The sequence below is a fragment of the Vallitalea okinawensis genome (assembly GCF_002964605.1).
GTDB lineage: Bacteria > Bacillota > Clostridia > Lachnospirales > PQDH01 > Vallitalea_A > Vallitalea_A okinawensis.
The window spans coordinates 57,672-103,863 of the sequence record NZ_PQDH01000011.1 but is presented as its reverse complement, the minus strand read 5'-3'; the positions used below and the strand labels follow the sequence as shown (position 1 = coordinate 103,863).

The 46,192-nt window shown below is 31.2% G+C and carries 38 protein-coding genes (1 of these 38 running past the window's edge); 3 read left to right on the top strand and 35 right to left on the bottom strand.

What is annotated here, in order from left to right:
• The 10 genes from C1Y58_RS22380 to C1Y58_RS22335 all read right to left on the bottom strand — a co-directional run.
• A partial coding sequence (locus C1Y58_RS22380) for a CotH kinase family protein (protein WP_157950242.1) occupies positions 1–1,679 on the bottom strand: 1,679 nt, incomplete at its 3' end.
• 55 nt (positions 1,680–1,734) lie between these two features.
• Positions 1,735–2,862, bottom strand: coding sequence for a glycosyltransferase family 2 protein (locus C1Y58_RS22375; RefSeq protein WP_105619013.1), 1,128 nt, complete (start codon positions 2,860–2,862; stop codon positions 1,735–1,737).
• A gap of 13 nt (positions 2,863–2,875) precedes the next feature.
• Positions 2,876–5,182: a glycosyltransferase gene (locus C1Y58_RS22370; RefSeq protein ID WP_105619011.1), complete on the bottom strand. Its 2,307-nt coding sequence runs from the start codon at positions 5,180–5,182 to the stop codon at positions 2,876–2,878.
• 23 nt (positions 5,183–5,205) lie between these two features.
• Positions 5,206–6,744, bottom strand: a complete 1,539-nt coding sequence (locus tag C1Y58_RS22365) for a methyltransferase domain-containing protein (RefSeq protein ID WP_105619009.1) — start codon at positions 6,742–6,744, stop codon at positions 5,206–5,208.
• Positions 6,745–6,784: 40 nt separating this feature from the next.
• Positions 6,785–8,137 carry an ABC transporter ATP-binding protein gene (locus C1Y58_RS22360; protein WP_105619007.1) on the bottom strand — a complete coding sequence of 451 codons (1,353 nt, stop codon included), beginning with the start codon at positions 8,135–8,137 and terminating at the stop codon, positions 6,785–6,787.
• 16 nt (positions 8,138–8,153) lie between these two features.
• Positions 8,154–8,948 carry an ABC transporter permease gene (locus C1Y58_RS22355; RefSeq protein WP_105619005.1) on the bottom strand — a complete coding sequence of 265 codons (795 nt, stop codon included), beginning with the start codon at positions 8,946–8,948 and terminating at the stop codon, positions 8,154–8,156.
• Positions 8,949–8,967: 19 nt separating this feature from the next.
• Entirely contained in the window at positions 8,968–9,903 is a 936-nt protein-coding gene (locus C1Y58_RS22350) for a GDP-L-fucose synthase family protein (protein WP_105619003.1), read from the bottom strand.
• Positions 9,890–10,849, bottom strand: coding sequence for a GDP-mannose 4,6-dehydratase (locus tag C1Y58_RS22345; RefSeq protein ID WP_157950240.1), 960 nt, complete (start codon positions 10,847–10,849; stop codon positions 9,890–9,892). Before C1Y58_RS22345 ends, C1Y58_RS22350 begins: the two co-directional genes overlap by 14 nt.
• A 9-nt stretch (positions 10,850–10,858) precedes the next feature.
• Positions 10,859–11,869, bottom strand: a complete 1,011-nt coding sequence (gene gmd, locus C1Y58_RS22340) for a GDP-mannose 4,6-dehydratase (RefSeq protein WP_105618999.1) — start codon at positions 11,867–11,869, stop codon at positions 10,859–10,861.
• Positions 11,870–11,881: 12 nt separating this feature from the next.
• On the bottom strand, positions 11,882–12,955 hold the full coding sequence (locus tag C1Y58_RS22335) for a mannose-1-phosphate guanylyltransferase (protein ID WP_105618997.1): 1,074 nt from the start codon (positions 12,953–12,955) through the stop codon (positions 11,882–11,884).
• A 259-nt stretch (positions 12,956–13,214) separates the two neighbouring features.
• Here C1Y58_RS22335 and C1Y58_RS22330 point away from each other — a divergent pair, with 259 nt between their 5' ends.
• Positions 13,215–15,011 (top strand): O-antigen ligase family protein, encoded by a 1,797-nt coding sequence (locus C1Y58_RS22330; RefSeq protein WP_157950239.1) that lies wholly within the window; start codon positions 13,215–13,217, stop codon positions 15,009–15,011.
• 43 nt (positions 15,012–15,054) lie between these two features.
• Here C1Y58_RS22330 and C1Y58_RS22325 read toward each other — a convergent pair whose 3' ends face one another.
• From C1Y58_RS22325 to C1Y58_RS22310, 5 genes are all read right to left on the bottom strand, one after another.
• Positions 15,055–15,531 carry a flagellar protein FliS gene (locus C1Y58_RS22325; protein WP_105618993.1) on the bottom strand — a complete coding sequence of 159 codons (477 nt, stop codon included), beginning with the start codon at positions 15,529–15,531 and terminating at the stop codon, positions 15,055–15,057.
• Between the two features lie 10 nt (positions 15,532–15,541).
• Positions 15,542–16,948 carry a flagellin N-terminal helical domain-containing protein gene (locus tag C1Y58_RS27110; protein WP_105618991.1) on the bottom strand — a complete coding sequence of 469 codons (1,407 nt, stop codon included), beginning with the start codon at positions 16,946–16,948 and terminating at the stop codon, positions 15,542–15,544.
• Positions 16,949–16,971: 23 nt separating this feature from the next.
• Positions 16,972–17,115, bottom strand: coding sequence for a hypothetical protein (locus C1Y58_RS26565; RefSeq protein ID WP_157950238.1), 144 nt, complete (start codon positions 17,113–17,115; stop codon positions 16,972–16,974).
• Between the two features lie 15 nt (positions 17,116–17,130).
• Positions 17,131–20,280: a DUF6240 domain-containing protein gene (locus C1Y58_RS22315; RefSeq protein WP_105618989.1), complete on the bottom strand. Its 3,150-nt coding sequence runs from the start codon at positions 20,278–20,280 to the stop codon at positions 17,131–17,133.
• A 158-nt stretch (positions 20,281–20,438) separates the two neighbouring features.
• Positions 20,439–20,654, bottom strand: coding sequence for a hypothetical protein (locus tag C1Y58_RS22310; protein ID WP_105618987.1), 216 nt, complete (start codon positions 20,652–20,654; stop codon positions 20,439–20,441).
• Between the two features lie 308 nt (positions 20,655–20,962).
• Here C1Y58_RS22310 and C1Y58_RS22305 point away from each other — a divergent pair, with 308 nt between their 5' ends.
• Together C1Y58_RS22305 and C1Y58_RS22300 are read left to right on the top strand one after the other, a co-directional pair.
• Positions 20,963–21,439: an S-layer homology domain-containing protein gene (locus C1Y58_RS22305; RefSeq protein ID WP_105618985.1), complete on the top strand. Its 477-nt coding sequence runs from the start codon at positions 20,963–20,965 to the stop codon at positions 21,437–21,439.
• A complete protein-coding gene (locus tag C1Y58_RS22300) occupies positions 21,375–24,485 on the top strand; it encodes an S-layer homology domain-containing protein (protein ID WP_105618983.1) in 3,111 nt (1,036 codons plus the stop codon). Before C1Y58_RS22305 ends, C1Y58_RS22300 begins: the two co-directional genes overlap by 65 nt.
• Positions 24,486–24,518: 33 nt before the next feature.
• On the opposite strand, the gene ndk is transcribed toward C1Y58_RS22300, so the two are convergent.
• The 20 genes from ndk to C1Y58_RS22210 all read right to left on the bottom strand — a co-directional run.
• Positions 24,519–24,947, bottom strand: a complete 429-nt coding sequence (gene ndk / locus C1Y58_RS22295) for a nucleoside-diphosphate kinase (protein WP_330404497.1) — start codon at positions 24,945–24,947, stop codon at positions 24,519–24,521.
• 109 nt (positions 24,948–25,056) lie between these two features.
• A complete protein-coding gene (locus C1Y58_RS22290; RefSeq protein ID WP_105618981.1) occupies positions 25,057–25,743 on the bottom strand; it encodes a CpsD/CapB family tyrosine-protein kinase in 687 nt (228 codons plus the stop codon).
• Between the two features lie 213 nt (positions 25,744–25,956).
• Complete coding sequence (locus C1Y58_RS26795) at positions 25,957–26,646, bottom strand: CpsD/CapB family tyrosine-protein kinase (protein ID WP_207655804.1); 690 nt, start codon at positions 26,644–26,646, stop codon at positions 25,957–25,959.
• A complete protein-coding gene (locus tag C1Y58_RS26790; protein ID WP_207655803.1) occupies positions 26,646–27,350 on the bottom strand; it encodes a YveK family protein in 705 nt (234 codons plus the stop codon). Before C1Y58_RS26790 ends, C1Y58_RS26795 begins: the two co-directional genes overlap by 1 nt.
• A gap of 17 nt (positions 27,351–27,367) precedes the next feature.
• Complete coding sequence (locus tag C1Y58_RS22280) at positions 27,368–28,159, bottom strand: tyrosine-protein phosphatase (RefSeq protein ID WP_105618979.1); 792 nt, start codon at positions 28,157–28,159, stop codon at positions 27,368–27,370.
• A gap of 11 nt (positions 28,160–28,170) precedes the next feature.
• The gene (locus tag C1Y58_RS22275) at positions 28,171–28,905 is read right to left on the bottom strand and encodes a hypothetical protein (protein ID WP_105618977.1); all 735 of its coding nucleotides are present in this window, start codon (positions 28,903–28,905) and stop codon (positions 28,171–28,173) included.
• 72 nt (positions 28,906–28,977) lie between these two features.
• Positions 28,978–31,341, bottom strand: coding sequence for an S-layer homology domain-containing protein (locus C1Y58_RS22270; protein ID WP_170311668.1), 2,364 nt, complete (start codon positions 31,339–31,341; stop codon positions 28,978–28,980).
• A 259-nt stretch (positions 31,342–31,600) separates the two neighbouring features.
• A complete protein-coding gene (locus C1Y58_RS27295) occupies positions 31,601–31,747 on the bottom strand; it encodes a VanZ family protein (RefSeq protein WP_170311669.1) in 147 nt (48 codons plus the stop codon).
• 167 nt (positions 31,748–31,914) lie between these two features.
• Positions 31,915–32,829, bottom strand: coding sequence for a UTP--glucose-1-phosphate uridylyltransferase GalU (gene galU / locus C1Y58_RS22265; protein ID WP_105618973.1), 915 nt, complete (start codon positions 32,827–32,829; stop codon positions 31,915–31,917).
• 45 nt (positions 32,830–32,874) lie between these two features.
• Complete coding sequence (locus tag C1Y58_RS22260) at positions 32,875–33,924, bottom strand: GDP-mannose 4,6-dehydratase (RefSeq protein ID WP_105618971.1); 1,050 nt, start codon at positions 33,922–33,924, stop codon at positions 32,875–32,877.
• A gap of 86 nt (positions 33,925–34,010) precedes the next feature.
• On the bottom strand, positions 34,011–35,375 hold the full coding sequence (locus C1Y58_RS22255) for a UDP-glucose dehydrogenase family protein (protein WP_105618969.1): 1,365 nt from the start codon (positions 35,373–35,375) through the stop codon (positions 34,011–34,013).
• Positions 35,376–35,704: 329 nt separating this feature from the next.
• Entirely contained in the window at positions 35,705–37,195 is a 1,491-nt protein-coding gene (locus C1Y58_RS22250) for an oligosaccharide flippase family protein (protein WP_105618968.1), read from the bottom strand.
• Positions 37,196–37,570: 375 nt separating this feature from the next.
• Positions 37,571–39,241, bottom strand: coding sequence for a glucosamine inositolphosphorylceramide transferase family protein (locus C1Y58_RS22245; RefSeq protein WP_105618966.1), 1,671 nt, complete (start codon positions 39,239–39,241; stop codon positions 37,571–37,573).
• Between the two features lie 912 nt (positions 39,242–40,153).
• Positions 40,154–40,801, bottom strand: coding sequence for a phosphocholine cytidylyltransferase family protein (locus C1Y58_RS22240; protein ID WP_105618964.1), 648 nt, complete (start codon positions 40,799–40,801; stop codon positions 40,154–40,156).
• Positions 40,774–41,376, bottom strand: a complete 603-nt coding sequence (locus C1Y58_RS22235) for an HAD-IB family phosphatase (RefSeq protein WP_105618962.1) — start codon at positions 41,374–41,376, stop codon at positions 40,774–40,776. The genes C1Y58_RS22240 and C1Y58_RS22235 overlap by 28 nt, the downstream gene beginning before the upstream one ends.
• A gap of 36 nt (positions 41,377–41,412) precedes the next feature.
• The gene (locus C1Y58_RS22230; RefSeq protein ID WP_105618960.1) at positions 41,413–42,294 is read right to left on the bottom strand and encodes a LicD family protein; all 882 of its coding nucleotides are present in this window, start codon (positions 42,292–42,294) and stop codon (positions 41,413–41,415) included.
• A gap of 202 nt (positions 42,295–42,496) precedes the next feature.
• Positions 42,497–43,438 (bottom strand): ATP-grasp fold amidoligase family protein, encoded by a 942-nt coding sequence (locus C1Y58_RS22225; protein ID WP_105618958.1) that lies wholly within the window; start codon positions 43,436–43,438, stop codon positions 42,497–42,499.
• The gene (locus tag C1Y58_RS22220) at positions 43,413–44,519 is read right to left on the bottom strand and encodes a glycosyltransferase (protein ID WP_105618956.1); all 1,107 of its coding nucleotides are present in this window, start codon (positions 44,517–44,519) and stop codon (positions 43,413–43,415) included. The genes C1Y58_RS22225 and C1Y58_RS22220 overlap by 26 nt, the downstream gene beginning before the upstream one ends.
• Positions 44,520–44,907: 388 nt before the next feature.
• Positions 44,908–46,146 (bottom strand): O-antigen ligase family protein, encoded by a 1,239-nt coding sequence (locus C1Y58_RS22215; protein ID WP_105618954.1) that lies wholly within the window; start codon positions 46,144–46,146, stop codon positions 44,908–44,910.
• On the bottom strand, positions 46,143–46,192 hold the 3' portion of the coding sequence (locus C1Y58_RS22210; protein ID WP_105618952.1) for a glycosyltransferase family 4 protein. The gene runs 1,033 nt beyond the window's last position; 50 of the gene's 1,083 nt are visible here — the last part of the coding sequence; its start codon lies beyond the right edge, outside the window; it ends in the stop codon at positions 46,143–46,145. Before C1Y58_RS22210 ends, C1Y58_RS22215 begins: the two co-directional genes overlap by 4 nt.

Here is a 46,192-nt window from a genome sequence, read left to right as displayed (position 1 = left end):
AATTGTCCTTCTTCTTCACCAATATATTTTACTATGAATTGATATTCTAAAGGAGAGGGCTCTAATACGCAAGACATATTTACACGATACTTCTCTTCTTTAATTTCTTTTCTTCCCGGTAATATAACTTCATTTAAAGTTATTCTTATCTCATTATTCACTATTTCTTGTTCATTAATAAACTGATCTTCTTTATCAAGTATTCCATTAATATTAATATCTCTCCATATTTGAATACTACCTTCATTATAGGTATTATTAAAAGATATATCTTCAATTTTAGTACCTGAAATGCCATCAGCAATAAATTTTAGTACACCTTCTCTATTACCGATATCAATATCACTTTGGACTAAATATATATTATTTCTTTTAATCTCACTCACTAAGAATGCTTCTCTTAATCTTAACCATTCTTTTAAAACTTCAACATTTTTCTCAAATTCTATATTAGTATATGTTCTTGATTTCCAATCAGAGTCTGTGAAATCTACATAATCCTTATATCTATCTGCATACACATCAGCTCTTATTGTGCTATACATTTCATCAAGTTTTAGTAATGTAAAATCTATTATTTCTTCCATTTGAATAGATTCCCAGATATACTGATTGGATAACTCCACGTACTCAGGATTCTGTAGCATTCTATAATTCAAAAGATTTAAAGGTATATTAGTTGTATTATATTGTGAACCACCATTATTGCTTAATCCAAAAGCATCCCAAGCAATTGGTTCAAACTTTCCATTAGAAGGATCAAAATAGAACTTATTGTTATGTACTTTAGTTACATGACGACTTTTACTTATTTCCATAAATGCATTCCATTTAAGGTATTTTTCAATATCTAATATTTGTTCTATCTCATATGGGAATATATCTTTATTCCCATTATTACTTACTGTTAATAATTCATTCAAATCGCTAAAATCGCTTTCTTCCATTACATTATATTCCGCATGCTTTTCCCAGACTTCAATATTCCCCCAAACATCTTCCTTAGCCTCACCAACATATAGATTGGAGGGCAGTTTTTTATTATTTCTTAAAAAGCTTTCATCTGTCTGATCTATATATAAAAAGACCCCTGCATATTTATTATTCATAAATACTCTCACAGGCTCAACATTTGCTGCTAATATACCCATCTGTGTTGCTATCTGCGCTTCCAAATAATCAACAAGCATTGTCTTTTCACGAGCATTAACAAAATTAAATTTTCTAATCCCATCTATCAAATCATCTTTTTTTGTTTTAATTCTATAGGATTTTTTATCATATAACCAATGCCAAGTATTATCTCCTCTAAACCTTAGTTTAACTTTATGCATTTTATCTTCATATCTCATATATGCATCAATATATTCTTGACCACTTTCCGGTAGATTAGTTGATAAACTATTATACTCATTTACATCTACATTAATATAATACGTTTTTAAATCACTATATCTGGTTGGATTATTGTTAGTGGTGAATGAGTTATATATTTCTTTAAAAGTATCATGATACCCTTCTCTTAAGTTTTCTATTGATATGGGATTATATTGACGACCTCTATACTCTACCAATTTATAATTATCTTTAATAACAACAAAGGTCATGGAAATAAAAGCAATTATAATAATACTACTTAGACAAATGAGAACGCTATATAATTTCTTTTTCTTACTCATGTTTATTTCTCCTTAACTAGTTAAGCTCAATACTAGTACACACAAATCAATTTCATTAATACATAATCTCTGAAATATTCATACTCAACTTCCTTGTATCCTTAGTACCTGGCGAGAATGATTTATTGCATTTTATAGTAATATCATTATACATTAATTTATCTAAAGGAAGCCTAACTTTAGTATTATGAATTCCGGTATCTTCTATAATTATCTCCTTTAATAAATTTTTATTATTATAAATTTTAATTTTTAAAGGCAAAATCTTAATACTAATAACTTGCATATGTATAGTTATTTCTTTAACTTGATTAGGCGTCATCATACAAAACTCTTTACCGATCCAACCATCACTATATCTTATAGGTAAATGATTTAATACATACTTAGCAGTAAGATGGGAAATTGCCCTAGCTAGATAACTAATAAATGGTATGCCATTTGTTAGTTTTACAAGAGTATCAGTTCCATAAAGAAATAATCCATGAGGATATTTATTATTACTATACGTCCTCATTAATTTAGTTATTTCCTTTAGTCTTTTTATTCCACCAGTACTAGTTTTTGTTTCTCCATATTCTCTTGAATTTGCTAAAACTTCATTTATAAAACCCACTTTATAATTTAAAGACAATTTTATCCAAAGTTCCCAATCCATACACCAATTTAAACTCTTGTCTAAATAACCAACTTTTTCAAGAGCCTCTTTTTTAAAAAATGTCGTTGGCTGTAAAATATAATCCCATACATGTGTCAAAGTCCATAAGTCAAACTCCTGGGTCGCCCCAAACCTATTAACTTTCTTACCCTGCTCATCAATAATATCACCTTGCCCATAAACTAAAGCAACTTCAGGATTGTTAATAAAATAGCTGACAGCTAAAGATATAGCTCCAGGTTCATATGTATCATCAGAATTTAGCCATGCTACGTATTTTCCTTTTGCCATTCTAAATCCTTTATTGATTGCATCAGATTGACCATCATCTTTTTCAGATGTCCACTTTATTTTATCACTATAGTTCTTTAATATATCTAAAGTATTATCTGTGGACCCACCATCTACAACAATATATTCTACATTATCGTAATCTTGCATAAGTACGCTTTCAATAGTATCTTTAATATATTTTCCTTGGTTAAAGGAAGGGGTTATTATTGTAACTAAAGGTTTATCACTCATATTTTTCACCTATTTATATAAATTCTATTTCATCAATTATATATGCTAAATTTCTAATATCGTTATTGATACCTAGTTTTTTAGGACAAAATACATTGTTGGCTAGAAGTTGAAAATTAATTTTACCTTCTTGATTTTTAGGAAAATCTACTTCCTTTATAAATTGACCTTTTTCTTTAATCTCAACTTCTCCAATTTTTTTACCATTAAGCATTATTTTAATCTTTAAAGAATCATCATATGGCCATAGATGTTTTCCTTTTAGCACTATTTTGTTTGTCTCTTTTTTTACATCATTATTAAATGAGAAAACCTTTGATACCCACCCATCTTCATACCTGTCGGTATAGGTTGCGGGTTTTATTCTTTGCTTTATTTTCTTTTTCAATAGATTAATTGTTAATCTACTTGCATAACTTATGTTTGTAATATTATATTTTATAAATAGACAAAACAATATAATTGTAAACTTAATGCTTCTTTTTCCTTCACAAATATAGTCCGAATAACCATACAACCATGATAATGGTACGTATTTATAATATTTCTTCACTGTTCTACAAACTTCTTCAAACACTTCTGTTCTTCTACCTAGTGTTTTGTTTTCTTCATACATTCTGGAAGTAGCAATATATTGAGGTATATATGCAACTTGAGTATGTTTACCTATTCGCATCCACATTTCATAGTCCATACATAGATGTAATGATTCATCAAGATACCCTACATCTTCAAAAACCTTTTTCCTGATAAAGCCAGTAGGCTGGCAAATTATACAATTTTCTGCTAATCTGTTATAATTAAAAGGTTCTGTTAAATATCTATCAACTATATTACCATCTATATCTGTATAGTATCCTTCACCATAAACCATCCCAACATCCGAATGACTTGTAAGAAAGCGTACACCTTTCGAAATAGCATTATCAAGATAAGTATCATCTGAATTTAACCAACCAATTATTTCACCTTTTGCTAGTTTAACACCCTTATTGACAGCATCAGCTTGTCCATTATCCTTTTCAGAAATCCATTTAATTTTATTACCAAAACTTTTAAGGATTTCTACTGTTTCATCAGTAGATCCTCCATCCATTACGATATACTCTATATTTGGATAATCTTGATTCAAAACACTTTCAATCGTATCTTTTATGAATCTACCTTGATTAAATGATGGTGTTATTACAGATACCAGAGGAAATTTATCTACTTTACAGCTATTAATATATAATTCATCAAATATATCAATTGTCTCTAAAGCACTTTTTTGCCATGAGAATTTATTTTTTCTAATACTACCTAATTTGATATACTTTTTCCTTATTTCCTCTTGACACATCATCTTAGCCATCTTTTCAGCTATATCCTTTGGATCTAATGGATTAAAATAAAGTACTGATTCACCAGCTATTTCGGGTATACTTCCTTTATCAGAACATATTACTGGACACTCTACTCGCATTGCTTCAACAACAGGTATACAAAAACCTTCAAATAATGAGGGAAAAGACATAAATTTAGCATTACGATATATATATTGCATATATTCTTGAGGAACATAACCAAGATAGATAATATCATTATCTAAATTATTTTTTTTAATAAAATGTTGTATCTTAGCATCAAATTTCTTTTTATCACCAGTAAATACTAGTTTAAGATTATCTTTATATTCATTCTTATAATACTTAAATCCTTCAAGTAATTTTAGATGATTTTTATGAGGCCATGTATTTGATGGATAATAAGTATATTGCTCAGGTAACTCTAATTCTTCTTTTACCTTATTATTAATTTTTATATCATTATCATTATAAAAGGATTTATCAGCATCTAAATAAACTACTTTAATTTTATTTTCATCTATATCATATTTATTTATTATGGTTTGTTTGGAAAACTCTGAGATTGTTACCACTACATCTGCCTTTTGCATACTTGACAAATAATTCTTATGTCTAAATTCTAATACCTCTTTGGTAAAATATTCAGGAAAAAAATCATGTTGCACATCAGGTATTGTAACCATCGTTGGAATATTAACATATCGGGGTTCTAGATTTAATAATGGACAAAACCAAATATCAATATTCAAATCTTCAATAAAATTATATAGCTGATGTTCTCTATTTTTTTGAATATTAATTAAGATCCTTTTACTATTACCTTTAAATGTCTCATAATTATGTTCATTTAAAAATAAAATTAATTCATATTCAGATTTTTTTTCAACATAGTAAATAATATTTCTAATATATTGCTCCATTCCCCCAATTTTTCCTGGGTATAAATCTAGCAAATTTATACCAACTTTCATATAATCTTTCACCTCATTTTTTACTAAATTAGTTTTATTCTTCTTAGCATCTTGATTATTTTTTTATCATTAATATGCTTAAGCTCATTAGCTAAATCATTAATTATATTATTTTGTTTCGTTTGTACTAGCTCACTTTTTTTAAGTTCTAATGCTAGTTCATTTATACTATTTTCTTTATCGTGTAACAGCTTTTGTTGATCGGTTATAGTTTCTTGCTTTGTATTTCTATCTGTTTTTACATCTTTAATCTGTTTTTCTAGATCCAATATTTTTTCTTGCTGTCTATTAATAACTTCTAGTCTTGCTTCTCTATCTTTTTCTATTTCATCAATTTGTTTTTCTCGTTCTAATATCATTTCTTGTTGTCTATTAATAACTTCTAGTCTTGCTTCTCTATCTTTTTCTATCTCATTAATATGTTTTTCTCGTTCTAATATTATTTCTTGTTGACTACTAACATCTTCCTGTCTTGCTTTCTTATCTATTTCTATCTTGTCAATATGTTTTTCTCGTTCTAATATTATTTCCTGTTGTCTATTAATCACTTCTAGTCTTGCTTCTCTATCTTTTTCTATCTCGTCAATATGTTTTTCTCGTTCTAATATCATTTCCTGTTGTCTATTAATCACTTCTAGTCTTGCTTCTCTATCTTTTTCTATCTCTTGAATCTTTTGTTTGTTTAATTGATTTTCGTCATAAATATCATTTAATGCTAATATGACCCTTGCACTCTTTTCACTTTCTAAGTAATCTAATACAGACTCTTCATCATACTTTTTTAATTCATTTTGTGAAGCAAATATAAACATATCATATGGATAATATTCCTTCTCAAAAGCAATATAATTAAAACCTGATACTTTTAATATATCTTTTATCCCTTGCATTGTATATAAATATAGATGTTCGTTAGCCTTTAACTGTTCAACGAAAATGCTTTTATCATCAATAAGTTCGTTATAACTCTTATCAAACTCTCTGAAGCAAGGCATTTGTAATACTAATATCCCATCATCTTTTAACTTACTTTTTATAACTTTCAGTGTATCTAATGGCTTATTTAAATGTTCAAAAACATCCATTAAAATAATCATATCAAACTCATTATCTTTTATATGTAAGTCTTCTATTCGTCCTTTTAGCATAGTATTGCCGAATACTCTATTTGAAAACTCACAAACCCAAGGACTTAGCTCGGCTCCCAAAGCTTGGTAGCCCATTAAATTCATTAGGTATACTAACCCTCCATGACCACATCCTAACTCTAAGATTTTAGCTTGTGGTAATTTATATTTCATTATGTTTTTTAACCAATAAAGGCATCTATCATAAATATCTTTCCTAGATCGTTCAAAAATATCTGGATAACCATAATCATCTTTAACATGTTCAACCCAATAATCTTTACTATAAAATCCATTTTCATCTTCTAAGATATTATATTCATTATCATGTAACATTGTTTTTGCGACTAGGGTGTTACAATTGTTACAAAGATAATAGTCTTGTGAGTATGATTCTTTAAGTTCATTTCCACACCAGCATAATTTACCTTCCATATAAATAGTTTCCCTTCAAATAAATAAATATTTTTATCGTCTATCTTATTTCTAATTCACATTTTCCTGGTAAATTAGCAATACCGTGATGTAATAATTCAGTTGGTTTTCCGCCCTTGTTTAAGATCACATTAAAAGTTCCAACCATAGGTCTATGACATAATCTCATTTCATGCCTGCATAGTTCTTCATAATACATATTTTCTTTATTTGAATAATTACTAGGATCCATAGTACTTAACCCTACTTCAAAAGTATATTCACCTTCTTGAATACCCAAGAGAATTTCCTGCCTAAACCGTAATACTGAACCCTCACTAACGTACATTGGTACCTCAGAGTTATATTGCATTGTACTTTTTCCATGTACTATTATAGCTTTATCGCTATATATCACAACCCCACCTATAGGTGTACTTATATTTTTAAGAATCTCAAATTCATAATAAAATACCGCCTTATCACCTACCTTGAACACTCTACAAGGGTTGCCTTCATCATCGCACAACCCTACTGCAACACACTTAGCGTAGCCATTGTTTATTTCAGTATCTTCATGTAAATGAAAAAATGCCTCATTCTTAGGCCATTTGAAATTACTATTAGTATAATTATTTGTAGCAATATTATGATCTATAGATAAGTCTTTAACGCCTTGTTGTAATAAATAGTATTTCCTTACAGCTTCTCTCGTGTCACCAACAAAAATAGCTTCTCCAGCATTAAGTAAGACCGTTCGTTTACAGAACTGTTCAACCTCTCCCATACTATGTGATACGAATATAATGGTTACACCTTTTTCTCTAAGTTCATTAAGTTTTTGGTAGCATTTTTGTCTAAAAAATACATCTCCAACTGCCAAAGCTTCATCAATTAGTAAAATATCTGCATTAACATTTATAGCAACAGCAAATGCTACTCTAACGAACATACCACTTGAATATGTCTTTACAGGACTATCTATAAATTCACCAATATCTGCAAAACCTACTATATCGGCTATTTTCTCCTCAATCTCATCCTTAGATAATCCTAGTAAAGACGCATTCAAATAAATATTCTCCCTACCTGTATAATTAGGATTAAAGCCACTACCTAATTCAAGTAAAGCTGCTATCTTTCCATTTACTTTTAGTTCACCATTAGTAGGCTTAAGGATTGATGCAATCATTTGTAATAAAGTACTTTTTCCACTGCCATTTACACCAATGATACCAAATGTTTCTCCTTGTTTAATATCAATGTTTATATCCTTTAGTGCCCAATGCTCTTTTGCAAATTTTTTTCTCTTAATACGATTAAATAATGATTCTTTTAATCTGTCTTGAGGTTTATCGTATATTTTATAACATTTACTTATATTTTTCATACTTAATACAATGTTGCCCATCATTTAAAACTCTCCTTATTTATAAAACGTCTACGAAACCATCTTTTACTTTTTTAAACCATACATACCCTAGATATAATACAATGATTCCAACTATTAGTTGTATTATATAAGTATGTAATTCTGGTACCTCTCCCCAAATGAGCACTTTTCGTATATCTTCTACAATATACGTTAGCGGATTGAAATAATAAACAACTCGTATGTTCTCTGGTATAGAAGAAAGGGGATAAAAAATAGGACTCATAAATAATATGAAAGATACTAGTACATTAGTTAAATTATTAATGTCTCTTACAAAAACACCAAGCGCAGATAAAAACCAAGCTAATCCTGCAGCCAATAAAATTACTGGAATCAATTGTAGAGGCAATAATAGTACTGTCCAATTTAGGTAACCATAAATCCCTCCTACAATAATTATAACAATATATCCAATAATAACATTAAAAAAAGCACTACCAACTAAAGACAAAGGTAATATTTCAAGAGGAAATACTACTTTTTTAACATAATTAACATTCTCTAATATTAAACTTGGAGCTCTGGCTACAACATCCGCAATCATGTTATAAGTATTTAAACCACAAAACAATATTAGAGCAAATTCTATAGTATTTGAATTGTCACTACTCCATTTAGCTTTAAATATTACTCCAAACACGAAAGTATACATAATTAACATTATAATTGGTATTATTAGAGACCATAGCATACCTAAAAATGATTCTTTATATCGTACTTCAATATCTCTTTTTAATATTTGCCATAATAAGTATTTATTATTTTTGATTACGCAAAATAAATTGAGCATTGGTCCTCCTTAAAGATAATTAACAATTATTTTTATACCACTTAATCGTCTTCTCTAGTCCATCTATAAATTCTGTTTTGGCAACAAAATTAAATTCTATTTCTGCTTTTTTAGTATCAAGACATCTTCTTGGCTGCCCATCTGGTTTATCTGTATTCCACTTAATTTCCCCTTTAAATCCAGTTAATTTTGCTATAAGATAAACTAAATCCTTAATAGATATCTCTTTACCTGAACCAATATTTATAGGATCACTTTTTTCATATTTTTCAGTAGCTAACACAATAGCTTCCGCACAATCTTCAACATATAAAAATTCCCTAGTCGCTTCACCAGTTCCCCATACTTCTATTGATTGTTGATTATTATTTATTGCATCAACACATTTCTTAATTAATGCAGGTATAACATGAGAACTACTTGGATCAAAATTATCTCTAGGACCATATAAGTTCACTGGTAATAAATAAATTGAGTTGTACCCATACTGTTCTCTATAAGCTTGGGATTGAACTAACATCATCTTTTTGGCTAGACCATATGGAGCGTTAGTCTCTTCAGGATACCCATTCCATATATCTTCTTCTTTAAATGGAACTGGAGTATATTTGGGATAAGCGCATATCGTACCCAGAGCAACAAACTTGTCTACACCATAGCGTCTACAGTATTCTATAAGTTGAGTCCCCATAATAATATTATCATAAAAGAATTTTCCAGGATTTTCTCTGTTAGCACCAATACCACCAACTACAGCAGCTAAATGAATCACTATATCTGGTTTTGTATCCTCTAATAATCTAATTATATTAGTTTTTTCTGTCAAGTCATATTCTTTACTTCTTGGAACAATAATTTCTTTACAATTCTTCTTTTTAAGTTCCTCTATAACATGAGATCCTAGGAATCCTGATCCTCCTGTTACAATGACTGTCTTATTATCATAAAATGCCATGCTCTTTCCTCCAATAATTTAGAATATCATTAAGACTTTCTTTAATGTTTGAGTACTTTCTTTCCCAACCTGTAGCTTTATTGAGTTTCTCATTTGACCCATACAATTTCATCATGTCATTTTTTCTATATTTATTACTGTCTATACTTATTTCAATAATACCTTTATAAGTAGATAAACTTATTAATTGCTTTAAAATCTCACTTATTTTTATTGGAATGCCACTACACACATTGTAAATTTCTCCACCCTTACCACATTTACTTAAACTGTAATAGGCTCTTACAACATCTCTTACATCAGTAAAATCTCTTTCTACATCTATATTCCCGACTGTAATAGTAGGAGCTTTCAGTCCCTTTTCAATTTCTATAATTTGCTTAGAAAAATCTGCCACGACAAACCTCGTGTCTTGACCGGGACCTATATGATTAAAAGCTCTTACCATAACATTATTAATATTAAATGAATTAAAATATAACTTACCTAATAACTCTTGGGTCATTTTAGATATTGCATATGGACTTCTCGGATTAGTATTATAATCTTCTTTTAATGGCATTCTATTAACTGGATAAATACCATATTCTTCTGATGAACCAATAAGAATAACCCTACATTGTAGTCCAGTAACCCTAACACTCTCCAGAATATTTAAAGATCCAATTATATTAGTATTAAGTGTATTCCCTATATTATCCCAAGATAGTTTAACAGAGCTTTGACCAGCTAAGTGAAAAATATAATCCGGTTTATGTAACCTAATTTTCTGCATTACATCTATCTCATCCAAGATATTTAAGTCTATCCAAGTGATATTGGGATCCTTTAAAACAACTGAGTTTTCTTTTAGCTTAGTTGCTACAATATGTAGCTCATTTTCCAATAGATGCTCCAATAAGTATTTTCCAACAAACCCAGAAGCTCCGGTAACTAATGCTTTCAACAGATTCACCTAGCCTTTTAGTTTATCCAAATCATTTTTAACCATCCGCTCTACCAAACTATCAAAACTAATCTCTCTATTCCAACCTAAAGTCGTTTCAGCTTTAGTTGGATCACCCAATAGAATATCAACTTCGGCTGGTCTAAAAAATTGCGGGTTGACTGAAACAATAATTTTTCCTGTTGACTTGTCAATACCAATCTCTTCCACGCCTTCTCCTTGCCATTCTACATTAATATTTACAAAACTAAAAGCTTTTTCAACAAATTCTCGAACTTTATGAGTTTCACCAGTTGCTACAACATAGTCATCTGGTTCTTCTTGTTGCAACATTAACCACATGGCTCTAACATAATCTTGAGCATGACCCCAATCTCTTTTTGACTCCATATTACCAAGTTCTAATTTATCTTGTAAACCTAGTTTAATTCTCGTAACTGCATCTGTTATTTTTCGTGTAACAAACTCCTTGCCACGTCTTTCAGATTCATGATTAAATAATATACCTGAACAAGCATACATATCGTAACTTTCTTTATAGTTTTTCGTAATCCAATGCCCATATAATTTTGCTACCCCATAAGGACTTCGTGGATAAAAAGGTGTCGTTTCTTTTTGCGGAATTTCTTGAACTAACCCATATAATTCACTTGTTGAAGCCTGATAAAACTTAGCTTCAGGCTTTATTGTTCTGATTGCTTCTAAAACATTAGTAACACCTAGTGCATCAATATGTGCTGTTGCAAGTGGTTGCTCCCAGCTTGTACCAACAAATGATTGCGCTGCTAAATTATATACTTCATCTGCTTCTGATGTTTTCATTGCATTCATTACTGAGATTGGATCAGTTACATCACCGTAAATAATATTTATTTTATCTTTAATATGTTCAACATTTCCAAACTCCAGTTTACTTTTTCTTCTCATTAAACCATGAACTTCATAACCCTTTTCTAAAAGTAGTTCAGCTAGATATGACCCATCTTGACCAGTTATTCCTGTTATTAATGCCTTCTTCATCTTACATTCCTCCTATAAATACTTTAACTCTTCATCTTCTTTTAATCTTGTTAATATTTTCTTCACATCTTGAGCATTATTCTTATCACAAATTAATATTGCATCTTCGCTATCTACTACAACAACATCATTTAACCCAATTGTTGCTATTAGTTTATCATTTGCTTCAATTATACAATTATTTGTATCTAAACTTACAACTTTTCCTTTAACAACATTACCATTAATATCTTTACTATGTATTCTGTTTAAGGCTGTCCAACTTCCAACATCATCCCAACCAAAAATCCCAGGTAAAACATAAATATTTTCAGCATGTTCCATTATTCCATAATCAATAGATATGCTTTCGAATTGATTATACTCTCTATCAAGAACCTCTTTATATTCATCTGTACCTAAGGAACCTTCAATTGTTAAAAGTCTTTTATAATGGTCGGGTAAGTACTTTTTAAAATTATTAAAAATAGTTCTTACATTCCAAATAAACATACCACTATTCCATAGATATGTACCTGTTTCAACGTAATAACATGCGGTTGAATAATCTGGTTTTTCAACAAACTTATTTACCTTATAAACATTATCTCCATAAAAATGTTTATAATTGTCATCAAAATTGATATATCCATACCCAGTCTCAGGCTGATTTGGAGTTATTCCTAAAGTTACCAAATTTTCACCTCGTTCAGCTACAGATACAGCTTTCTTTAAAGTATTTATAAACTCTGATCTATTTTTTATTAAATGATCTGATGGTAATACTACCATTGTAGCATTTTTATCCTTCTTTGCAATATGTAGTGCTGCTAAACCAATACAAGGTGCTGTATTTCTCCCTACAGGCTCTACAATAATATTTTCTTTAGGTATATATGGTAATTGTTCTTTGATTGTATCAACATAAAGATCTCCTGTAGAAATATATACATTCTCAGGTTCTACAAAACCCATTAATCTTGAAAAAGTTTCTTGTAACATTGTATTCTCATTTATTAAGTTTATAAATTGTTTAGGTCGTTCTATACGTGACTTAGGCCAAAATCTTTCTCCCTTTCCTCCAGCCATAATGACTACTGCTATCATAACTATTACCTCCTTTATAATTTAGATCTATCTATACTTGATATATATTTTTATCGACTTATGAAGAATTTTAGTATAAAATATTAATATGTTAAAATTCCCTTAAAAATTATATGCTTTTTTCACATTTTTCCTTAATAATAGTATCATACTTGCGAATAATTGTAAATAAATAGCCCCATTAGGTTACATATATTTTATTACAAAATTAATTTAAAAACTGCTATAATAATAATAAAGAAAATATATGGAGGTAGCCATGAAACAGAAGTATAAGAAAAAAGTTAGGATTAATTTAATTGAACTCTTACCAGTAGTTTTATTTATTTGTCTAACACCATTTATTGTGTATTTAAAGTCCTCTGATTTCGATATGTCAATCTATGATTGGTATTCTGACACGACATCCTTTGCAGATTTTTTTACTTACTATAAAAGCGTGTTTGTAATGTCTATAACATTTATAACTCTATTTATTTACCTATATAAATCTACAACTAGTAAATACCATAAAGTTGAAAAACGCCAATATTATGCACCTTTGCTAATTTATTTTGCATTTATGATTTTATCATGGGTATTTAGCCACTATACTCGTACAGCAACTTCTGGTTATATAGAACGCTTTGAGGGCGGGCTTATTCTTACATCGTATTTATTGATGTTTTTATACATCACTCAAGTTATTGAGTCTGAGCAGCAATTAAAATGGATTATGAAATACTTTATTATATCTATTATACTGATGAATATTATTGGTTTCTTGCAATACGTACATTTAGATTATTTTCGTGTAGAGGCTATTCAGAAGTTATTAGTACCAAGTCGATTTGAGAATGGTACATTTAAGTTTGCCTATGATGAGGGAAGGGTCTATATGACTTTATATCACTCTAACTATGTTGGTTTGTACTTATCCATGATTTTTCCTATATGCTTTACATTTTTTATGTGTGAAAAGAACTGGAAACGGAAACTACTTTGGGTTTCTCTAACTCTTCTTACGCTCATTAACTTACAAGGGAGTCAATCTAGAGGCGGAATTATAGGTATCGCTTTTGCATTGGCGCTTGGTGCGATTTTCTTACGTAAAAAGATCTTTAGATACTGGAAAGTGCTAATCCCTAGTTTCCTTGTTATCATTGCCCTTTTCATTGGTTTTGACGTAATGAATAACCGATTTTTTAGTCAAAGACTTATTGATACAATTAAGCAAGTTATTGATGAACCAATTGATTATGACTTAAACGAAATAATAACACATGGTAATGAATTACATATAAACTATAAGGATCAACCACTAGATATATATTACGAAGATCACTTAAAACCTACAGATACAATTAATTATAAAGATATTAATGGTAATGTACTTGAATTAGAATTTAATGCTAATAATAACATAACCTTTTCCACACCTGAATTCCAAGTTTATGAGTTTAATTATGTTTTATATCAAGATCAAACTCATATTCAATTTCTTTTAGATGATGGGTCAACATGGCTATTCACATTTACAGACGAGGGATTTAGATATGTTAATCCATATGGAAAACAAGTGGTTCTTGAAGATATATCACATATAGGTTTTGAAGGTAAAGAACGCACAGGTTCTGCTAGAGGTTACATATGGTCCAGATCCATTCCTCTTTTAAAAGATACTTTATTCATTGGTTATGGACCAGACTGCTATATTTATGAATTTCCACAAAATGATTATGTTGGTAAATACAACGCTTATCATACAGCCAATATGATCGTTGATAAACCACATAATATCTATCTTCAGATAGCTATTAATACTGGTATTATCAGTTTGCTAGCTATGATAGCCTTCTGGGGTATGTACATTTTTAGTAGCATTAAACTGTACTTCAAGAATGATCTAAATGATTATTTATCCATTTTAGGTCTAGCCTTATTCTTAAGCGTATGTGGTTATTTAGGTGCTGGTTTCTTTAATGATACCAATGTATCCATAAGCCCTATCTATTGGGGAATAATCGGTTTAGGTTTTGTCGTTAATCAACTTAATAAAGATAAATTGAAAGGTTAATAGGGGCTCTCCCTACTAACCTTTTTCTTTTGTTTTTGTTCTATTATGCTTCTAAACCTCTATTAGCATAATCAAGCACTACCTCTTGTAATGCTCCTTTGCCATATGTTAATCCTGCATAGACTTTCTGACTATTTATCATTATAGATTCAGAATCATTATCTACTTCTAACTCACAAGCTTCTATGAACCCTTTTTGGATAATCTTTAGTATTTTTTCTGCACCTTCAATAACTTTCTTATCCATGCTGATAGATGCCTGTACCAATAATTTATGTAAGTATAGATATAGACTTAATAAATCGTAGGATATCTCATAAGACATATCCAATGTATTCATTAAATAATTCAATATCTTTTGGGTGTGTCTAACTTTCTTTTTATAATTGGCTAGATCTTTCTTTTCTAGATAGTCTTTTAATTCATCAATAGCACTTACGAGAATTTCATAGGTAATAAGCAATAACTGCTCTTGGTTGGCCTGACTGATTCGCAAAGTCCACTCTTTGATCTGACTCATCTATGATCACCTACCCTCTCAATAATTGTAGTACTTGTTCTGGCAACTGATTTGCTTGTGCAATCATGGATACACCTGATTGAGAAATAACGTTAAGCTGTGTATAGTTAGCCATTTCAACTGCCATATCAACATCAACAATTCGGGATAGGGATGCTGTCATGTTTTCTGTAGCCGTTGATAGGTTATTGATGGTATATTCTAATCTATTTTGGTAGGCACCTAATTGGGCACGAACCAAAGAAACAGTGTTTATAGCCTCGTCAACTGCTTCTAATGCTTCATTTGCATTCTCTGCAGTCTGTACATTTAAAGTATCTATCCCTAATGCTTCTGGCGACATATTTGGAATACGTACTTCCATACTTTGCCCTTCATTTGCTCCAATCTGAATATCAAGTGGACCTGTTTCGAGAATATCAATTGCGACTGGGACACCTGTTGGTGTACTTACGCCATTATTCTCTACAACAAGTTTAAATCCATCAGGTCCTCTAAATTCAATAATATTACCTCTACAAATAGGTGTTGTTCCAGCTGGAAAACCAGAGTCTATAGTTACTGATACATCACTACCATTGGATGTACTTGTTGGGGTACTAAGTCCTAGCGCTGTTAATACTTGCGCTTCTCCTGTGATGGTAAATGGATCATTTCCATATTCATCATTTGTTAATAGGATGGTTGAACTATTGGCTAGAGGAGTTGTACTTGCAGTCACTGAAAAACCTGCTACATCTCCTGCTTGGTTAAGTTTATCCAATACATCTTCTGGCGTGTCACCTGTTTCTATCACAACATCAACACCATTAATATTCAAGGTACCTGCTGCACTAGCATCTACTACACCAGCTGTGAAAAGTCCTGTAATAGCCGCTCCTTGGATATCTGATTTTGTAGCAGCAACTACCTCAAAACTATAACTGCCAGGATCAACAGTATCAGACAATGTTACAACATCTGCGATATCCTTATCCTCTGAAAAAGTTACACGATCTAAATCACCATTTAACAGTTTCATTTCGTTAAACTCAACATCATTTGATACTCTTTCTATTTCTTCTGCCAATTGATCAATTTCTTTTTGTACTGCATCACGATCTTCTGGGGCTAATGTACCATTAGAAGCTTGTACGGCTAATTCTCTCATCCGTTGTAACATAGCTTCTACCTCATTTAATGCACCTTCCGCTGTCTGGATAAGGGATATACCATCATTAGAGTTCCTGTTAGCTTGTTCTAAGCCTCTTATCTGAGCATCAAGCTTATTGGATATAGCTAAACCTGCTGCATCATCTGCTGCACGATTAATCCGCTTACCTGAAGATAGTTTCTCTAAGGATTTTTCCAACGCTGAGTTGGTTTTATTGTATTGAAACAATGATTGTAGAGCAGGTATATTATGGTTAATCCTCATTTTTTCACCTCATTTTTTTCTCGTCACTCTATTATTCTTCTATTATTTTTATCGACCTTTTCTGATTTTTGATTAAGCTGTCCTTTATATTGATCAGCTCTTTCAATAAATTGCACTAATTGAACTGTTAGATCTTTTACTCCTTGTGGTAAATCCTTTTTAGCCATAGTTTCGGTTACCTCCTAAACAAGTACTTCAATATTAGAAGAGGTATTTAGTCTCACTGAATTTACTTCATCTGGATCTGTTAACTCTTCCTCTTTAAATTCTGATTGCTTTAATTTAAGGCCAGCTTTCTCAACAACCTCTTCAAGGTCACGTTCAAATACTTTCAATATTTCTTCCCCTTCTTCTTGATCAGTGGTTAGGGTTACATCAACTTCATCGTTATTAATTGTAAAGTGACCTTTAACTAATCCTAGATTGTTAGTCTTGATTGCTAAAGCTGCTGTAAAGTTATTATTTAATCCATTATTTATACCACTTTGACCATCATTTAGGACGTAAATATTAAGACTCGATATAGCACCATTGAAGACCATTGGAATTTGATAGACATCTTCTACTTCCTGTAATCGCTTCTGTAATTTACTCATTCTTTGTATTTCAGATACTTGATCCATCATGATAGCTTTTCGTTCCATATCGTTATATATTAATTGCTCCTTTAAGTCATTAGATAGGTCATTGATCTCATCCAGTAAATCTTGAGAGCTTTTCTCCTCTTGAAAAGCTTGTAGATTTCCTTCTAATGGTGATAGTATGGGAAAACCCATCTCTTGATTGAGCTCTTGTAGCGTATCCGCTAATTGATGGGGATTACGCAGCATTTTCTTTAATGTAGAGAAATTTTCAATGCTAGGTGTAATACTGGCTGTAATCAACCGTTGTATAGTACTATGATCAATCTTCTCTAAGTTTCTCAGATTAGTTTCCACATAAACTTGATTATCTTTAATTAATTCTAGAGATATTTCCTCCATTAATTGCTTAATTTCTTCTTCAGTTATATAGTGTTCAGTTAAGTTATTATTTGATACATCAAGTCCTTCTGACAGTAAATCATTTGCCCTTTCTTGATTAGCTTCAAAACTCATTAACGCTTCATCTAAGGCACTTCTTATGTTCTTATTATCTTGAATACGCTCTTCTACAACACCGAAGTTATTATCGATATTTATATCTATTTGTCCAGAACTACCTTTTGTCTTCTTTATATGTTTGGATGCCTCAAGAAGATTTTCAAGTGTTACATCAAGACCTTCTCGCATTAATAGACTGGCTGCTTGTCCTTGGTTCTCATCAATGGTATGTAGCATTCGATAAATAGCAATAACACCTTGTCGTTCTTCAGTACTCATCTCTTGCTCTTGATCCATCCTGGCTATAATTGCAGCAACTTTATCTTGTATATTGTCACCATAAGTATCATTAAAATTATCAATATAAGCATTGACTTCATCAACATGCATTGTCATCGGGTCTTGACCATCCTTTAGCAAACTGGCCGCAATAGTTGGATGTAGTCGATCAATTAACTTTTGAACTTTTGAATCTAACATCATAGCATTATTCATATTTTCTTGAGTAACATCAATCTCATTCTTAATCAGAGCCGCTGCTATACGAATTGTTTCCTCTGTTACTTCTATATTATTAAATTCTAATAGCTCAGGTATCTGATTTTGAATACGATGAAAACCATCTCCAAGACTTCTATCTACTCTAGTACCTAAGGCATCATATGATCTTTCAGCAGCTTTAGCTATTGCTTCCTGCATACCTTCTAGTGTAAAATCTACCTCTCTCTGTTGAACAGCATTGATACAAGTTTCCATACTGTTTTTTATAGCTTTTATAGCTGTGTATAGTTCTTGCATTTTACTAACGTTTTCTTCAGATATTTTTGCTGAAGCAACTTCTAACCCAGCTTTAAGACTTATTTGCTCCTGCTCTTTCATTAAATCAACTAATTCTTGTAGGGGCTTTGTATCGATTTTTATTCCCTGTCTATTCAAACGTTCTGCTACGTCATAGGTCATTTGTAATCGAATTTCATTAAGCTGGCGTTCATATTGAATTGTCTTTCCTGTCTCATCTGTTGCTAATGAAATGGTATCCCCTTCACTTTGACTTACCTTTATTAAATTCTGTAGATTAACAGGTTGATTCTGTTCTAATAGGGTACTGATATGTTCACGGTTTAAGCTTGGTAATTCCTGCAATACATTATTTAATTCTTCTTTAGTCATTGGTTGGGATTTTTCCAAATCGAATATATTCAAATCCATTGCTTTCTCGCCATCTTTAATCTTCGTAGCTGCTGCCTGAATAATAACATCTCTGTTTTTCTCAATATATTGTTGTATATCTTTTAGTTGTTCATATGCTTCAAAATTTTCTTTTGTAAGTGGTATTTCTTTGCTTAACATTTTTTTTGCTACATTAAGGGATTCTTGTTGATTCTCATTTATATCTATATCAATTTTATTTAGATAATCGACGATTTGTTGATCACTTAGGGCTGTTTCTATGTACCTTCTACTCTCAGGCGTATACATAGCCTTATAGATGTTATTAACAGTTGTAGAATTTTCACTTCTTAATAAAGTATATATATTTGATTCATTAACATTTTTAATGGTTTCTAATTGATCGAGAAATGCTGTCATCTCTTTAAGATTTTTCTCTGTTATAATTATATCTTCTGTCGCTAAACCTTTGGCTGCCTCTTTTAAACGTTCTTTATCTGAAAAGAATTCTTCATACTGTTTTACTTCACTTTCTATATATGCTTCTACATCCCCAGCAGATATATATTCTACACCACCATGATTTTTTATAAATTGGTGCATCATATCGACAGATAGTTTACGAATATCAAAACCATACATTTTCATTGCTTCGATATCCTCTCTAGATGTCGTTCTCAGAAGCTCATCCATGGCTTCATTAATCTTCTTAGTATAATTATGTATGGTTAACTGCCCATCATCCGATGTTTCCTCTTCATTTATGGTACTTACTTGTTGTTTCATTCTATCAAGACCTTTTGTAGCCTCCAAATCTCCCACAACTTCTTTATTGCTATAAATAAATTGCCAACCTGAATCCGTTTTATTTACGTCAAAGCTTATGGCTTCTCCCACTTCTTCTTTAATAGAGATATCAGTAGGTATCGTCATTTGCTGTCCATCGAAATCCACTTGGACTTGGTTAGTAGACTTACTTAATAGTGTCCCTGAGATACTCATACCGTCCTTCAGTAATGTTTCATTTGCTGTATATGTTGAATTGTTTTGTATTCTTTGGTTCAGTGATATCGTTAACATGAACTCACCTTCTTACTTATAATTTAACTCTGATACACAATATCATTACATCTATTTATTATGTCGTCATAATATTAGCTATGTATTAGAAAAAGCGAAGGTAGCCCTTCGCTTTTTTGCAAATAATCTTCATAAAAAGTGGATGTATTTGTATGTAATTAAATTAAGCTTAAGTGACTGAAACCTCCGTTGGCTTCGTAGTGTAAAACAATTTTCCCTTGCACCTCAAGTTGTACAGCTACACTTATTGCCTTTTTTTCATCTATACCAAGTTTACGCGCTATATCTTTATGAGTAAATTGGATATGTTTATAATTGGTCCTTGCATACTCTTCATCTATAAGCTTAGATAATGAATCCATAATATTCTCCATGTAACCACCCCTTTACAAACATCCACTACTATATTATAACATATATAGCACATTGTATACAATAATATAAAACTTAGTGTCTCTATCTATTAGCGACAATGATATTTTCAGAATTATACCCCTGTTTATAAGCCATATCATTCACTAAGAATTATACATCTGTATTATCACTAATTACAACCCACTAAAACATTGTATCATATTGTATTGTTTAGCTATTTATAGTAAAATACTATATGTTACTCTTAAATTGTAATGTACTGTTATAATTTAAGCATATAGCATTCAATAGACATGGAGGGGTACAAATGAAAAAATTATTAAGTTGGGTTCTAATACTAGTAATTCTTACTGGACACATCTCAACTGTAAATGCTTCTACCGACTCATTAAGTGACATTAATGATCACTGGGCTGAGGATACCATTAAAACTTGGTATTCTTTGAATGTGGTTACTGGTGATCCACATAGTTTATTTTATCCAGATGAACCTATTACTCGTGCTGAATTCATAGCTATCATTAATAATCTATTGGGTTATACAGATGTTAGTTCACAACAATTTAATGATGTTAATCCAACCACTTGGTATGCTGAAGAAATGTTAAAAGCTAGAAGTGCAGGATATCTCACTGGCTATGATGGTAACTTAGCAAAGCCTGAAAATCCAATAACTAGACAGGATGCATGTGTTATTTTGCATAATGCCTTTAAATTAGATGATAGTTTTACAGAACTTTTATCTTTTTCTGATCAAGAAAAAATTAGTTACATATGCACTTAATTCTGTTAGTACTTTAGTTAATGCTGAGGGTATAAATGGCTATCCTGATAATACTTTTAGACCTAAAAGTCCAATTACTAAAGCAGAAACATTAACTATTGTTGATAATCTTATTGGTACTTATATTAATGAACCAGGAGAATATATTCTATCAGATAATAATCAAGGTGTTGTTATTATAAATAACGAAAATGTTACCTTAATGGATTCTAATACTTCCAATAATGTCTTCATAACACAATCTGTGGGTGAAGGCGATGTTGAATTAAATAACAGCACGATAGAAGGTTCGGTATTTGTGGAAGGTGGGGGTATAAACAGTATTAAATTTATAGACTGTAATATTTCCTCTGTAATTACTGGTAAAAAGAACAGTACAGTTAGAATAGTAGCTGATGGTAATACTAATATTAAAGATACTAATATTACTTCAAGCACTATACTCGATAACAAATCTATAGATGGATTCGAATATATTTCTATTGATATACAAGTAAATAATAGTGAAGAAATTGAGCTTATTGGTAGCTTTAGTAATGTTTTAGTTCACTCACCAGCTAACATTAAACTAGGAGACAAGACAAGTGTTAGTAATATGACTGTAGTAAGTGATGAAAACACTCTCATTCATATGAATGAGTCCGCTCTAATTGCTTCTCTACAATTAGATGGTCAGGCCAAAATAACTGGTTCAGGTAAGATCAAAGGTGCTGTTATTAATGCAGAAAATGTTGTCATTGAAGCGGATATTAATCATGTAACCGTATCAAAAGATGTTACTACTGTACCTCTAATTAACGGTGAATCCTATAAAGAAGAATTAGTAGAAAAGAATAGTAGCGCACCTAGTGGTAATGGTGGGGGTAGTAATAATAATGACAGTAATGATAGCACTAATGACTATGATAAAGAAGAGTTCTATTCCAATGACTATTTTACATTATACAGTAGTCTCCCGCTAAAGGATGATAAACTTCCTGTTGATAGTACGATTATAGTAGAGGTTAAGGATGGATACGGAATTCTAATAAAAAATATGGATTTACCATTAGAAGTTTTTGAACCAAACTATGACTACTATATTGGTACTGATAGTGAAATTAATTTTTTGGACTATTATACTGATTATGTATATTCTTTTTACATCCAACCAAAAAACAATGCTACTGACTCAACTGGCTTAAAGTATAATACAGAATATACAATACGCTTCTATTCCATGATCATTGTTGATAATTACAGTAATGAATATATTAGCTTCGCTGACGCTATAACAATTTTTACAGAAAATTGTACTGAAACCCAGGACCCACTCGCACTTGGTCCAATATCAGACATTAAAATCTTCTTTAATGATGATCCTCATTTGATTACAGATAATTTTAACTCTCTTTTATTAAATAGTTTTATATATAGTCCACAAAATAATGATATTAATTTTTATACAACATCATCAAATCCTGATGTTGTACAAAGTACTATAGATAATTATTGGGATTACTGGTCATTTTTAGACCTTGTTAGTTATGATATAGGTTATTCAACTATACAAATAACAGCAGAAAGCAGTGTAGGATCTTATACTGATGAATTTGTCATCACACCTCTCAACCCTCCTGTTCATTTTGAGTACATCTATAAATTGGAAGGTCCAGATTATATAGAATTGACATTAGATGAAGATTATGTAACCTCAATTCAAAATCTTGAACAATCAATATCACTACATGAATGGCATACTTATGAAGAAGATTTTATAATTGAAGAGATAGATACACATACTTATGCTATATATCTACTTGATAATAATGGTATAAAGATGGATTTTGATAAACGAGAAGATTATGAGATTAAATTTTCAGTCTTATATAGTGGAAAAAAGTCAAATGAGATTCTTAATCCTCTTATCAAATTTAAGTTTGATCCTAGAGATTATATACCTAATTCTCCTATAACCGTTAAACAAGAGCTTCCTGTCTCAACCTCCTGTCAAAATGTAACACTTAATCTTAATGACTATTTTGCAGATGAGGATGGTGATAGAATATACTACTCTATAGATACTGACAGCGATATATTAAATATTATTACTGTGGAAAATGATATTTATACTATTGAGTTAAAAGCAAATGTCGTCACAAGTAGCACTGCTACTGTTACAATTGAAGCAAATAATCGTTATCAACAAAAAGCAACTAGTTATTCTTTTATTATAACCGTGACTGATGAAAGTACTTTTGCTATAATCCCCTCACTAGGCGTTGATTTGTTAATAGATCAAAATTACTGCGATTATTGGGTAAATGCGATAAATACTTATGAAATCGATATATATCTTAATGATAAAATAAACGTTGCTCCAGATGATTTTACCTTGTGGTATGATATTAATGACGATCTTTCTATCCTTAAAGAACTTAATATCAACACTAACTATACCTACGAAAATGACCATACTATTGTAGAGATAGAACTTAATGATGATTTACTAGATTATAGAGGTAAATATGCTGGTCATGATGTCTATGTACAAATAGGTAAAGAAACCTCTTCTGGTATTGTGATTGAATCAGAAAATGAATACGGTGAAAAACTTAGATCCTATACAGGTACTGAGTTACTAGTTAAAGACTTTATCCTACCTAAATTTGATGATGATGCAACTGAAGATTATATTATAGATATAGATGATGAAGGTAATGAAGTTCAACAAAAAGACGAAGTCGTTATTACAACAACTGGTACTACAGTAGAATATGTGCTTGTCTTCACTGAAGCAGTTGCTTTAAGTGATAACATCTTAGGGCAGACTGATTTTAGAGTTGAGTTTGATAATGAGTATTTAAAACCTGGTGTCGATTACACTATATCGATTGTTGAAGGTAATGTTGTAATCGGAATAATTATTCCGGATAATGCAGAACTAGATGATTATGAAGGTCGATATTACATCGAACTATCAGAAGCTCAATACTTAACAGATACGACTGGTCATAACTATGTTGAGGATTTTGAATTCGATTTTGATATTGAAATACAAGATTAAAAGACTAATAAAAAAATCGACCTAGGTCGATTTTTATTTTTTATAAATATACTCCAATTGAGGGAACCAAATCTCAATTTCTCTTTTGACGCTATCTTTACAATCGGATGCATGAACGATATTACGAGTTGTGGAATTGGAGAAATCACCACGTATTGTTCCTGGTAATGCTTCTTTAGGGTCTTTATTACCATGAATTCTTCTCACTAGCTCAATAGCATTTTCTCCTTCAACTACCATGACAAAAATAACACCTTCAAGGAAATAATTTACGAGATCTTCATAGAAAGGTTTGCCTTTATGTTCAATATAATGCTCTTCTATGGTTTCTCTTTCAGCCATCATTAACTTACCAGCAATAATATGAAATCCTTTTTGCTCATAACGGGTTATAACTTGTCCTATTAATCCCCTCTTAACACCATCCGGTTTGATAATGACTAGTGTTTGTTCTATCGCCATAGAAATACCTCCTTCAAAAACTGTAACTATATAACTCAACAAGAATGGCTTTTATTTTTCTATTATAACAGATTTTGAAGGCTATTATGTAGTATTGTATATGATTATTTTATAAACCAGCAACTATTTTGGATTTCTGTTTATCAGTTGTATCCATATAGTACTCATAATAAGGCTCACTTTTGAAATCCATTTTATTGAGTACAGCTCCTAATATTCGAACTTGAGCCATACTTAAACTGTTGACAGCTTTCTTAGCTACGTGCTTATTGGATTTTTTAGAAGATAGTACTAGTAATACCCCATCTGCATTTTTAGCTGCTAAAACTGAATCTGTGGCAGCTAATACTGGCGGTGTATCAATAATGATATAATTATAGCATTTCTTAAAAGTCACTAGTAATTCTTTAAAATGGTCTGAATGAAGTATTTCAGATGGGTTAGGAGGGATAACACCAGAGGTAATGACATCAAAACCTTCAATCTCCACATCTTTATGAATCACTTCGTGTATATCATCATTATTCACAATAATATTCGTTAACCCTTTATGATTACTTAAATTGAGACGTTTATTTATACTTGGCTTTCTTAAATCACAATCAAGCAAAAGGACCGAGAAATTGTCTGCGACCAAAGTTTTTGCTAAATTAATAGCTGTTGTAGATTTTCCATCGCTTTTTTCTGGACTTGTAACAACTATTACCTTTACTTCTTCAGAGGATGAGAAATAGATATTGGTTCTTAACATGCGATACTGTTCTCTAATCAATGCTTCACTTAAGTACTTTTTCATAATATTCCTCACTTTATTTACTTTTATTTACAATTATATTAATATTATACATTATAGATGGATACATTTCAATAGTTGTCCACCTAAACTTACTATTTATAAAACATTGTAATAATTAGTAATATATTACCTAAAAAAAGTGATGGAATTGTGATGTTTTCTTTTTAAAATAGAAAAAAACAGCAAATAAATTTGCTGTTTTTAATATTAATTCTATGCTTCTTCTCCATAATAATTGTAGTAACTGTAATACTTATAGCCTGTATTGGACTTATCTACCTTCGTTAATACAGTTCCGATTATTTTTGCACCAACATTATCAAGTAATTCTTTAGCTCTCTTTGCTGCATGAATATTGGATTGAGCGGAGGCTAGTGTTAAAATGACGCCATCTGCTTCCGGTCCAATAACTGCAGCATCTGTAACTTGTCCCACTGGCGGTGCATCAATCAATATGTAGTCATACTCCTCTTTTAACTTTTTAAGAAACTGGAGCATTTTTTGTGACCCTAGCAGTTCAGCTGGATTTGGAGGTAAGGGTCCTGAAGTAACGATATGTATATTAGAATCTCCTTGAAAGATCTTTCTTATATTTTCGAATGGTAACCCATCCACCAGCATATTGGTAATACCTTGTTCATTATCTACTTTAAAGTACTTATGAACACGCGGCTTTCTGAGATCACAATCTAGAATTAAAACTTTATGCCCATCCTTTGCTATTGTTAAGGCTAAGTTTCCTCCTGTCGTTGTTTTTCCTTCGCCTTTATCAGGACTAGTTACAACAATTGTCTGTATCCGCTTATCGGTATGACAGTAATAGAGATTTGTTCTTAACATACGATATGCTTCTGTAATAGGTGATTTAGGGTTGTTGTAAGCAATTAAGTTCTTTGAAACCATTATCGTCGTTCCTCCCCTTCGAATGTCGGTATAGTACCTAAAACATTTAAACCAAGTACTTTTTCTACATCTTCTGGTGTCTTAATCGTATTATCTAAGAATTCAATCAAGAATATAATGAATACACCTAGCATAATACCCAAAATTGCACTGATGGCTATATTCATTAACTTATTAGGCTTTACAGGAAACATGGGTACTTCTGCTTCATCTATAACTTGTATATTATCAACCTTAACGATATCTTTTGCTTTTTGTATTAACACTTCGGCTAACTTATTAACAATATCCGTCACTAACTCTGGATCGGGATCTTCATAGGTAATCTTAAAAATCCTTGTATCTGGTATACTTGTAACCTGGACTTTATCTTGAAATCCACTGACGCTGTCGTCTAAATCAAGCTCACGTATAACTTCCTTAGCTACAGTTCTTGACTTAGCAATTTCACGATAGTCACCTACCAGCTTTGAGTTAATATTTAGCATCTCTGAACTAAGTCCAAGAATTTCTTCTGATAGACCAGATCCCTCCGTTCCTACAAATAGCGTTGTATGCACAGAGTATACTGGTTCTAATACAAAAAAAGTAATAAGTCCTGTTGCCGTTACTGCTAACACAGTGGTGATGAGTATAATCCACCATCTTTTCAAGATAGCATGAAAAATTTCCTTCAAGTCAATTTCATTGTACTCTTGATCCATTGTAAACCTCCTTGTATTTAGAAAATGCTCCCACAATAAGCCATGAATCTTTGTACTAAATTCTTTGGCCTAATTGCTTTGGGTTGAACATCTGATATAACACCATTGTTGATAACTGCCATAGCATTGGTATAGCATAGTGTATTAGCTTTCTCTTCACCAACTAAGTCACATAACATGTTATAGGCTTTTTGTATAAAAGGTGCCCTTTTTAGTGGTGAATGGCTATCTGTTGCAACAAAATGGACCATGTCGTGTTGAACCAAGGTAATTGCTCTTTCTTGTACCTTCGATCCTGATAACCCTGTAAGTGATCCCGCATTAACTTGTATATAGTAACCCTTTTCTATCCATTCTCTAACCAAGTTCATATCCTTTTCAATTTGTCCGTAACGTTCCACATGGGCGATAATGATCTTATACCCTTTAACGCTTAGATTAAATAGGATATTTTCAAATTGATCGGACCAAGAACTAAAAGGAAACTCTAATAAAACATAATTAGAATCTGCTAATGTCTTGGCTTCGTCATCTTCTAAAGCCTTAACTAATTTATAATCTATACTTAACTCATTTCCTAAATAGATAGCTATATCTATCTTATGTTCAGCTATTAACTCTTTAACTTCCTCATATCTTTCTACTAAATCCTTTGCATTATAACTGTTATAGCCTTGTATATAATGGGGGGTAGCTATAATAGCTTTTATACCTTCTTGTTCTGCTATTCTTAACATTTTAAGGGTATCTTCCGATGATCTAGCACCGTCATCAATACCATATAATATATGACTATGTATGTCGACCATAGCATCCTCCCTTAATCTTCTTCACTTAAAAGATGAATATATTTATTAATAAGTTCTTTCATTGTTTCATATTCCTGATCAGTTAAATGATTATGCAGATAAGTGATCATTTCTTCCTCTTCTCTTTCGGTTAGACCATTATCATATAATCCTAATAAATAATCCTGATCCACTTTACTTAAAAGAGCTTCACCTGTTGCTTCATCTACATCATCTACTTCATCACCATATTTTTCTCTGTATTCATTGACAATATCTTCGCTACTTTCACCAGCTTCTTCATTTACCACATCTTCAACAGCATTATCATCAAATACGTCATCATCGTTTTCTTTCTCCATTAACGTAACTTCTTCATCCTTTGCTTCTTCTGAATCAGCCACATTTCCTTGTGCATTATCTTCTTCTAAATTTACTAGTGTTTGGTCTTTGACCTCTATATCGGCATTATTATTATCTTCATTAACCTGTTTTACTTCATTTGAATTATCTATATATGTTCCTTTAACTTCAGAAATTTCCTTTTTTACTTCGCCTTCTTCAACTTGAGCTATCTGTTCCTCTAACTTTTCTTCTGGGTCTTCTTGAAGTCTAATCTCCTGATCTTTTACTTCACTATCTATTTTATCCCCGACTTGATCATCCTTCAAAGTCAACTCTTCACGGCTGGTATAATAATTGCTTTGGCTACATCCACTAAGTATAAGAACAACTATGATTAGATAAGCTACTATACTTCTTTTCATGATTCACCTCTGTCAGTTAATATGAATACTTAGAAGACTAGACAGGAATTCCTACCTAGTCTTCTTTTTTAATTATTTATCAAGGATATTGTAAATCATCATAGCTGCTTCAGCACGAGTTGCAGTTTCTGTTGGATGGAAGTTTCCATCTGTATAACCATGTATAATCTCTTCATCAACAACTAAACTAACTGGTGTTTTAGCCCAAGAAGCAATCTTTGTTTGATCGCCGAATACTTTATAAGCATCTTGATCAAAACTATCGTAACCTCTCATACCAAGTACATTAGCCATAATAACAGCCATCTCTTGACGTGTAATATTACTATTAGGAGCAAAGCCCCCATCATTACCTTGAATCAAACCATTTTCATATGCAGCTGCTACAGCTTCTGCATACCAATCGCTAGTATCCACATCAGTAAATGGTAAAGTCTCCACGTTACCTTCTAACTTATAAGTTCTTGTAATAAGAGCAACAAATTCAGCTTTTGTAATGTTACTCATTGGATCAAATTTACCTTCACCTTTACCACCGATAATATCTTTACCAGCTAAAGCCATTACAGCCTCATTTGCCCATGCAACTCCACTCATATCATTAAATGTCTTTACTGTAAATTTAGCAAAGTATTTACTAAAGTGACTAGTCTCAAATACAGCTAGACCTGATTCTTCATCATAGTAACCACCAACTAATACAGTGGAACCATCGTCTAACAATTGATAAACTGTAATAGCTTTAGGATTTTGATTATTTCCTAATTCAAAAGGTATACCAACAGTCATTGGTGCGTTGAATGAGCTAACCTTTTTATCACCAGAATTCAAGTTTAAATCCACAACAATTTGGTTAGTTGTATCACTTACAACTTCAGCTGTAAATGTAAATCCTGATTCAGCAACGTCTGCTGGCAATGTATTTGCATCAACTTCAATTGTTCCACTTGTTGTATTTAATTTCACTACATCAACTTTCTCAAATACTTGATTAAGAGATGGTAAAGTTGCTTTTGCATCTGAATTAACTGTAATAACAACTTCTAGCTCATCATTAACTAGATCACTCTTACTTAATTTATCAGCTGCATTTTCTACTTTGTCTGCAGTATTTAATAATGTACTTTCTGCAATAGTTCCAGATGATGACTCAACAGTACCTGTAGCTTCTACAGCTTTTTGAGCAACCTCTGTAGCTGCATCTTCTAAATCATCAGACTCAACAACATCTGCAATCTTTTCAACATTCTCAAGGAACTTTTCTGCAGTAGCAGTTGCTTCTGTTGGATCTAATTTACTAACCACTGCTGCCATCTCTTGTACTGTATTAGTAACATCCTCTACTAATTCTTTAGCAGATTCACTATCTACTTCACTTGCAATGCTGGCAATTTTATCAATCGTGTCACTAACTGCATCTACAGCTTTTTTAGCTGCAGCAGGTGATTCAACTAAATTTACAACTTCTTCAATAGCATCAAGAACTTTCCCTACAGATTCTACAACTTCTTCATCCTCTTGCTCGCTAGGATCAATACTTTCAACTGAATCTACTGAACTATCTATAACTTCATTAGCATCTTGTTCACTATTGGCTTCTTCAGCTTTATCACCTATGTCTGATGGTTCAATAGGTTCAACAGGATCATTATTAGAACCACCACCTGAACTTGATCCACCACCTGAAGAAGTGTATTTAATAATATCACAAACGTCATCTAAATATGTGACTATTGCTGCTTTATCATTACTTGATAAATTGTTATTAAAATAAGTCTCTGCTACTCCTACTGCCTCAAGTACAGGTTCAATACTTTCAATAGCATCATCATTCATATCGTTAAAAGCATTAATAAGTTTCATTACTTCTGCCTCATCAAATTTCAAGATCTTTGAGCTCTTATTATAGGATGCTACCTTCATTTCAAGTGATCCTACAGCATTAATATAACCAAAAACCTTTCCCATATTTTCGAATCCAGCTAATAATTTGTCAAGGTCCAGTCCTGCATCAACCAATGCATCTTCAAACTCATCGAGTCTGATACCTAAAGCATTTTTAAATGCTACTTTATTATCTGTTTCAAGATAATCCTTTAGGTTCTGTACATCATATTCTCCTTCTTCTCCTTCAACAAAACTGATGAATTCTTGTAAAGCATCTGCTGTAGCTCCAAAAGATTCTAATCTTTCTTGTTGATAACCTGCTAATGCGCCAAACATAAGTTTATACATTTCAGCAATTTGATCAGCATCATCTGCATCATGGTAAAGATCTATAAGTTCAGTTACATATGTAGGATAATCACCATATAAATCAAACACACCATCAACAAATGGATCTAATAGGCTTTCACTTTGTGCAGCAAATACATTGGTGAAACTAGATAATACCAAAGCAAAAACTAACGTTAAACTAATAATCCTTTTCTTCATCATTTGCCTCCTTCTTTCTTTATATTTTTTATTTATATATGAACACCCTGGAGTAGAATGTCATATCCATCATCCATTTACCAAAAACTACATTCATAGTATTAATTATCTTATTTAACATCTTTTCTGTCAACTGTTTAATATTATTTTTTTATGTACCATTTCTATAAAACCTTCTATTTATTAACTTTACTGTTTTTTCTCCCCTTTTTTTTGATAACTTAGTATCTGCTAATACTGATATTCCTACAGCAATTGCCTAATAATGCACTTCATCTGATACAGCATAAAGGATACAAATCAATAAAGCTTTAGATTTATATCTGACTACATCACTTTTCCTTACATGATTCATTGCCAAAACATCAAGTACTAAATATGCAGAAATTAAGTATTTTTTTCTGATTGTTTATATTAAAATCCGCCTTAGGGCGAACTTTCTTAACCGTCTCTACGATCACCTTTTTTACTCCCTTACTCAGCTTACAGATTGAGTGGCAGGTTGGGATCATAGATGAAATATGAGTAGTATCCAAATTATGATAATAGTCCAAGATATTAATCACTTATATCTTACACTTCACTAACTATAATTTCATCAAGCTCTATACCCTCACTTTCTTCTTTAACAGTCTTTGAAAGATACTTCAAAAACTCATCTGTTAAATCTTCACATCTCAATGCAAACTCAACAGTGGCTTCCAAGAATCCTAATTTATTTCCTACATCGTATCTTTTCCCTTCAAAATTATAAGCATACATAGCTTCTCTTTGGGCTAAATCATTTAAAGCATCTGTTAATTGAATCTCTTCACCTTTACCAGGTGTTATATGCTCTAAGATTTCAAATATAACAGGGTTTATGATGTATCTTCCAAGGATAGCTACATTAGAAGGTGCTTCTTCTTTTGATGGTTTTTCAACTAATCCTTTTACCTTATATACACTGTCTTCAATATGTTTACCATCAACAATACCGTACTTACTTACATCTGCATCAGCTACTTCTTGTACTCCTAATATAGATGTCTTGTACTCGTCATATGCATCAATCATCTGCTTAAGGCAAGGCTTGGATGGATTATGTACAATATCATCGCCCAATAAAACAGCGAATGGTTCGTTACCTATAAATGATTTTGCACAATGGATCGCATGACCAAGTCCTTTAGGTTCTTTTTGACGGATATAGTGAATGTTGACCATATTAGATATTTTTCTTACTTCAGTAAGCATATCATCTTTTCCTTTTTTCTCAAGCTCAAGCTCTAACTCAATACTGCGGTCAAAATGATCTTCGATGCTTTTTTTGTTGCGACCTGTAATAATTAAAATCTCTTCTATTCCTGAATCTACTGCCTCTTCAACAATATATTGTAATGTTGGTTTATCAACAATTGGTAACATCTCTTTTGGCTGAGCCTTAGTTGCAGGTAAAAATCTAGTACCAAGACCTGCAGCTGGTATTATGGCTTTTCTTACTTTCATTTTGATTCCCCCTCGTCAATAATTAATCTATATAGATATCTACTATTATTTAACCCCGTAATACTTCACATACCAATCAGCAAATCTCTGCAATCCTTCTTCTATACCTATAGAAGGCTTAAACCCTACAACTTCTTGAAGCTTATCTGTTGATGCATAGGTCGCTGGTACGTCACCCGCTTTAAGTGACTCAAATAATTTGTCAAATTCTACTTTTCTACCTAATGCGTTACTTAGTGCTTTCTCTAATGTCCGTATGAAAGTCATTAGCTTTTCAGGACTGTTATTTCCTATGTTAAATACTCTATGATGCACACTTTTTTCTCCTCTTTCTTCAATGATTATACTTGGTGGATTGCTAAGAAGTCTTTCAATTCCTTCTACGATATCGTCTACATAAGTAAAATCTCTATACAAATCATTTTTAAAATCACCATTATTAAATATCTTTATAGGTTCTCCTTTAAAGTGTTTATCAACAAAATCAAAATATGCCATATCAGGTCTACCTATAGGACCATAAACTGTAAAAAATCTAAGTCCAGTAGCTGGAATCTTATAAAGATGGCTATAGGTATGGGCCATAAGCTCATTAGATTTCTTAGTAGCCGCATAAAGAGATACTGGATGGTCGACAAAATCAGTTTCTTCAAATGGTACTTTTTTATTAGAACCATATACAGAACTTGAAGATGCATACACAAGATGGTCTACTGGATTATATCTACAAGCTTCAAGGATATTAAAAAAGCCTATGATATTACTTTCTATATACACATCAGGATTCTCTATAGAATATCTTACCCCAGCTTGGGCAGCCAAATTTACTACGATATTGGGCTTAAACTCCACAAAAGTTTCCATAATCATGGCCTTATCTGAAATGTTTCCTTTGATAAAAGTAAAATTCTCAAAAGGATTAAGCTTTTCTAATCTTTCATATTTAAGATTTACATCATAATAGCCATTTATATTATCAATACCAATTACTCGACAACCTTTTTCTAATAGCTTCTTTGATAAATAAAATCCAATAAAACCTGCTGCTCCAGTAATTAGATATGTTTTAGTTGCATCTAGTGTTTTATAACTCAAATTTTTACCCCCTTAAAAAGAGAAGCACTATTCATTCTATAGAATAATACTCTACTTCTTTTATATCTAAAAATTTTAAAATCTAATTAATTTTTAGTTGCTGCTACTTCAGCCATGGCATTAGAAAGTCTCATATATGGTCTTCCAATAGAATAGTACTCCACTCCTACTTCTTTCATAACTTCATTATTATATAAGTTTCTTCCATCATATATTAAAGGTGTTTTCATAAGCTTCTTGTAATCCTCAGGAAGTACTGCTTTAATTTCATCCCACTCAGTAAAAATAAAGCAAATATTTGCACCTTTTAAAGCTTCCTCTGCATTTTCAACATATTTTATTGAACCTTGTCCGATTTTTCCTTCTGGATATACGCTATTAAAGTTATCCTTACCTACTGGATCATAAGCACATATATCTGATCCAGCTTCTAATAATAAAGGTACATTTTCAAGTGATGGTGCTTCTCTTAAATCATCTGTTCCTGGTTTAAAGGTAAGTCCAAGTACTGCTACTTTTAAACCAGTAAATGTTATAAGTCTTCTGCAAGCCTTCTTATAAAGAAGAGTCTTTTGATCTTTGTTCACATCTATAGCTGCTTTAATAGTTCTAAGCTCGTAACCATTTTGTCTTGCAAGATATTCAAGAGCCTTTGTATCCTTAGGAAAACATGACCCACCGTATCCAATACCAGCATTTAAGAATTTAGCTCCTATACGCTCATCATAACTCATCCCCTTAGCTACGTCTTGGATATTAGCTCCTACAAGCTCACAAAGATTAGCTATATCATTCATATATGATATTTTAAGAGCTAGGAAGTCATTTGAAGCATACTTTATCATTTCTGCTGATCTTCTATTTACTGATACTGTAGGAAGTTTAAAAGGTTCATATATATTCATAAGCATCTCTTCTGCCCATTTACTTTCCGTTCCAATGATTATTCTTGCAGCATGAAGTGTATCATGTACTGCTGTCCCTTGTGCTAAGAACTCTGGATTTGATGCTACTTCTACTTTCACATCATTTACTAAAAAGTCTTTTATAAACTGCTCAACCTTATCATTAGTACCTACTGGCACTGTAGATTTTACCACCACAAGACAGTCCTTTTCTATGTTTTCAGCTATCTGTCTTGCAACTGTTGCTATATAGCTTAAATTTGCAGAGCCATCTGGCTGCTCTGGAGTTCCAACACCAATAAATATAGCATCTGATTCTCTGTAGGCTGTTTTGTAATCAGTAGTATAATCTAATCTACCTTCGGCATAATTCTTCTGCATAAGCCCTTCTAAGTCAACTTCATATATTGGTGACACTCCACTTTTCATTAAATTTACTTTCTTTTCATCAATATCTACGCAAGTAACTTGGTGTCCCACTTCAGCAAAACAAACCCCTGCCACAAGACCTACATAACCTGTTCCTGCTACTGATATTTTATACATTTCTTTCTCCCCCTAACTCAAATATCACATTAAAATTTATCAGAATATTCTATAAAACAATACGTTAGTATCTGGTACTATCGCTTTGTTCTAAAGAATTCTACTTAATATTGCTTTACATCCGCTACCTTTTGTATTCAAGATTACTCAAACACTACAAGGTTAACATATTCAATAGCTCTAATAAGTGTTTTATTTTGTTATAAAAAAAATTTAACTTATTTCACTTTTCATTCTAACTAAATTTATCTATAACCAAAATTATTTTTTTAAAATAAACCTATTATATTAAAACAAGATAACTTTCAGTGGTTATTTATTTTACAATTCTATGGTTTTTTCTTTTTTAATACTCTTTGAAATTTAACAGACTTTAATGATTTATCAATAATTTTTTTATTAGTCAAGTATACAAAGCAGATATATGTTACTACTACTATAACTTTATATATTAAATTGCTGAAACTAAATACAGTCAAATACCGAGTATAACTAAAATACAATCCAACTGCCATAAAAAGAAGGCTCGGTACAATAATACTCAACATTTTTAGAACACTGTAACCTACATTGTCGTATAGTTTACTTAAAAAGATAGCTATATAAACAATGATTATTTTTGCCAGTAAAAAAGATATAGCTGACCCATACATCCCATAATGTGGTACTAACAAATAGGCTAATATAATGTCAACGAAACTGCCTATAATAGTTGCAATAAATAACTTTCTAGCTGCTGCTTTATAAAACATTATTATATTAACATAAAAATAATACATTGATTTTACCGAAAAACCCACTACAAGTATTGGGATTACGGTCCATGCTAGAGTATAATCATCATTCGTCATCAATATAACCACTTCTTGTGAAAATAAGCCAATTCCCATGTATATTAATGAGTAAAAGATAAGTAGCACATTCGAAAGGTTAACAGCCTCTTTAATGCTTTCAGTATCATGTTTTTTCATCATTTCATAAAACCAGGGCTGAAAGGCTCTATTTACTGACATCTGTACAATATCTATTAAGTTCCCAAATTGCATCGCAATACTATATAGTCCTACGGTCGCTAATGATCCTGTAGTATTAATGAATATGCGTGAAGCTAAACTGGCAATGTTTGTGGATAAATTGTGTGGCATCAAAGGAATAGAATATTTCAAAGATTCTTTTAATATCCTCATATCTATAGTCCATTCTAGTAAATCTTTCTTTTTTAAATCATAAATCATATAAATAAAATAGCCTATATATACTATCAATTGAGCTAATAAGAATCCAACTACACCTAAATCAAAAACACTAATTAAAACAATTCTAAAAATTGAAGATATTACAAATACAGTCAAATTAATTTTGGTTAGTTTTTTGCCTTGTTGCATTCCCTGTAAAATACTTTGATGCATCGTAAAAAGTGAAACAAAAATCAAACTCAAAAAAGCTATTAAGACTATTGGATAAAATTCTACACCCTCAAAAAATATGCTAACAAAAATATCTCTAAATAATATTCCTAAGCTCAAGAAAATAAATCCAGATATAATAATAAAAGAAACTAAAGTGCTATAAAACTTTTTTAGTTTTACTTGATTTTCACTATAGTCTGCATAAAATCTTATAGCTGCAGAGTATAAGGAAAAAGCAACAATAAAAGTCGCTACATTTATGAATCCAGCTACAAGATTAGAAACGCCAAATTCATCTGGCATCAAGAACAGAGTATACACTGGCAATAATAAAAATCCCATTGCTTTAACAAGAAATGAACTAAACATATATAAAAATGAATTTTCTAAAACTTTCTTTTTAGACGACATATACAAACCATTTCTCCTTAATTTATTCCCTTATTATAAAGGCCATAAACATATTTCAGATTCTTTCTGCGCTTTTTGACGCTTATTTCCCCATGATACTATGTTTGCAGTCTCAATCTTAAAAAACATAATCTCATTATCTCTTAATATACTAATTATTGTCTTATTTGCTATTTGTTCACTAACTCACGACATTTCATTTTTATGTCATATTCGCTCCCTATTTTAAATTATAAATCTGGTATTCTTTTTTTAACACAATTATATTTATTACGTGAAGAATCCTTTATAAAGTAATCCACGATGTTCAAAATGTGATATGGTTTTAAGTAATATTACTATTGCTGGCATTTTAATTATAAAATTTCAAATCAATCATTTCCTAATATTTTCACTTTTAACAAAGTCCAATGAAACTAATCCTGAATTATCATATGAAAATGTGTGTGTCCCTTTAATTTTGGGTAAAAACTTAGGAGGTATCTCTGCGTAAACTTTTTCTACATATTCTTCGTTGTTTATTTTAAGAATTTGTGCTATTCCCATTGATCTACTCTCATTATAAAAACTTTGAACTTGGAAAATTCTAAATATTCCTTCATTATCTATAATTAATCCAGAATTTTTACTTCTTGTACTATCAAAGATAATAGGATTCTTCGGGTGAGGTATCCATTTATCTGATTCAAATGAATCAGAATAGAATATATGCAATTCAGAATTATAATCCCCACTATTAGTTGAATCAACATTAGTAAGCATCCACCACTTTCCATCAAGCTCAAATATTGAAGTATTCATTGTATCAATGTCTTTAATTAAAATTTTATGCAAAGACCATTTCAATGGAAAATCGTCACATTTGTATATTCGAATATCATTTATCTGATGACTTGCTGGACACATATATATTTCATCTAAACTTTTAAACAAAAATGGATAAGAAAGGTTAAATGATTCTTGCAACGCAGTTCCCAAAAACTTATATCCGTCTTTCTTTAACTCAATAGCTGATATTTTACTAGTTTTCGTAATAAAGTTATAGTCTTCTACATAACATATATTAAGATTATTATGATTAATTACAAATGGATAAGCTAAATATCTTTTAGGAGGATTTTTAATAATCTTAGATTTCCATAAAACTGAACTTCTCCAATTATTTGAAAAAATATATGCTACTCCCCATCTCATCTTATGATTTAGAATTGTGTTAGTAAAGAATCCTTTAGATAAGTAATTGATGGTCTTAAAAATATACATTAGTTGTTCTCTTATTTTAGGTTGTGTAAACAATGTATAAGCATAAGGAATCTTCTTTAAACTTGGAGGAATTGATTCACTCGTAGATATTTCATTTAGAATCTTATGCATAAAGTAGTTTGCCTTTGAGTATAAATTTGCTTTATTCTGTAAGAATATTGGAGCGGTTCTAATAAACCCTTTGAATAATACTTCACCTCCATCTAATTCATCTTTTAAAATCTGAATTATAAATCCTGTTTTATCTAAACGATGATATACCTGCCAAAATCCAGATGGTGCGCCGCGATTAATATCATTGTCAGCATGATGGAAAGACAAAATGCCATACTTAGTAATTGTCAAAATTTCTCCTCTTAATATACCTCCCCCAGCTCTAACAAGTATATCTAAATTTTCACGTTTGATTTTCTCTAAATCCTCTTCGCTATATCTATAAACTAAACCACTTTTTGATATTATGGGATTAACATGGAGTTTCTTAATATCAAATTCATTTAAAAAGTATGAGTCAAAATATTTTGTTTTCTTAATTCTTTTTAAGAAAAGCATTTTTTCACATTGTATTATAACTTTAAAGGTTAATCTTCCAATATATCTTAGAATCCCTTTTTTCTTGATAAAGTTATAGTGGCTTTTAATTCTTTTTTCCTTTTTCTTGCTCTGAACAATTAATGTCTTAATCACATATTTGTCCGACTTTAAACTTCTGTTGTACAAATCCCAAACAGTATTAGACTGGCTGGTATTATCCACAATTATTCCTACAGAAAGTTTGCTCATAATAGCCCTCCATTATCTGATATTCAAACGCTTTCATTACCTATGAGAACAATCTTAAAGCATATAGATTTATCTGATTGTTTTCTTTAGTTTTATTGACTATTTTTAGAATATTAGGTGAGTATAAAATGGCTTGCTTAATTTTTATAGAAAACATAAAGTGTAACTATCAAAATTCGCTGCACTATATGCTGATGAACTAAGATCATTAACCCATAACAAAAAGTATGAACCGCTTCGCGATCAAAATAAAGAACACACTTCGACGTGATACGACTAATCAAATAAAGCAAGAAAAAGAAACCACCTATTCGCCATCCTAATACAGGTTAGTTATTCTTTTGTTTTTTCAAAAAAATAACCACACTAAATTTAAACTACTCTCATCTGAAGTCTCCATCAATCATGTATTTCATACCTTGCATAAGAATGTCCATCCTTTTGACGTCATTTGTTATAGAGGTCAAATGAACAAGATATCCTCTAGAGATGCAATAGCATACATTAAAATCCTTTATAATTACTTGAATTTGGACCTTATAGACATTATAAATCTAGATTTATCGTCAAGATATGACGATCAACTAAATCGAGGGTATAACAGAACATAAGATATTACTGGGTATCATCAATCAAAACCCATCCCTACTTCTCGGGAGAAAGATGATCAGGTAAGAGGTACTATAACATAACCAGATAATCTATCCCTAACTGTAAAAGCTTTAGAGACTTCTCAATGGACTTACTTGACATGGTTGCTAGTGTAGGTCACTCTTAAGAAAGATTTTGAATTGCCTTAGCGTAGAAGAACCCTTGAGGTATATATGAAATTTATCTCAATTATCTTATGAGTAATAACGTCTGCGCCAGTTAGTTCACGAGTTCAATTTACTATTGTAATTTAAGATAAAATTATAAATATCCATTTCTTACCCATTCAACAGCTCTGTCGTAATCATCAAGTGTATCTATTTCCTTAGTTCTAATATATTTCATAGGCAGTGGCAAAAGAGGCTCTAGTATTGTATAAACATGTCCTCTTACCGCACTGATATGCTCTTTTTTTATTTTCATTAAACCTGTCCACTCATACTGACCACGTTCACGTGAAAACTCTTTTACTACTAACGAACCATTTTCCTGTGTAGTATCCATCAATACGGGATTATCGGTTGATGGGTCAGTACCACAAATAAATTCATCCTTTACTTTTAGTACATCTTGCAAATCTTGTGGATTAACAAGTAAATCACCATCCAAAGAAACAACATACTCTCTAGAATTTTCAGCACCAATACAAAAGCTTGCTCCAGTGCCTGTGTTCATGTAATTATTGTTAATTGCAAAAACAATATCTTTCCGATATAATGAAACAACTTCTATTACTTTTTCCATTTGATATCCAACTACTATTCTTATATCATCATAATTTTGTAGCATTTCAAGCTGCCTAATTATTAGTGGCTTACCATCGATTTCAACTAAGGACTTAGGACAACCTAACCCTAATCTAGATCCCATTCCAGCACAACTTATAACAATCGTTGTAGGAATTGACATAATTTCCCCTCCTCATAAATTGCAAACTTAGAATTGCATAATGTAGAATATGCAACTGGTCTCACTCCACCATATCCTATACCAATTTGTGCCATACCTATCATTTCTGAATCGTTGCTACCATCTCCAACAGCCACTACTGGTGATATGAATTGCTCAATTACTTTTGCTTTATCTATAACGCTATTTACCTTCAATAGCTTATCCTCTTTGTGAGATGTCGTTGAACAAAATACATGATTTGATACCTTAAGCTTAATCATAAGTCTTTGTATCCATACATCCAAATTTCCAGTAACAATATAACATCTTTCATTATTATTCATGATAAAATCAGCTAACTTATCATTCAATGGAATATTTTCAACAAAATCAGCAACTTGGCTTATAGGCAAATTTTTAAGTAGGTTAACACGCTCTAAAAAGCTGTCTCTAAATGGTATCTCACCTCTCATAGTTTTTTCAGTTAAATCCCTCATTTTATCATACATTCCTAATTCTCTAGATAATTCTGGTAAAATTTCTACTCGAGTAATTGTTGCATCAAGGTCAAACAAAAACACATAATCTGACATTTTTAAAGCCCCCTATTTCCTTGAATGTATTATTGATTATTTATAATTATTAATCTGAAAATCACTCTTATTTAATACTTTATTACCGTTGTTAAAATATTTAAGTCTTTGTATTGATTGATAAAATTCATCAAATCTTGAACAAATAGGTGGTATACTTTCATAATTACTATACGTTGAGTTAAGAAATCCTATAATATCTGATGGGGCTTTAAATTTATTCCCTTTAATTTCTATTATTGTTGGTTTCCCAAATATGTTTTTGTTGTATGTGTCTGCCGCAGCTTGCATAGTTGTTACATACTTTGCATTTTCATAATTTATTTTATGGCAAAGATAATTATAAAAAAGATTTAGTACCTTTATTGAGATAGGAAAATAAATTATTTTTTTTATATTTCTAGCGATCCGAAAAGTATTTATCCCCATAGACTCTTCTTTTGCATTAACTAACTTTATTTTTCGTATCCTATTTATTTTTTTAACTTTTTTTCTAAATCCTTCACGTTTATTCTTATCTTCAGGAGCTCCTATTAAGAAAAATATATCCATATGTATTGCAGATGAGTTAAAATCTTTTTTTGTAATCCTTATACAATAATGTCTACATTTCTCATCTACCTCAGGACAATAATAATAAAATTTTGGATCCAATTCTTTATTTAATGTTTTAATCAATTTTTTCTTTTCATATATTGGTACGATAACATCTATGTCATAATCCCATGGTAGCAAGTTGCCATTTCTGAAGAATCCTAACAGAGAACCAAAACCGACATAATACTCAATATTTCTTAGGCTACACAGTCTATTAAATTCTATTAACGTTTCTAAAACATCATTTTGATATTCTTCAAATTCTGTATATAAATCATCTAGATAGGAATGTATTTCTGACCTAAAGTATTTGTTATTCATATTAACCTCCTAATAGAATCACATGTTCAATTTTATATTTTAGGAAAATAGGTGATACCTTTAAATGTCACTTCTTCTTCAAAATCTCATCATAATAAACATTGAATATAACATAAAGACTCGAACTTAATCAAAAGACTATTTACTTTGGACTAAACCCTAGATACTTTAACAGTGTAATTTTTTGATTTTATTTTAATTATTAAAACTCATCCAAATCAATCATTTCTCCAAGCTTATAATCCCATTCTGGAGGTTCAAATGGAAACAGTCCATTACAAGGGCAAAATGTTAATTCAGAAAAATAAACTTTCCCTTTTACTTCATATAAATCAACACGTAAAAATTTCATTCCTTGAGATAATTTTTCTGCTAAACAAATCATTTCTTCGAAGCATTTTGGCTTCTCTGGCAACTCTTTAAACGGCTGATAATCATTTCTATAAAACGGTGACAATTTCCAATCTAAAGTTGCAAAACTTATTCTTGCATAAGTATGATTAGTTAAATTTTTAGAAACATAAAGAAATTTTGGTTTCCCATTAAAGCAGAAAAACTTGTAATCAGTCAGCCCGATATCATGTTCACTTTCTTGACCATCAACCATATACTTTTCTGCAATGATTCTAGGTTTAACATTTTTATATGGCCATTCACGACCAACATAATAGAAATTCCTTTTCAAGCATTTGTTGATTTTTTTTCTAGCCTCATCAACATCTAAACAACTTTTATCACGACAAATAACCAATCCCCCAGAATCATGTGTGCATTTCAAAACAAATTGATCCGGTAACTTTGAAAAATCAATGTCATCAAAGCTTTCCCACACGCTTAATGTTGGTATTATATGTTCTTCACCAATCTTATCCTTCACATAGCCCTTTGCCTCATGCTTATCCACCATGGAGGTATATACGGGTTTACGATCATATAATTTTAACCACTGTAACTTTTCATTAAACGACATCGGGGTATCGAGGTTCAAATGTTTTCTAGCTCTCAATCTATACATAATCATGATATAATTTTTATCAGGAATCATTCTTCCTATCGGCGAATAAAACACCTTCAAAATTGCGTCTTTAACGGTAATCGCAATCTTACTTCTATTTTTTTTACCCGATGATCTCCTTAACAACATTTCTCCACTCTCCAGCTATTTTTTCAGCATCAAATCTTGATAAGCTTTTTTTTGCTTTTTTCGCCATGTTTTCCATATTACTTTTATTTCTGGCCGCATAAACCAATTTTTCTGCTAAAGATTTATAATCGTCATTATTTGCTAATAAACAAACCTGTCCATTCTCAGATAAAAGTTTTGCTCCACCCGGCGAACAGTCAGATGCAATACAAGGAATTTCAGCCATCATAGCTTCAATCATAATATTAGGAATTCCTTCTGATCTTGATGGTAAAACAAATAATTCCGCATTGTTATTTTTTTCTATAACTCCAGATACTGGAGGAAGAATTTCAACCTTATCTTCAATTCCATTCTCCAAAACTAATTTATTTAGGGACTCTTTTTCTTCTCCCTCACCATATATTTTTAACCTATACTTTGCTTCAAACTTTATCATTTCAGCGAAAGCTTGTATTAATATGTCAAATCCCTTTCTGTGCTGAAATCTCCCCGCCGTAAATATATAACTTTCTCTATTCACTATATTTAGGGAACTAGTCTCCAGATTTCGAGATAATGCCGGATTAGGAATTACAGTAGATTTTGAATCAACTATACCCCCATAATAATTTCTAGCTTCTTTAGTTTGAAACACAACATAACCTATTTTCTTATAAATTCGCCTCAATAAAAATTGCCAATATCTTGGGTTTTCATAAGGATCTGCCCTTTCAGAAAATAGAATTTGGTTTGATTTATTTGCCATAGCTATTCTGGATGCTAATAAAACTCGCAAATCAAAACAAATCAACAAATCAGGTTTTACCGATTTGACTTGATACTTTATTTCACTAATAAGCTTATTGGTATCCTTAAATCCTCTAATAACCTGCTTACTTATTATTGGCAAAGTGGAATAACATTCGGTTTCTATCACAGCTATATTAGCATCAACTGGCAATGTGCGCCTATTCTTTTGCAATAATAGCAGGGTCACTGAATACTCTTTTATTAAGCAGTTTGAAACAAATGCTATTATTTTTTCTGCCCCTCCACTGCCGAGGGATGGATGAATAATCAATATTCTTTTTTTAGACATCTTTAGCTCCTAACCTCCGCGTCCTATTTTTTTGTTGGAATTCCAACATACTTACCATATTCTTTTGTGTTCAACATACTTACCATATTCTTTTGTGTTCAACATAACTATAGTTATATCTGTTCTATATGGACGCTATATTAATCAGATAATTATCTTCAATAATAATTTTCCCTCAATTTACAACAAAGTCTCTCTCTGTAATATAAGTTCCTTACCGTATTGTAATATTGTTTGCTACTACAATACTAACACCTGATGAGGATACCCCATTTTCTTTGCCTTTAAAAAGGAGCTCTGTATTACAAACCGATATACATTTATTTATAAATCTCCTTAGTAAAATAGTTTCGAAGAATAAAAATATACTATTCATTTTCTAAACTCATTAATTTGATGCCTTTCCCCGTTCTTGTTTCAGTCTCCTCTCTTTGTACATTATCATTGCGGGAAACAAAAACGGTAAATAATAAATTCCTAAACTTGAAAAAGAAACCATAGCCATATCAAGTGTTAATTTCATCACAATCATAGTAATACAAAAAATATATATTGATTCTTTGTCTTGATATACTCGTTTACGCTGCCCACAAAAAAATCTTAGTGACTTCAATGATATTCCGTAAAATAAAGCCAATCCAATTACCCCAAAACCGTTTAAAATCTCAACGAAATTATTATGGGAATAATATCTTGCATTGTTGATAAATTGAAAATAATTCATACCGCCACCGAATATAGGGCTGTTCCAAAATGATTTTAATCCCATAACAATTAAGTCTTTCCTAATTGATGTTGATTGAGCTGCTGTTACTGCTGTTCCAATTCCAAACGATGCTAGCATATCCACAATCCTATAACCAACCGTGTTATAGAGTTCTGGTACATTAAAAACAGCATAGATTCCAACTATAATGATAATTGGAAAGATAAAGTACTTTAACGGTTTCTTGTACAGAAACATAATCATAATAAATGATATTAATATGACCAACATGCCTTTTTTTGATCCCGTCATCAACATACAGACCAATGCCACTAAACAACATATAATTCCAAAAATATCCCTTTTTTTCTTTATCGCCACTGTATAAATAACGGGTAGATACATCATTGCGAAACACGTTGCAACTGTATTTACATTACCACTAAGTGCATCCCCAAATCTCGTTCCAAATGAAATATTACTAAAATTAATAGTATTAGCATATATATATATAGCAGTTGCAAAAATGCCAATTTTACACGACGTTGCTATTATATTAACAAGTTCTTCTGTTGATGGTATAGACAAACACATTATTGATATGCACACTAGCAAAACACCATTAAATCCAACAAAATCCCAATTAAATGATCCTGCTCGCAAAAATATTAGCCCATATATTTCAAATACTATAAAATTAGCTACAATCCACCAAATCACTCTGCAATTAATTATAGCATTTGAATATATTTTCCCATTTATAATAGTTATCACTGTTAATGCTATTATTACTATCCCTGAAGCCAATAATAAATCCAGGCTATTCTCTTCCCAAAAAACCGTCGAGGAAAAAAGAAATAGCGCAAACGCCGCCTTAATTATTGCATATTTTCTTTTATTTTTATTTATACGAATAATCATGACTTCATGACCCTTTCTATTAATCTAACCTCATCTTGAACTGTAT

What these genes read in the sequence shown, in the direction of transcription:
- C1Y58_RS22250 (WP_105618968.1), bottom strand. Translation starts at nt 37,195, where the DNA reads ATGTCGTCTAAAAAGAAAGTTTTAGAAAATTCATTTTTATATATGTTT.
- ndk (WP_330404497.1), bottom strand. Translation starts at nt 24,947, where the DNA reads ATGGCGATAGAACAAACACTAGTCATTATCAAACCGGATGGTGTTAAG.
- C1Y58_RS27110 (WP_105618991.1), bottom strand. Translation starts at nt 16,948, where the DNA reads ATGAGGATTAACCATAATATACCTGCTCTACAATCATTGTTTCAATAC.
- C1Y58_RS22375 (WP_105619013.1), bottom strand. Translation starts at nt 2,862, where the DNA reads ATGAGTGATAAACCTTTAGTTACAATAATAACCCCTTCCTTTAACCAA.
- C1Y58_RS22300 (WP_105618983.1), top strand. Translation starts at nt 21,375, where the DNA reads ATGATAGTTTTACAGAACTTTTATCTTTTTCTGATCAAGAAAAAATTA.
- C1Y58_RS26795 (WP_207655804.1), bottom strand. Translation starts at nt 26,646, where the DNA reads ATGGTTTCAAAGAACTTAATTGCTTACAACAACCCTAAATCACCTATT.
- C1Y58_RS22225 (WP_105618958.1), bottom strand. Translation starts at nt 43,438, where the DNA reads ATGTTGTTAAGGAGATCATCGGGTAAAAAAAATAGAAGTAAGATTGCG.
- C1Y58_RS22315 (WP_105618989.1), bottom strand. Translation starts at nt 20,280, where the DNA reads ATGTTAACGATATCACTGAACCAAAGAATACAAAACAATTCAACATAT.
- C1Y58_RS22290 (WP_105618981.1), bottom strand. Translation starts at nt 25,743, where the DNA reads ATGAAAAAGTACTTAAGTGAAGCATTGATTAGAGAACAGTATCGCATG.
- C1Y58_RS22360 (WP_105619007.1), bottom strand. Translation starts at nt 8,137, where the DNA reads ATGATGGGCAACATTGTATTAAGTATGAAAAATATAAGTAAATGTTAT.
- C1Y58_RS22280 (WP_105618979.1), bottom strand. Translation starts at nt 28,159, where the DNA reads ATGGTCGACATACATAGTCATATATTATATGGTATTGATGACGGTGCT.
- C1Y58_RS22370 (WP_105619011.1), bottom strand. Translation starts at nt 5,182, where the DNA reads ATGAAAGTTGGTATAAATTTGCTAGATTTATACCCAGGAAAAATTGGG.
- C1Y58_RS22330 (WP_157950239.1), top strand. Translation starts at nt 13,215, where the DNA reads ATGAAACAGAAGTATAAGAAAAAAGTTAGGATTAATTTAATTGAACTC.
- C1Y58_RS22230 (WP_105618960.1), bottom strand. Translation starts at nt 42,294, where the DNA reads ATGAATAACAAATACTTTAGGTCAGAAATACATTCCTATCTAGATGAT.
- C1Y58_RS22305 (WP_105618985.1), top strand. Translation starts at nt 20,963, where the DNA reads ATGAAAAAATTATTAAGTTGGGTTCTAATACTAGTAATTCTTACTGGA.
- C1Y58_RS22245 (WP_105618966.1), bottom strand. Translation starts at nt 39,241, where the DNA reads ATGAGCAAACTTTCTGTAGGAATAATTGTGGATAATACCAGCCAGTCT.
- C1Y58_RS22350 (WP_105619003.1), bottom strand. Translation starts at nt 9,903, where the DNA reads ATGGCATTTTATGATAATAAGACAGTCATTGTAACAGGAGGATCAGGA.
- C1Y58_RS22335 (WP_105618997.1), bottom strand. Translation starts at nt 12,955, where the DNA reads ATGATAGCAGTAGTCATTATGGCTGGAGGAAAGGGAGAAAGATTTTGG.
- C1Y58_RS22235 (WP_105618962.1), bottom strand. Translation starts at nt 41,376, where the DNA reads ATGTCAGATTATGTGTTTTTGTTTGACCTTGATGCAACAATTACTCGA.
- C1Y58_RS22270 (WP_170311668.1), bottom strand. Translation starts at nt 31,341, where the DNA reads ATGAAGAAAAGGATTATTAGTTTAACGTTAGTTTTTGCTTTGGTATTA.
- C1Y58_RS26790 (WP_207655803.1), bottom strand. Translation starts at nt 27,350, where the DNA reads ATGGATCAAGAGTACAATGAAATTGACTTGAAGGAAATTTTTCATGCT.
- gmd (WP_105618999.1), bottom strand. Translation starts at nt 11,869, where the DNA reads ATGAAGAAGGCATTAATAACAGGAATAACTGGTCAAGATGGGTCATAT.
- C1Y58_RS22325 (WP_105618993.1), bottom strand. Translation starts at nt 15,531, where the DNA reads ATGAGTCAGATCAAAGAGTGGACTTTGCGAATCAGTCAGGCCAACCAA.
- C1Y58_RS22255 (WP_105618969.1), bottom strand. Translation starts at nt 35,375, where the DNA reads ATGTATAAAATATCAGTAGCAGGAACAGGTTATGTAGGTCTTGTGGCA.
- C1Y58_RS22220 (WP_105618956.1), bottom strand. Translation starts at nt 44,519, where the DNA reads ATGTCTAAAAAAAGAATATTGATTATTCATCCATCCCTCGGCAGTGGA.
- C1Y58_RS26565 (WP_157950238.1), bottom strand. Translation starts at nt 17,115, where the DNA reads ATGGCTAAAAAGGATTTACCACAAGGAGTAAAAGATCTAACAGTTCAA.
- C1Y58_RS22310 (WP_105618987.1), bottom strand. Translation starts at nt 20,654, where the DNA reads ATGGAGAATATTATGGATTCATTATCTAAGCTTATAGATGAAGAGTAT.
- C1Y58_RS22275 (WP_105618977.1), bottom strand. Translation starts at nt 28,905, where the DNA reads ATGAAAAGAAGTATAGTAGCTTATCTAATCATAGTTGTTCTTATACTT.
- C1Y58_RS22355 (WP_105619005.1), bottom strand. Translation starts at nt 8,948, where the DNA reads ATGCTCAATTTATTTTGCGTAATCAAAAATAATAAATACTTATTATGG.
- C1Y58_RS22215 (WP_105618954.1), bottom strand. Translation starts at nt 46,146, where the DNA reads ATGATTATTCGTATAAATAAAAATAAAAGAAAATATGCAATAATTAAG.
- C1Y58_RS22365 (WP_105619009.1), bottom strand. Translation starts at nt 6,744, where the DNA reads ATGGAAGGTAAATTATGCTGGTGTGGAAATGAACTTAAAGAATCATAC.
- galU (WP_105618973.1), bottom strand. Translation starts at nt 32,829, where the DNA reads ATGAAAGTAAGAAAAGCCATAATACCAGCTGCAGGTCTTGGTACTAGA.
- C1Y58_RS22240 (WP_105618964.1), bottom strand. Translation starts at nt 40,801, where the DNA reads ATGTCAATTCCTACAACGATTGTTATAAGTTGTGCTGGAATGGGATCT.